Genomic DNA, 57,100 nt, shown 5'->3' on the forward strand with positions numbered 1-57,100 from the left:
GATACGCCGCATTGTGTGCACGACGAACAGCATCGAGAGCGTCAACGCGCGCATCCGCAAGGCCGTCCGCGCCCGCGGGCACTTCCCCACGGAGCAGGCCGCCCTCAAGTGCGTCTACATGGCGGTCATGAGCCTCGACCCGACCGGCGCCGGCCGCAAACGCTGGACGATGCGCTGGAAGGGCGCCATGAATGCCTTCGACCTGGCCTTCGACGGCCGCCTCACCACAGGCCAACTCTAGCCACACCGAACCCAGTTACACCGCTCGCTTTACAGACCCCTCCAGAGGCCCCACCGGAAACAGATCCGGTGGGGCCTCTACTGCTATCGGCGAGAATATTCGTCAGTCACCATCAAGCATCTTTTTGACTGCTGCCTTGATGGCTTCCAGCGCCCCATCATCCACTGTGAGTGGTGCTGCGAGCGTTTCGACCCAGTGACGTATTTCGACCTCGGTTAGGTCTTGCCAACGGGGATGCAAGACAGCTCTTTGCGCAATAATCCGCCAGCGATGCTGGTGCTGCGAGAGTCGATACCAGTCAGCCTGTTTCTGTGCTCGCCCTGGCGTTGAACTCGAACGCAATCCAGAGATCAGACCTTCGCGAAGGTGATTCAGCGCCGAGGCATAGACCGGACTCCCATTGAGCACGTCCGCGTCATCAGAGAGCTCAAACTTGAGCTCCATACCGGCACGGAGCAGCATCTCTACCTGGGCAAAGTTGTCGAACTCGACCAGTTCTGGCATCAGAAGGGGTTCCTTCCATGGAAGAGAACGTTCGCCGCCGGGATCTTCAACGAGCCTCTTGTGATCAGCTCATTCGGCTGGGATCCCGGACCAAGCTCGACACCTTCAGGCATTCGAAAGGCGAACATGTAGTCAGCCTTTCCTGCATACATTGGGTTACCAATGAAGATGTTCTGCTCGATCTCCGCCGGGCTTCCAATTTCCTGGGTCACATGGACCTTGCCGGCGGAGTTGGCACCAATCCTGAGACTGCCATCATCGGCCAAAATCCCACCGTGTCCCCCCTCGCTCGTGTAATGGAAGTAGACATTGTCGTCGAGATTATCGACAACATTCCCGACGTCATGAGTCGCCGCATTATTGCAGTTATGAACCAGTACGGGCGTGGCCCCAGCGAGTACATAGTACGTGTGCAGGTCCTCGACGGTGAGGTTGTACATGTCGCGGTCGCCGGGTCGCGGGGTGACGACGGTGACGTGGACGTGGCGGTCGTCAGCGGTGTTGAGGGCGTGGCCTGCGAGGAGTTGGCCAGCGGGGACCCAGGTGTGGAGGGTGTCGTCCCAGAAGGGGTGCTTGGACGTGGTGTGAAGGGTTTCCGTCTTGCCGTCGGCCAGTTGGATCTTGAGGTCGACGAGGTCGTAGTCGTGGTTGACGTGAGTGGCCGTGACCGTATGGAGGCCCTGGTGTTTGCCGTTGGCGGGGTCGGCGGCCTCGACCTGGTCGCCGCTCTTGATGTCGCCGATGGGCTTGGTCTTGCCGTCGGCCATCAGGACCGGAGTGGAGGGGGTGAAACTGCACAGCACCGCTTTGCTGGCACCGACTTCGCCCTCGGCCTCGGCGCCGGCGCCTCGTGTTCCCAGGAGGAGGGCTATGTCGAAGAGCAGCTTTCCGGTGCCTTCGGCGCTCTTGCCAGCCGCGTAGTCGCCGTAAATCTCCTCGCCGCGCGATGTCACCGCTGCCGCCCCGGCGAGAGCCGGATTGGAGCCCATGAGCAGCTGGGTGAGCAGGTCTGTGCAGCCATCGCCGTCGAACAAGCAGTTCTTGTCGGCGAGGAACTGCTGAACGGGGGCTTGGAAGATGGTGACGACGGTCGATTTGGCCTGGCCTACGAAGGTCTTGGCGACATCACTGACCCAGCCCGAGACGCCACCGCCGCCTCCGTTGACGTTCCCCTGACTGTTCGTGGAGACGGTGCCGCACGTGTGGTAACAGCCGCCTGCGCCTGTTCCGCCTGCCGGGACGCCTGGGGTTTCGCTCTGGCCTCCCCCGCCGCCGCCGGGGCGTGGCTCGTTGTGGCCGGTTCCGTCGTCGATCCACAGGCCGGTGGGGTCGGAGTGGCTGATGGGGTTGTTGTCGGCGTAGGTGTAGCCGTTGAGGGACTGGGCGTCACCGGTGTCGAGAACCGGGTCGACGCTGAGGAAGCGGCCGGTGGCGGAGTCGTATTCGCGGGCACCGATGTAGGTGAGGCCGCTGGTGGCGTCGGTGGTCTTGCCGAGGAAGGCTTTGTCGTCGGCCCAGACGCCGGTGCCGCCGGTGCGTGCGGCTCCGAACGGGGTCAGGTAGCGCTTGGTGACGGCCTGGGTCGTGGCGTCAAGGCTGACCGTGGACGTGCCGTGCGGGTCACCGGAGAGGTAGGAGAGGGTTTGCGTGCCGGTCTTGTTGGTGCGCAGGGCGATGGCGGTGCTTCCGGCGCTGTAGTAGCGCTGGGCCCAGTACTTGGCCGTCGAGGTCGAGGTGTCCAGGTGGACCTCGGTGGCGCCCAGGTAGAGGACGGTCTCGCCGCTGGTGTTGCGGCGGATGAGGAGATTGCCGTCGGCGTCATAAACGTGGCTGGTCGTGCTCTTGGTGGTGCCGGTGCTGGACTTTTCGGTGACCGTGTCGAGATTCCTGGTGGCATTCCAGGTCAGCGCCTGGGTGTCGGCGCCGTTGGGACGGGTGGTCGTGTCACCGGACTTGTCGTAGGCGTAGGTGGCGCTCACGCCGGTGCAGGAGGTTGCGGCGGTGGTCGCGGTGAGCTGGTGGGGAGTGGTGGCGCTGTAGCAGTAGGTGCGGGAGGAGTCTGCGGTGGCGGTCTGCGTTCTTTCCGTCGTGCGCAGGCCGCTGCTGGTGTATCCGTAGGTGGTCCAGTAGGGGGAGGCTCCGCCGAGGTTGGTGGTGGTGCGGCCGGTGGTGGCGCAGGAGGCGGTGGACGGGGTCCAGGCGTCGGTGAGGCGCTGGTAGCCGTCGTAGGTGAAGCACTGGTAGTCGGTCGCGCCGGTGCCGGAGAGGTTGGCGGTGTCGAAGGCCGAGGTGACATCGCCGGCGTCGTCGTAGGTGAAGCTCAGGTCCTGGACACTGCGGGTGGCGTCGGTGGTGAGGCTGCGGGTGAGCCGGTCGGTGCCCTGCTCGTAGGTGTTGGTGATGTACGCCTTCTTGGCGGTGGAGTCCTCGGAGGTGCCCAGCGTGTACTGGTTGGCCTGGCCGAGCGCGTTGTAGTCGGCTGCCAGGAGGTAGCCGGTGGCGCCCCCGACGTCGGTGACCTGACCGAGGCCGTTGTACTCGTAGTCCACGATCTCGCTGCTGAGGCCGCCCGCGGCGGGCTCGGTGTAGTACTGCTGGGTGCCGTTGATGTTGTAGTACGAGGTGGTGGCCAGGGTCGCCGAGGCAACCGCACCGGAGGCGACGAGTGGGTCGCTGGTGGGCAGGGTCAGTTGGCTGGCGGTGGCGTGGTAGAGGCTGTCGTAGGCGGTGACCTTGCGGGTGTAGGCACTGCCGGTGGTGCCGCCGACGTAGCTGATCGAGTCGTCCAGTTGCCCCTTGGCGAGGGTGTCGTAGTCCCAGTGGGCCAGCTTGTTCGCGTCGGTCTTCGCCGTCTGCCACTGGTCGGTCTTGCGGCCCAGCACGTCGTAGCCGTACAGCAGTTGGGTGCCGCGGTTGTCGGTGGTGGTGTCGGTCTGGTCCAGGGCCGTGTAGGTGGTGGTCGTGCTGCCCACGTCCGGGTCGGTGGCCGAGGTCTGCCTGCCGAACAGGTCGTACACGTACGACCATTGGGCGCCGTCGGGTCCGGTGACTGTGGAGGGCTTGCCGTCCAGGGTGTTCTTGTACTTGGTGGACGTGTACGTGGCTCCGGGCCCGGTGCCGTAGGCGGCGTCTGCGGGGTCGGTTCCCGCATAGGCCCGCTTCTCGACGGTGTTGCCGAAGATGTCGGTGATCGTGCGGGTCGCCGAGCCGCCGTTCAGCGCGGTCGTCGCGGTGGAGTCACCGGTGTAACTGGTGCTTGTGGTCCACTTCTTGACACCGATCACGTACAGGCTGCTGGTGGTGGCCCGTCCCGCGCCGTCGAAGACGGTCTCCGTCTGCTTGGGCGCGCCTCCGGATGCCGCCCGTGCGTAGGCACCGCTGGGAAGGTTGGCGGAGTCGTAGACGTCCGCGAAGGTCTCGTAGGCCAGGCCCCGGCTGTCGTAGCGGGTGTCGGTGAGCAGACGTCCGCCCTCGGGGGTCGGGGACTGCGTCTGCAGGGGCCGCAGGAGGGAGTCGAAGATGGAGTACGTGGTGTTGTAGCTGGTTCCGTCGGCCTTCAGGGTCGAGGTCGACTCCCATGACAGGGCGTCGTTGGTGACGCTGTAGGCGTAGGTGTAGTTCGGGGTCTGGTTCCCGGAGTGGGAGCGGTTGGACAGCCAGGTCGCGGTCTTGCGGCCCAGTGCGTCGTAACTGGTCTCGGTGATCTTGTTGTTGACGTCGTAGACCTTGGTGGGCAGGCCCGAGGCGTAGTCGGTGTACGTGTAGGTGGTCTGCGACTTGGCGTTGGTGACCTTCGTCTTGGTCAGCGGGCCCGAGTCGGTGGGTGTGTAGGCGGTCGCGGTGGTGTTGCCAGCGGTGTCGGTGACGGTCAGCCGACGGCCGAGGCCGACCGTGCCTCCGCTGTCGTCAAAGGTGGTCTTCGCAACGGTCTGCCAAGTACTCGGGGAACGCTCGCCGTTGGTGACCGCGGCCGGGTAGGCGACGGCCCGTCCGGTCCACGTCGCCTCACCGAGGGTCGGGGTCTGGGTGGCGGACCAGGCGGTTGCCGAGGTGTTGTCGTAGACCGTGGCGGCGTCGGAGAGCACATCGCCGCGGGAGGCCGAGGAGGTCGGCAGCGTCAGGTCGGTTTCGGCGACGGAGCAGTCCTGGCCCACGGCTCGGGTGCGCGAGACGAGGTTGGTCAGGCCGATGCCGGTGTTGCGGGCGTACCAGGTGCGGGTGCAGGTGTTGTCGCCGCTGACGCCGGTCTGGCCGGTGTCGTTGACCTGGGTGGCCATGCCGTAGTCGTCGTAGGTGGTGCTGGTGGTGCGGGTGCGCCAGGTGGCGGAGGCCGTGAGGTAGGTGGAGGCGGAGCTCTGGCCGGTACGGACGTAGTACGCCTTGATGCTGGCGTAGGACTTCTGTTGGCTGGAGGTCAGCTTGGACCAGGGGGAGTCGACCGTCACCGTGACCGGAGCAGCGCCGTTGTAGGTGACCTGCTCACGCAGGGTTCCGGCGTACTGGTCGCTGTCGGTGATATCGGCGACGTCCAGGCCCGAGACGTCGAGGCCGGTGCGGGTGGCGGAGGCGGTGGTGCCGTTGGACTGCTTGTCGCCGTCCATGCCCTGCATGTACAGGCTGACGCTCTTGGACTGGGTGGATCCGGCGGCGCCGGTGGTTGTGGTGACCTTGCCGTAGCCCCGCCACTGCGACCAGGTCCGCTCGTCGGCCGGGACCAGCGGGTCGAAGTTGTAGTGCCAGGCCGGGTCGGAGTAGCTGTAGGAGTTCTGAACGCCTTGGCCGAAACCGAGCGGGTCGGTGCTGAGCACGGCGGTGACCCGGTACTTGTGGAACCAGTCGATCAAGGATTCGACAGCACCGTTGATGTGCCAGTACGTGGGGTAGCAACTCAGGGTGTCGTTGTCCTCGGACGAGGGCATGTTCGAGCCGCGTACACACTCCGGGTCGGACAGGGTCACCGTGGTGATGCCGCCGGTTTCCGAAGTGATGGTGGAGATACGCGGCATGCTGAGTTTCAGGATGTCGTCGGAGGTGGAGTCCACCCGGTTGGGCCGCAGTTGGTAGGTGAAGGTGACCGGATCCAGCGTGATGGCGGTGCCGTTCTTGCCGGTGTGCTGGATCGAGGAGAGCACCAGGGTCTGGTCGGAGGTGTCATCGATGTCCTGGCCGTCCTTGAACTCCTGGGTCAGTGCCCAGGAGTCCACCGCAGCGAGCTTCGAGGCCGTGGCCGAGTAGGCGAACGTGTCGATGCTGGTGAGGCGTTTGCGGGTGAAGAACGACGGGCTGTCGGTGTTGCAGTCGTCGTCCCCGCTGGCGCAGATGGTGTCGTACGGCACGTCCGGCCAGTTGTCCGACGTCGAGTCGGTCAGCGAGGAGCAGTCCGAGGCGGTGCAGCGTTCGTCGTAGGAGAACGTCACCTCGTCCGAGTCGGTCCCGGTGAACAGGGTGCTCGCACGCTGCCCGTAGAGGATCTTGTCCAGGTGTCCGCCACGCGTGTACTTGGTGTTGGCGGTCGAGGCCCCGTTCTTGGGGTAATAGTTCGTCTCGGCCGTGTACCAGTACGACATGGCGTTGCCGTGCAGATCGACGACATAGTCGAGGTTCCAGCGCCAGGCCTGGTTGAACGAACGGTCGGCGAAGCTGGACCCCTGGTCGTAGCCGGGCTCGCCGGAGTCGTCGCCGAAGACCGGGACGGTCCACACCGAGTTGGTGCGCTGGGTGTCGGCGCCGGGGAGTTTGTTGAGCCCGAACTTGTACTGGGTGCCGTCGCCGGTGGTGACGATCCAGAACTCGCCCTTGCCGTCGATCCCGGTCTCACCGTCGTCGTCGTTGTCGGCGCCGGTGAAGTGGGTGACGGTGGAGGCGTCGTCGTCCTTGAGGTGCCAGGCCCCGTCGGCGTCGTTCTTGACCAGTTCGGTGGACTTGCCGTTGAGGACGAGGGAAGCGTTGTCGTACTTCCAGCACTCGTCGTGCTTGTCCGTCTGGCCGTCGTCGTCACAGGATGCGTACGACCGCTCGATGTACGACGACTCGCTCAGGCCGAAGCCCTCACCGACCTGGGTGGACTGGTTGTTGGTGGACGCCGTCTTGCCGTCGGTGCTGCCGGAGTCGTAGCCCAAGGAGAGGGAAGGTGCCGGACCTGCCGCCGCGGGCGGTGTGGACAGCGGATAGCTCCAGGTGAACGCGCCGGAGGAACCACCGGCCTGCCAACTCGACGACGAGGACAGGGGCGAGGCTGAATAGTTGCCCGACCCGGACGCCGACTCACCTGAGGTTGCTGCCAGCGCCAGCACGGTTGCTGATGCCGTCTCAGCCGCGAGCGGGGCCGACCGGATGCTCGACCGGGAGGCCCGCGCGTCAGATGCGCTCACGGCCGGCAGGCCGAGTGAGACCGTGGCGGAGACGGTCTGGCCGGTGACACTGTTGTGGGAATCCAGCGGTGTCTGGATTCGGCAGGCAGCCTTTTCCGGGGTGGTCAGGGCGCAGGCGGGCAGGGTGACAAGACGCAGGCGTCCTGCCCAGTCGCCTCCGTAGGCCGAGGCGAAGGCGCTGTAGTCGATGCTGACGTCGGCGTTGCCGCTGTTGGTCGCGCTCGCGCTCAACAGGACGCCTTTGACCCCGGCAGCGGTCGCGGCCTTGCGGCCGAGGACCTGGACGTTGACGGTCCCGGAAGCAGCCTTGGTCCCCGTGGAATGGTGAACGGAGACGGGCAGACCACCAGCAGTCAGCCGGACCGTGCCGGAAACGGGCATCGACCCGGCGTCGGTGGCAGCTTTGGGCCAGGTCGCTTCCTGCTCCGCGAGGGCGTCCTGCGTCTGCTTCTTGTTGGCGGCCTTTTCCGCGGCCACCCGCGCCCTGGCCTTCTTCGCACCCAGGCCGTCAACCGCCTCCACCGTGTCCGACCGCTGCTTTGGCACGGCGGGTACCAACTGCTTGGTGGAGGTGGCGGCTTGGGCGGCCACGGGAGTCAGACCGGCCACGGCCAGCGCGAGTGTCACGGCAACTCTGACCACTCGGTGTCTACGGCGTCTCGCACCACTGGCGGCACTCACGACAACAACCCCTCACACGTCAGAAGTCATCAACAAAGGAAGCGCGGGACTTGCTCGGGCGAGGCGGCAGCAGGTGCCGCCTCGCCAGGGAGAGGGGCGATCAGTCCCCGACTGTTTCGACGATCTGTTGCTGGCTGGCCATGGCGCCGGCCCACACCCGGATGTCGCTGACCGTCGCGGGCAGATAGTGGCCCCAGACGGAGTTCACGTACGCCTTGCCGAGGACGAAGTCACCCGTTCCCGCCGTCGCCGTGTAGGCGGTGGCGTCACCGTTCTGCGCATCACCCACATAGAGACTGACCTCACCCGTTGAGCCGGCCTGGGCGTCGAACACACCCGTCAGGCGCACCGCGCTCCCCAGGTTTGCGACATCGTCGGAGACCACTCCGGTGAAGCTGCCGTCGGTGTTGAGCCGGCCGAAGTGCCACAGCCCGACAGGGACGGTGGAGTCGGTCTCGGGATCGGTGTCGGTTCCTGTCAGCTCGAACCACAGCCCCCAGGCGGAGCCGTCCGCACTGCGCTGACCCAGGACCTGCCCCATGTAGCCCACCGGTTTCGCCGCAAGCGCGGCGCTGTTCAACTGCACCGCGGTGGTCGCGGTGAAGGACCCGGTCTCGTCCACCAGCGGCCCCGGCGCAGACGCCGCGTCATCGGTGCCGTCCAGAACAATCCCTGTGCCGTCCAGTGACGCGCCGCCCGACAGGGTCAGGGACGTGCCGTAACCGGAGGTGGCGTCGGGCACGGCCGTCCCGGTCGCCGCTGAAGGGTCCCAGTCGGCCACGAGTTCGGTGGCCGCATATGTGTCGGCGGTCAGCAGCCGTGCCTTCGTGGACACTTCCTGCGCGGACAGAGCCCGCTGCCAGACGGTGGCCTCGTCGATCTGCCCGTTGAAATAGTCCGTGAACGTGCCCGCGGTGGTGCCGTTTCCGCGGCCAAACTCCAGCAGGCCGGTGTCCGCCTCCGGCTCCCCGCCCGGCAGCGCCTGCGGACTGCCCTGCGCCCTGCCGTTGACGTAGAGCTGGATCGTGCCCGCATTCGCGTCGTACACGCCGGCCAGATGCGTCCACACCTTCACCGGAGGCGAGGCCGTATCCGCGAACGAGCGCACGAAGTGCGCGGTGCCGGCCGAATCGGTCCAGTGCCAGTTGAAGATCCACTTGCCGTAGGAGGTGGAGTAATAGATCGCGAAACCGGGCTGGGTGCTTCCGCTGCCGGTCTGGGAGAGCAGCACGTAGTTGTGGGTCGGGGCGGCGGCCATCCGGGCCCATGCCTCGACCGTGTACGACGACCGGGACTCCACCACCGGACCCGACGTCGCCGCGTATCCTGCCGAGCCGTCCACCGTCAGACCCGTGTCCGTGACCGGCGTCGCCAGCTCGGCCCCGGTGGCGTCATGCGTCAGCACACCCCTGCGGCCGCGCCCGTCCCGGGCAGCGCCGGACGAGGAGAGCGTCGCGTTGTCCTGCTCCGCCGCCACCGTCGTGGACGTGTCCAGCGCAGCGCCGCTCGCCTCGTCGAAATGCCACTGCCCGATCGCGCCGGGACCCTCCGCGACCAGGAAATCGACGGCACTCTGGGCCCCGTACTCGATCGAGTCCCTGGCACGTACGAACACGCTGAAGGTGCCGGAGGTGGGCGGGGTGAACGTGGCCGTAACGGTCGAGCCGGTGACCGGCGCCGACCACGCGGCCGAGGACGTCGTCTTGTACTCGTAGGCGGTGTTCGTGGTGTCACCGGTGGCAGGCGTGAAAGTGAACGTCACCGGTGTGCCCGGGCCTCCCGCGGCGGTGCAGGAGGCCGTGGTGCACGCCGAGTACGGGCTCGCCAGGGCAATCCCTGGCGCCTTGGGACGGGTCGGGTCCACCTTGAAATAGCACCAGGCCCCCGACGCCGCGTTGGACGGGCCGGCCAGGTAGTCGCCTCCGCTGTTGTAGTACGACCGCGTCCAGGACCGGTACCGGTACAAGGTTCCCTCGGTCAGCGCCGACGTCTGCACGCTGCCCGGCGAAACGTTGTCACCCACGTACCCGCTGGTGGGATAAGCGGTCTCGAAGACGGTCGACCATGTGCCGCTGCTCGCCGTGTACTTGTCCACGCTGTAGACGGCCTTCAGCGAGGCGCCCGACTCGCCGCCTGCTGCCGTCTGCGGCGTCGACTGGAGCAACGGCTTCGTCTCGGACACCACCAACGGGTCCGACTGCTTGGTCTCGCAGGCGACAGCGGTCCCGGTAGCGTACCCGACGACCAGACCGATCTTCGTGGGCTTCGCCGGGATACCGACATACGTCACGTCGAGTTCGGCGTTGTCGTCGAACCGCTTCCATCCGTTGGGATCGGTCTCGTCGTGCGCCTTGAGCATCAGCGTCAGACGGGAGAAGTCGCCGTTGGCGAACTTCGTCACCGTGGAGGTGAGGTTCTCGTTCGTCTCCGTGGGGCTGTCGTTGAACTCGATGTGGGCCGCGGGCTGGCTGGGATCGCAGGCGGACCCTCGTCCCGCGGACACGTTCCGGTCGACCATCAGGTCCCAGTTCGCCGTCGGGCCCGGCCAGTTGGTCGAGGAGGAGATGTTGCCCGTCCGGGTCAGGTCCACCCAGGAGGGGGTGCAGGACATCGACCACTTCTCCGAGATGGCGAACGTGGCGTCCAGAACGTGCTTCCCCGCCAGCTTCGCCGGCGAGAACTCGAAGTACATGCGGTTCCTGTAGCCGGAGCCGCAGTAGTACCCGACACCGCCGGTGACGTAGGTGCCGCAGTAGCCGACGCCCTTGCCGTCGTCCCCGCCGGAGAAGTTGTAGAACGTGTCGCCGTCCGAGGACAGCAGGGTCCGCTCGGAGGCCGTCATGCCGACATCCGGGTCGATGTACTGCGGAAAGACAGCCGCGTCGTCGGCGAGCATCGACGCATCCGGAGTCACCTTGATCGTGCCCTGCTCCGCAGTGACCGGAAGACGGGTGGAGGTGTCCCCGTCACTGGGCCCCTCGGCCGGGTCCGGTGACGTCTCACCGTCATCGCCCGTGCTCCCCGCAGCGACGCTGTCGCGCGCCGTTGTGGTGAACGAGCTCCGGGACGCCGACTGGGTGGAGGCTGCGGGCGAGGCAGATGCGGCGCTGGTGGTGTCGCCGGACGAATCCCACTGCTGGGCGGCCGGAGCACGGAAGACGGTGTTGCCGTCGTCATCAACCGCGGACAGGCCGCCGCCCCCGCCGCCCTGCAGGGACAGCCCGTCGGCCCGCACAGGGAACGAGAGTTCCTTCAGCTCCGGGTTCGCAGCAGCCGACGCCGAAGTGACGACCAGCACCTCGCGGTAGCCCTCGGTAGTGGCGGTCATCCGCAGATCCACACCCGGCAAGACATCTCCGTACACCGCCGAAAAACCGTCCAACGCCGGCTTCGGCAACGTGCCAGGCCAACCCACCGTCAGCGAACGCCCGTTGAGGGACAGCTTCACCAGGTCGGCACCGTCCCCACCGCCGGAGAAGGAAATCTTGGCGACCGACGCCTTCGGCCCGACCGTGCCGTCCGACCTCTCCTCCAGCGTCGCGTCCGGCTGCGCCCAGGAACCATCAGCCTGGCGCGTCCGCACCGGCACGGCGGAATCCTTCAGCGTGAACGTCACCCCGTCCGGATTCGCGAACGTCGTGGTGTAGGGCGTGCGTTCACCCACGACCTCGACCTGCTCCCCCGTCTCCGCCGCCTTCTCCGCATCCGCCCGCGCCTCCGGCGTCGCCTGATCCGAGGCCGTGGCGTCGTCCGCGTGCGCTCCGGTCGCCGGTATCGCCAGTGTCGGCAGAGCAGCCATCAACGCGGCAATTGCGGCCAGCGAGACCACACGTCTACGCGCGCCAACTGCCGAGCGCGCACGCCAAGAGAACCCCATCCCCCACCCCACCCGTTCACGCAGTTCTTACCTCGCCCTTACGGCCGCCTCATCAGAACCGCACGCAACACAGGTGGTCAATGGCATATACAGCGAAGAACCGCAGGATCCAGCCACACCTGAATGTGCAGGAAACGTAAAAATAGTGATCTTCAGGAAGAGCCCCTCCGGCTATCCACCCTGACTCGACACTGGACACCCGGAGTTAGGTCAATATTTGAGGTGTCAGCCAAGATTGGGGATTTTTGTGCGCTCAGGGCTCCCCCTCATCCCGCCTGCGCACGGTTTCGGGATCATGCGAGAAGCGGCGCCTGATCCTCGCGCGCTACCTCCGGGGCCTTGGCTGATATGCCACCTTCGGAAAGTGAAAGAAAAGGCAAAGGAGGATCGGTAGAAGCACAGGAAAGTCACAGCCTTCTTGCCCTCGAGACGATGTCCCGCGATCGCGCACTTTGTGGAGCTCGTGATGCTGGCCGTACAGGCCGCCGACAGCCGCCTGGCCACCGCACTGCCCTACGCCCGCGCCCTGCAGACCGACTCACCGGGCCGGGCCCCGGCGAATGGCTGCCCGCGTACGCGGGCTACCGGTGCCAGTACGACACCGGCTGGATCGCCGACAAGATGCGCTGGGACCTGGGCATCGACGCCACCGAGCGCGACGCGCTCACTCAGCAGCTCGCCCGGCCGATCACCGTCGCCCTCGCCCTCTGAGCCGATACCGAGGACGGATAGAGCCCACATGGTCCGCGTGAAGGTGAGCGGCCGCTGATGCCTGGGCATGCAGGGGCCCGTGTTTGTTGCCCGACAGATTCAGCTCACCGATCACGCAGCTGTCGGCTAGTAGGACTCCGTTAGGTCTTTGCGTCGGTCGTGTTCAGCGGCATGGTGGGTGTGTGGACGCACATGAAGTGAACCGTGCTCGGGCGAAGTTGGCGTTATTCGTGGCTGATGTGTTCGCGTCGGTGCCGCGGAAGGATCAGCGGGCCAAGGGCGACTGCTATCTGCGGGGGCTGATGCTGGACGGGCGGCGTAAGGCGATCCAGCCGATGGCGGAACGGCTGCCAGACGGCAACGAGCAGAACCTGCAGCAGTTCGTGAACCAGTCGACCTGGGATCCGGTGCCGGTGAGACGGCGGATCGCGCAGCGGATGGTGCCCCAGGTCAGTCCGGATGCCTGGGCGGTCGATGACGTGTCGTTCCCCAAGGACGGGAAGATGTCGGTGGCGGTCGCCCACCAGTACTGCGGAGCCTTGGGCAAGCAGGCCAACTGCCAGGTCGCGGTGAGCGTCCACGCGGTCTCCGACACCGCGTCCTGTCCCCTGCAGTGGCGCCTGTTCGTGCCCCAGGAGTGGGCCGACGATCCGCTCCGCCGGCGCAAGACAGAGATCCCCGAGGAGACCGGGCACCGGGAGAAGTGGCGCCTGGCCCTGGACACCATCGATGAGCTGGCCGGATGGGGTCTGGTGCCGCCGGCGGTGGTGGCAGACGCCGGCTACGGACAGAACGCCGACTTCCGCGACGGCCTGGAACAGCGCGGCATCAACTACGCGGTGGCGATCCGCTCCGACGTGACCGTCCACCCGCACGAGGCAGTGCCCACGGCCCCCGCCTGGTCCGGCAACGGCCGCAAGCCGCAGCCCCGCTACCGCGACAAGCCGTTCTCGGTCGCCGCGCTGGCGGCCGGCCACGGGCGGCAGGCGTTCACCGAGGTGACCTGGCGGGAAGGCTCCCGCGGAGTGATGCGCTCACGCTTTCTGGCGCTGCGGGTGCGGCCTGCCGGGGTCAAGTCCCGGCGCCTCGCCCAGGCCGCCGCCACCGGCTCAGACAGCTGGGACGGCGTCCTGCCCGAGGTCACGCTGCTGGCCGAATGGCCCGACGGCGCCGCAGCACCCACCGACTACTGGCTGTCCAACCTGCCCGCCGACACCCCGCCGGCTGAGCTGGTCCGCCTCGCGAAGATCCGCTGGCGCATCGAACACGACTACCGCGAACTCAAACACGGCCTCGGCCTGGACCACTTCGAGGGCCGCTCCTGGACCGGCTGGCACCACCACGTCACCCTCGTCACCGCCGCCCACGCCTTCCTCACCGAACAGCGCCTGTCCCCAAAAGCCGATACACCGGACTCACCCTCTACCAGACCCTCGACACCATCCAGGACCTGCTGAACTGCTGGACCGGCACCTGCACCACCTGCCACCGCCCCCTGCCCGCAACATCCGCCACCAGCCAGAACCCCAGAGCCAGAGCAACCTAACGGAGTCCTACTAGCCCCGCGTGGCGCGGGGCCGGCCGTGTGCCGTGGGTCAGGAGAGGGGGTGCAGCCAGTGGGCCTCCAGTTCCCCCTCGACCAGGCCCGCGATGGCGGCGAAGTACGTCTGCATGAACGGCTGCGAAACGTGCGCCAGCAGGTGGGCGCCGGAGGACCAGCGCTCGTAGAAGGCGAAGGCGCCCGGCTGGTCCGGCGTGGTGTGCACCACGTACTGCTCGCATCCGTCCTCCTTGCGGGTGAGGCCGATGATCGCCTGGATCTCGCCCAGCATCCGGCCCTCCCCGCCCGCCTTGGCCCGGGCGTATCCATATACCGCGACCGGTGTGTCCGAGGCGAGGATGGCGGCGGGGATGAGGCCGTCGGGTGTCGTGTCGTCAGTGCTCATGAGGTCCTACTCCGTCATGGTCGGTTCCGCCGGTTTTGATGGCCGGCTGTCGGAGTGTAAAAGTTGACGTTAACGTCAAAGGCAAGTCGGGTGACGAACCCCGGGACGGCCCGGCAGCAACCGGGACCCAGCGGCATGTGGAGCAGAGGGAGCGACGGGATGCGTATCGGCGAGGTGGCATCGGCCGCGGGAGTGAGCACGCGGGCGCTGCGCTACTACGAGCAGCAGCAGCTCATCGCGTCGAGCCGCAGCGCGGGCGGGCAGCGCCTCTACTCCCCGGACACGGTCGAGCGAGTGCGGTGGATCCAGCTCCTCTACGCTGCCGGGCTGAGCAGCCGGACGATCGTGGAGTTCCTGCCGTGCGTGCACACCGGTATCGCCGGCCCGGAGATGATTGCCCGGCTTCGTGCGGAGCGGGACCGCCTCGACGATCACATGCGGGACCTTGCCACCACGCGAGCCCGACTGGACTCTGTCCTCGCCGCCGCCGAGTCCGGCGCGACACGGCCGGCCGGCGAGGCCGCGGGGGTCTGAGGCTCGACCAGCACGCGCACGCCTTGGCCCGGTGCCCAGGCCGAGGACGCCGAGGAGTGGCTGTTCTCGGACTTCGGCTGGGCGGAGTTCGACACCGAGGCGCATTTGATGCGCACGCTGGGCCGGTTCGAGGGCCGCGCGAGACCGTCTACCAGGCCGTCTATCCGCCGCACCGCGGCGGCCTGGAACGCACCCCCGGCCTCCTGCGCACCGGCTGGCCCGCTCGCCGGCGACGCCGCCGGCCCGACGAGCGCGCCACCCGGTTCATCGACCCCGGCACCCCGATCAGCCACCGCCCAGACGAGCTCAACGACCGCCAGACAGCGGGCAGTTGGGAGGGCGACCTGATCGTCGGCAAGGGCAACCGGTCCGCGATCGGCACCCTCGTCTTCGACTTCCCACGGCTTCGGCCGAGCCCCTCCGCACCCCCGCTCAACGCTCCCGGGGTAATCCAACTACTCCGATGATCATTTCGTTAGGAGTTCTTAGCCGGCTTGGTAGCGGGACGCGAGTTGGGGGCTCTGGCCGGCGAACGTGGCGAGGTCCGCACTGAACACCGCTTCGAGGAGGCTGCGGCTTTCCACGCCGGGGGCGATGACGACTTCACCGAGCTCGATGCCGGCCAGTGTGGCGTTGACAACGTCATCGGCTGACATACGCGGGACGGCAGAGAGATCGATGCCCTGGACCTCGTGGAATTCGGTGGCCACGACACCGGGGCAGACGGCGTGCACCGTGACGCCGGTTCCCTCCAACTCGGCGTGCAGCGCCTGCGACGTGGCGACCGCGTGGGCGAGCGTGCCCGTGTAGACGGCGCGACCGGCTCGGCGTTGTGCTTCCGACATCGGTGCAGGGCCTGAGAAGGCGAGCATGCCGGCGACGTTCACCACCGTTCCCGCGCCGCGAGCGAGCATGCCGGGCAGCGCCGCGCGCGTGAGCATCGTCGGCGCGGCCACCTTGACCTGCACCAGCTCCCGTGCCTTCGCGGCGGGGAGCTTCGCCATCGGCATGTAATGGGAGACGCCGGCGTTGTTGACGAGCATGGTCAGAGGCTGGTCTGCGCACACATCGGCCACGGCGTCGATGCCCTGATCAGTGGAAAGGTCGGCGGTCACGACCTGCACCGCGCCGACAGGCAGAGACGCCGCGAGCGCTTCGAGCCGGTCCCGCCGCCGTGCGACGGTGATCACACCGTAGCCGTCCATAGCGAGACGCTCGGCGAATGCCCGGCCGATTCCCGAGGACGCACCGGTGATCAGTGCGAGTGATGACATCAGCGTTACTCCTGTGTTCTTTCGCGGTGCGGATGCAGCCGGGCGCAGGCCCTGACCGTCCGCCTGCAAGCGATGCTAAACGATTAATAGACTGAGTCCAATATCGGCCTCAGGCCAGGAATGTATGCTGGCGGCATGGGCCTGCGGGAACGAAAGAAGCTGGAAGCCTGGCGCGCCATCCGGACAGCGGCACTGGAGCTATTCAATGAGCGAGGCTTCGAGACCGTGACCGTGGACCAGGTTGCCGCCGCCGCCAACGTCTCCCGCGCCACGTTCTTCAACTACTTCGCCAGCAAAGAGGCCGTGGTCTTCGACCGCGACCCCGAGGAGCACCACGCCTGGAGCGCCCTCATCGCGGCACGCCCTGACAATGAACCGCTGTGGGCCGCCTTGAGCACGATCCTGATGACATTCGCCGAACAGCACGGTTCACTCATGCCGCTACAGCGCCGCCTCAAAGCCCGATCGCCCACCCTGGCGCAATCCACGCGAGAACTCGGAGAGCAGTTCCTCGAGGACTTGCATGCATGGGCCCTCTCGCGGGACGGCGACGAAGACGAACTCACTGCGAACCTGCAGCTCAACATAGCCGTGTCCGCCAACAGGACGGCCTACCAGATGTGGGGCCCCGACGAGCCGTACGACCGGTACCTCCAACTCCTCGAACAATGCCTGATCCGCGCAGGCGCCGGCTTCGGAACGTCGGCGAGCGGTGCAGCTCTTTGACCCTCGTCCTGGCGGAAGGACGTACGCGGTCAGCGTGTCCGGGACCCTCAGCTTGAGATAAAACCTGTGTGGTGCGCCCTCGACGGCGACCTCGCCCACGCCCTCGACATCGCCCGAGACCGCGATGTCATCATCCAAATCCGCACCAGGGAGGTCTGCCGGGATATCGGTCTGGTGCTGCGCCAGGAGTCACCCATGCTCGACACCGACTCAGTACACACCGTCCTGGACGCCGACGGCACCCTGCTCCCGGAACCCGCCAAGCACAACCGCTCCGTCATCCTCACACTCCCCTGCTGACCTGTTACCGGCATCAGCTCTCAGCTTGACTCTGCCGGAGGTCTTGGAGCGGTCGAGGTGCACACCGCACCACCTTACGGTGCACGGCGGTCTGCGGGTACCCGGGCCTACTGCTTTGAGCTGGGATGATTGAGCTCTGGGTACCTCGGCAGTACGCTGATGGCATGGCAGCACTCAACGTGGAATTCTCCGACTCGGAGCTCGTGGACCTCCGGGCGGCCGCCCAGGACCATGGCATGACGCTGAAGGCCTTCGTGAGGGCTTCGACCACCGACGCCATCGCCCACCAGCGGAGCCTGAAGGAGGCGGCGGCCGAGTTCCAGAGAGTCTTCGCGGACCCGGGGTTGGCCGATGCCATCGCAGCGGCGGGCATCGACGACGGTCCAGTGGCGAACACGGCGGGCAGGGCTGCCTGAGCAATGGCCGCCCCCCTGCACATCGACGTGCGCTGGCTCCTGCAGCAGCACGAGACGGCCCTCCCCGCCCAGCCCCACATCAGCGACTTCTCGGCGCTCGTGGCCGCCGTGGCGCGCCATCGTGTCGACCCGCCCCGCCTCGGTGTCGATCCCGACGCGTCCTGGCGGGCGGCGGCGCTGCTGCACACCTTGCTGCTGCTCAGGCCGCTCCCCGCTTTGAACGTAAGGTTCGCATGTGCTGTCACCATCGCTTACATGCACGCCAGCAGCGAGGGGCTCGACGCCCCCTACGGCGAACTCGTCGAACTGTGCAAGGACCTGATCAGCGGTAAGGACACGGTGTTCGGCGCCGCCGACCGGATCCGGTCCTGGCGTCTCTGACAGTCCTGCCGCCGAGTCGCCGCAGCCGCGCGGGCGCCGGAGACTGACGGGCATGGAGCTGCCCGAACCATACGAAGGCACCGCTCAGGTCGAACACGAAGCCGGAAGGGTGCGGATCGTCCGCACCCAACTCGGAACGCGTGTCCACATGTTCGCCGAACTGACGGCCTCTTGAGTGTTCGTCAGAAGTGGCCCCAGGAGCGGTCTGCAGTGGAAGGTCACCCGGCGGCCTCTCATGGATCAACACCCACCCGTCCGGCGAGGTCAGTCGTGCCGTTCGCGTTCTCCGGTGACGAGGAATTTCACGTCACGGCAGAATTTGTCGAAGGAGGGCGCTGCGGCGCGCGCGGCGTCCAGGTCGAACTGTGCTGCGAAGGACGGCTGGTGTGCGGTCTCCTGGTACGTCGCGCCCGGTGGCATCTGCCGTGAGAGCCACTCCTTGGCGCCCCGGATGCTCTCTGGACGCGGTGGCGGCTGGAGGTCGTGCGGCAGTCCGGCGCGGCCGGCCAGGCTGGCCGCGCCGGCGAGGAACCAGGCTTCGAATTCACGGACTGCCGCGACTGCGACCAGCGGGACGTTGTGGTGAGTGGCTTGTGCGTGCTCATGCAGGATCCGGGCCAGCTCGACGGGGCAGTCATCGTCCGAGTCCAGCAGAGCCAGGACCCCGGTCGGCCGGGGAGAACGCGCCATGACGATAGTCAGGGCGTGCTCGAGGTGGTTCTTTTTGAGCATCCGGTCCCGAGGGAGGCGGTGAGGACGCTGGATGGCTGCGTACATGCCGGGCAGCAGGTGAGGGACAAGGCGGTTCAGCAGCCCGTGCAGGGCTCTCTCTTCCCCGTGTCCCTCGACAATCGAGGCGATGACCGGGCAGGGGCTGTTCACCGCTGCTCGCCCTCTTCCCTCTGCCCTGGTCCCGAAGCAGTTGCAGGACGCATCTCTCCACTGCGCAGGAGTTCCGGCAGCGTCAGCACGCCGTCGGCGAGGAGGCGGCGCCCTGAGCCGTCGATCGGCCCGATCACGGTTCCTGTTCCGCCGTCCCGGACGATCAGCAGATGGTCGGGATCGGCGGCCGCGTTGTCCAGGAGGTCCGCGCTCTGTGTAGTGACGATCACCTGGGTATTACGGGAAGCGGCTACCAGGGCGTCGTAGAGGGCGCCGAGCATCGGGGGGTGCAAAGAGATCTCTGGTTCTTCGATCCCGACGAGCGGGATGTCGCCCTCCAGCGCCAGCGGCTGGAACAGCGCAGCCAGGACCGCAGTGAGGCGGAGGGTCCCCTCCGACAGCGACCGACGGTCGACCCTGGTTTCGTGTCCGTCCGCCTGGAGGAAGCGGCCGACGACATAGGCGAGGCTGGCTTCGGACACCTCGACACCGTCCACCGCGACGGCGTTGTCGATCATGGTGGAGAGGTAGCCGTCCACGGCCTCCTTGGCCCAGGGATACTGCTTGCTCATCTTGGTGAGCACGCGGGCCAGATGGCTTCCGCGCTCGCCGAGCAGTTGTCCGCTCGTACTGCTCGAGGTGTCGTCGACGTCCCGCAGGGCCGGCGTCAGGAACTCGTAGAAGCGCATACGGCCCAGGGAGCGGGCGAGCGCACGCGCCTCACGGTTGGAGCGGCTGACACGGGCTGGCAAGAGGAAGTCGTCCCGGAAGACGGGCTCGTCCCCGGACGGGTCGGGGGGGAACGGCTCGCTGACCAGAGTTCCGTTGATGACGAGTTCGTCCTTGCGCACCACCGGCAGGGAGGGGTCGCGCTGCGGGTCGGTGCCGATCTCCACTGTATAGGCCGCATCGAAGGGGGTGCGGTCGTCGTGTGCACGGACTTCCATGTGAATGTGGAAGGACTGTGCCTGCCGGCCGGCTCCGTCGCGGTGCAGGACTTCATCGAGGCCGCCGCGTGGTTCGAGTGCACGTGCAGGCGAGGTTCGCACAGCATCGCGGACGAACCTCAGAGCGTCGAGGAAGTTCGACTTGCCTGCGGCGTTCGGGCCGGCCAGGACGGTCAGAGGGCCAAGGCGTACGTCGCAGCCGCCGATGGAGCGGTAGTTCCCGATCTGCAGCCGAGTGAGGAACGCGGAGGGGGGCTGGTGTTCGACGGTCATGACAGTGCCCTGGTCGGGACGGGTTGCGGACTCCGGTGGGAAACCGCGGCAAGCAGTGACGTTCTCACGGTGCCCGCGGCAGAAAACCGCTTCTGACGGCTTGAGGCAGTACGGCTCGTCGAAGCAGCCTCCGGTCGCCTGATGTCACCGGCGCGGGCTTTGGGCGTTGCCGGGGGCACTGCTTGGGTGAAGTGTGTGAGGTACGTGCTACTCGCCGTACGTTGCCTGCTGTGATCCACAATCGGTCACCCTATCCGGATGACTGCGGACGTTTCGAGTAACAGCCCGGCCGACGGGACCGAAGGCCGCACACCAGGGTGAGGGCAAGACGCCGCGCATGTGACGTGCACCGAGCAGTAGGCAGCACCCGCTGACGAGGTCCGACCCGCCCTTGGCCGGCGGAAGACTGCAGAGGCAGAGGAGGACCGCATGGCCCCATCGTCGAAAATCTTCTTCGAAGAAGTACGAGCGGCTTACGCAGGGGCGGCAGGTTCTCTGTATCTGGCCGGTCCGGTCGAGACGGAGAACGTCCTGCCGGTGTCGACGTACACGGGCGGCGGCGTCGAGTACAGCGCCGGACTCGACGTCAGAGAGGGCTATGTGGACTGCGCCGTCGGCACCGAAACAGAAACTGTCGGCTTCACCGTGAGCGTGGGGCAGCTGGCACTGGCTGCCGGGGTCATCGAGGTCCGCGGAAAAATCTCCTACAGCGCCCGCACCCTCACCCAACTCAGAAAGTCACTGTCGGGGCAAGCCGGATACGTCCGGCTCGTACACCCTTTGCTGGCGGGGCAGGGCCACAGAAGCACTGATGCGACGGGCAGGTGCACGTGCGTGGAAGAAACCGGCATGCCCTTGAAGCAGGGCTTGCAACTGGCTCGGCTGCGGTTTCTCCTTCTGGAACACCACTACCGGCGGCTCGTAGACCCTGAGCAGTCGCGGGAAGTCCAGCGATCGGAATCACACGACGGTCAACGGGGGCTGTCGTCGTGCGTGGCGTTCGTGTGCGGGAGACGAAAGTCCATGGCCCGGCCGACCTCTCGCCAGGCCGTCTCTGCCGTCTTGCGCGCATCGGCGGCAACATCACCACGTTCGCGTAGGAGCCGTTCGTAGATCGGGGCGTCGCTTTGCGCCGTTGTACTCACCGCACTGATTCCTTCCTGATGACGACACCCGCTTGGTCTCCGGGCCTCAGGCGGGGACCGAGTCTATGGTGCCCGTTCCGTCAGCCTCGTCCCGTTCCGCCAGATGGGACACAGGATGCACCACCACCCCACCACCGCGGCCCCTTTGCGTTCCGTGCGTGCCGGCGCCGACGAGGCGGTGCCACGACGGCCATGCTGCATGGCTGCCACCGAGCAGCGCGGAGACCGGCCAAGGTGCTGAGGAAGAGCAGGACGCTGTTGGGACTGGTGGAGCGCCCATCTCGCTGCTGCCCGCCCGTTCACCTCCCGGGAGGGCCGCCCGCGACCGGCGCGCCCGTGGTGAGACCGTCGGCGGCGTGCTGGTCAGGCTCGGGGCGTTCCTCGGCAACACCCGCCGCCGGGCCGGGAAGCCGAGCCCGGAACGCCGCGCACAGGTGGCCGGCCCGGGTCTGGAGTGGGCGGCGCAGGGGGCGCGTGATGTGGGGTGTGGAGGATCTGGTCCGGGCCTCGGTTCGGCGGCAGGGCGCGGGGCTGGGCGTGGCGCAGGTCGCGGGCGGGGCCGCGGAGGCTGCGCGGCGGGAGACGGTGCCGGCCGGGCGGGTTGCCATGTCGGCGTCGGGCTTTGCGGTGCCGGTCATGGTCCGGAGGGGACCGGCATGGCCGTGACGGGGCTGGTGATGTCGCGGAGTGTGTAGCGGAATGCTTCCTGGAGTGCTTGCCAGGAGGCGGTGATCAGGTTTTCGTCGACGCCGACGGTGCTCCAGGAGCGTTCGCCGTCGAAGAAGGTGGCCAGGACCCGGGTGGGGGCGGCGCTGCCTCGCCGGCTGGTGGGCACGCGCACCTGGTAGTCGGTGAGTTCGAGTCCGGCCAGGCTCGGGAAGAGGGTGTCGAGGGCCTGGTGGAGGGCGCAGTCCAGTGCGTTGACGGGTCCGCTGCCTTCCGCGGTGGCGGTGATCGGGGTGGTGCCGGGGACGTGCAGTCGTATGCGGGCTCTGCTGATGGTGGTGCCCGAGTGTTGTTCGACGGTGATCTGCCAGGAGTCGGTGGTGAAGGGGTGCGGGCCGGCTGTGCCGGCGGAGAGTTCTTCGCGCAGGAGCAGTTCGAAGGAGGCGTCGGCGGACTCGAAGCTGTAGCCGAGGTTCTCGAGTTTTTTGATGCGTGCGGCGGCTCGTGCCACCGGTTCGGATCCGGCGGTGACGGTGTAGCCGAGTTCGCGGGCTTTGAGTTCGATGGAGGAGCGGCCGCCCATGTCGGAGACGAGGGTGCGCATGCGGTTGCCGGTGGTGGCCGGGTCGGTGTGCTGGTAGAGGTCGGGGTCGATGCGCAGTGCGGAGGCGTGCAGGCCGGCTTTGTGGGTGAAGGCGGACCGGCCGATGTAGGGGGTGGCCGGGTGGGCGGGCTGTGCGGTGAGTTCGCCGATGGCGCGGCCGGTTTCGGCCATGGTGGTCAGTCGGTCTGCGGGCAGGACGTTCAGGCCGCGTTTGAGGATGAGGTTGGCGGCGATGGTGAAGAGGTCGGCGTTGCCGCAGCGTTCGCCGTAGCCGTGGGCGGTGCCCTGGGCGTGGGTGGCTCCCGCGTCGATGGCGGCGAGTGTGTTGGCGACGGCGCAGCCGGTGTCGTTGTGGCAGTGGATGCCGAGTCGGGCGCCGGTTGTGGTGAGGGTGTCGGTCACGGTGTCGCGGATCCGGTCGGGCAGTGATCCGCCGTTAGTGTCGCACAGGACGATGGTTTCGGCGCCGGCTTCCGCGGCCGCGTGGACGCATTCGAGGGCGTAGGCGCGGTTGGCGCGGTATCCGTCGAAGTAGTGCTCGGCGTCGATGAAGACGCGCCGGCCGGCGTGGACGAGGTGGCGGACGGTGCTGGTGATCATGGCGAGGTTTTCGGCGAGGGTGGTGCGCAGCGCGAGTTCGACGTGGCGGACGTCGGTCTTGGCGACGAGGGTGATCACGGGGGCGCCGGATTCGAGGAGGGCTCGTACCTGTGGGTCGGTGGAGACTGCCGTGCCGGGCCGGCGTGTCGCTCCGAATGCGGTCAACTCCGCGCTGTGCAGGGTGAGTTCGGTACGGGCGCGGCGGAAGAATTCGGTGTCCTTGGGTACGGCGCCGGGCCAGCCGCCCTCGATGAATCCGACGCCGAAGGTGTCGAGGTGGCGTGCGACGGCGAGTTTGTCGTCGACCGTCAGGACCAGTCCCTCCTGCTGGGTGCCGTCCCGCAGGGTGGTGTCGTAGAGCTGGAAGCCTTGTGGGGCCATCACGGTGACCTTCCTGGGTGTCTCATCGGGGCGTCACGGTCGGGCGGCGGCCTGGTGCGGTGGCCGGCCGGGGTCCGGCGGGGGTGGTGGGGCGGCGGGGGTGCGGTCGAAGCGTGGGGCGGGGGCGGGGCCGGTTTCGGTGTAGGTGCCCCGGGCCCGCAGGTGTGGATGGGCGGGGGCTTCGGTGAGGCTGAGTACCGGTGTCACGCATGCTTCGGTGTTCTCGAAGTGTGCTGCCCAGTCGTCTCGTGTGCGGCGGCTGAAGCGTGCGGCGAACGCGGCTTTCAGCGCGGGCCAGTTGGCGGGGTCGTCGCGGTGGGGCAGGGTGGAGGGGTCGAGTCCCAGTCCCTGCAGCAGCGCGGTGTAGAACTGCTCCTCGAGTGCGCCCACCGCGATGTGCCGGCCGTCGGCGCAGGCGTACACCGTGTAGAAGGGTGCCCCGCCGTCCAGCAGGTTGTGGCCCCGCCGCTCGTGCCAGGACCCGCCGGAGGTCATGGCGAGGAGCATGGCGAGGAGTGAGGCGGTGCCGTCGACGATCGCCGTGTCGACGGTCTGGCCGAGTCCGGAGCGCTGCCGTTCCCAGAGGGCGGCGAGGATGCCGCAGACCAGGAGCATTCCTCCGCCCGCGAAGTCGCCGAGGAGGTTGAGGGGTGCCACGGGCGGGCCGCCGGGCTCACCGATGGCGTGCAGCGCGCCGCTCAGGGCGATGTAGTTGATGTCGTGGCCGGGGTGTTGTGCGAGGGGTCCGCTCTGTCCCCAGCCGGTCATGCGGGCGTAGACCAGGCCCGGGTGTCGGGCGCGGCAGATGTCGGGTCCGATGCCGAGGCGTTCGGCGACGCCGGGGCGGAATCCTTCGACCAGGACGTCCGCGTCCTGTGCCAGCCGCAGTAGTCCGGCCACTCCGTGAGGGGTTTTCAGGTCCAGTGTCACGGAGTGCCGTCCGCGGTCCAGTATCCGGTGCCAGGTGGCGTAGGCGCGGGTGCTGTCGGGCCGGTCCACCCGGATCACCTCGGCTCCCAGGTCGGCCAGCATCATGCAGGCGTGGGGCACCGGGCCGATCGCGGCCAGTTCCACGACTCGCATGCCGGACAGCGGGCCGGTGCCCGTGGCGTCGTCCATGGGTCCCAGGTTTGCCGGGGCTGCTCGAGGGTGTCTGGAGTGGGGCTCCAGCGCGGGCTCATGGGCCGGCCGTGCCGGGGGGCGGTGGCGTGGAGGCCCGGGGGCGGACGTTTGTGTGGACGGCGCCGGGATCAGCCTGCGGGTGGCGTTCCACTGCCCGGGCCTTCCGGGTCTTCCGTGTCTTCCGGGCGGGCTCGGCGGGCTCGTGCCGGCCGCTTCGCGTCGCCCGGGCCTCTCGGGCACTGCCCCGGTCCGGTGGCGGCCGTGGTGTCGCCGGTGGTCGCCGGGCGGCCGTGGCGTGCGGGAGCGGGCCGGAGAACTGCGGTGCGCACTCCCCCGGGTCATCGGGCCGGGGTGGAGTCCGGCGGGTGCCGCCGCTGCCTCGTGGTGGACGGCGATCAGGGGTGCGGTCTGCGGGGTCGCGGGTGCCGTTGCGGTGTGCTCTCCCTGGCTCGTCCGCCGCTCCCGCGGGCCGTGCACGTCCTGCCGGACGGCCGGCCGGGGCCGCTGGGGCAGGACGGCCCGGCCGTGGGCCGGCGGTGGCCGGGTCACCGCACCGCCGCCGGTCCCGGCGGGGCCGGGGGCGGCGGCGGTGCGGGAGTTCTCACCGGGGCAGCCGGGGGCTGGTGCCGGGAAGGGGGCGGTCAGGTCCGGACGGTCCTGAGGGCGCGGGTCCAGGATTCCAGCTGGTCGAACAGGGCGGTCGCGGCGGTGTCGTGCTGGGCGCCGGGCTTGAAGAGGGAGAAGTCCTCGAAGTCGGTGAACATCGAGAAGGACAGCTGCTGGCGTACATGGGCCAGTCGGAGTTCGCTGGCGATGGCCCGCAGGTGTTCCACGGCCCGGGTTCCGCCGAGGGTTCCGTAGGAGACGAATGCGGCGGCCTTGTCGGCCCACTCCCGGTGCAGGTAGTCGATCGCGTTCTTCAGGACGCCGGAGGTGGAGTGGTTGTACTCGGGGGTGACGAAGACGTATCCGTCGAACTCGGCTATCTTCGCCGCCCATGCCCTGGTGTGGTCGTTGCGGTAGGGGCGGCCGCGGGAGGGCGGGACGGGCTCGTCCAGCAGCGGCAGGGGGTAGTCGGCGAGGTCGACGAGTTCGTACTCGGCGGCGGTGCGGGCACCGGCGCGGTCCAGGACCCAGTCGGCCACGGCCTTGCCGTTGCGGCCGGGGCGGGTGCTGCCGAGGATGATGGCGATCTTCAGTTCGCTCACGGGGTGCCTTTCCGTATCCGGGCTTCAGGCTTTCTGGCCGGCCTTCTCGTAGAAGCCGTCCTCGTGGATGGGCCGGACCTCGTCCTGGCGGTCGTTGGCCGTGAGCCAGGCCTCGCGCAGGGCGGCGGCCTCGTCGTCGGCCTGGGCCGCGGGGACCAGACGGCCGTCGGGGGTCAGGCGCAGCGGCCGCTCGCCGGCCGGGCGCCAGTCGAACCGGGCCGCGATCTTGAACAGGTCTTCCTGGGTGAGCGGACCGCCGTTGTCCTTCTCCGCCTGCAGCGCGGTGGGGTGGTAGTTCTCGTAGCCGCCGGGCATGTGCAGGGTCAGGAAGCGGGCGCCCTCGCCGGGCGGTGTCGCCCAGGTGTGCCGGGTGCCGCTGGTGATGTGGGCCATGGAGCTGGGGCCCAGTTCCACCACCTCGTCGTCGAGGGCGACGATCAGCCGTCCCGAGACGACGAAGTAGGTTTCCGTGGACTGCGCGTGGGTGTGCAGGGGCGGCCCCGACCAGGCCGGGCCCTGTTCCGTCTCCACCAGCGACGCCGCCCCGTCGGTCATGGTGGTGGACAGCACGATCTCGAATCCGCGGCGGCCCTCGGGCCGGTCCTCAGGGTGGACGATGTGCGTCATGGTGTCCTCTCCGTGGTGGCCTGTGAACGCTGCGCCGATCTAACCGGCGCTGCCCGCGTCCGAGTGCGGACGCGGCGGCCGCAGTTGAACGCCCGCGCCGAGCTGCGTGCCGGATTGCGGCGGGGGCGGGGCCGGCGGGCGGGAGCGGTCCCGGATGTGCTCCCACCTGGGGCGGGGCGGGAGGACCGGTGTGTTCGCGGTGTCCCTGCGGCGGGGTGGCGGCGGGGTGGTTCGAGCGGGGGTGGTGGGGGGCGCGGGCGTGGTGCGGGGCGGGCTGCGGCGGGGCTTGAGCGGCTCTGTGTTCTTCCTCCGCCGGGGCGCCGGAAGGTGGCCTGGACGACCCGTCACTGTCACCTTCTGAAGCGAGGCCGGACATGATCCGTTCTTTCCCCCGCCGTTTCCTGCGTGAGGTGTACCGCGCCCTGGTGGCGCACGGCACTCAGTACACCGGCGTGCATCCCGAGGCGGCGGCCCCGCCCGCACCGGCAGCGGTGCTCACGGGGCCTTGTGCCGCGCATCCTGAGCGGGTGTGCCGGGAGGTCGCGCTCACGCCGGCGGAGCGGGCGCTGGCGCGTGAGCTCGGGGCACGCTGAGCCCGGGCACGGCCGCCCGGGCCCCGGCATGCCGGCGCCTGCCGAGGCCCGTGAAAAAAAATGAGGGGGGTGGGGTCCGGCAGGCGGGAGGCGGCCCCTGCCGTACGGGGCAGGGGCCGCAGGGCGAGGGGCTGTTTCAGGCGGCCGCGTGTTCGGCGACGAACTCCTCCCAGGTGCGCTTGCCGACGTCGTTGCCCTTGAGGGCGAGGTTCTCGCCCGCGCGGTAGGCCTTGCCGGCCTTGCCGGGCATCCGCATCGGCAGCATCGGGCGGCGCTTGCCGTGGGCCTGCAGGTAGCTGCGCAGCAGATCGCCCAGCGGGTAGACCTTCGGCCCGGCCAGGGCGGGTACCAGGCCGGCCGGGGGGGCCAGTGTCAGCTCCACCAGCCGGGCCGCCACCTCGCGTGAGTCGACCGGCTGGAACTGCAGGCCGGGTACCGGGATGACCGGCATCTTCGACATCTTCTGCGCCATCGTCCACACGATGTCGTGGAACTGGGCGGCCCGCAGGATCGTCCAGGGGATGCCGGAGCCGGTGACGGCCTTCTCGGCGTCCAGCTGGATGCGGAACCAGTTCATCGGCATGGTGTCCGTGCCGATGACGGAGATGTGCACGATGTGCCGGACACCCCCGACCCGTTTGGCGGCCTGTACGAGATGTCCGGTGGCCTTGTCGTCGCCCTTGGGGCCGCCTGCCAGGTGCAGGATCGTGTCGGCCCCTTCGATGGCCGGCTCGATCCGGTCGCCGCTGAGCAGGTCGACGGCGTAGTGCTCGATGCCGTCGCTGTTGGCGTGGGTGTGGCGGCTGACGATACGCACGTCGCGTCCGGCCGCGCGCAGCAGGGGAACGACGTGCCGTCCCAGATTACCGGTGCCGCCGGTGACCAGGATGGGTGAGGTCATCGCTGCCTTGTCTCCTTCTTCAGGGGTCTTCAGGGGTCTTCAGGGGATGGGGGTTCTGCTTCGCCCCGGGGGCCGGCCGTGTCCTGCCGTTGCCGGGGCGGAGGGCTGCTAGACGCTCGCGGGGGTGCGGGCCGGGCCGAACCAGCGGCCCAGGGCGTCGGCCAGGCCGGTGCCGGGCGCGGCCCAGGCGATGTGTCCGTCGGGCCGCACCAGCACCGGGCCCAGGCCGGTGCCGGCGGTGCCGGTCCAGTGGCCGGTGACGGTGTCGACGCGGTCCGCCCACGCGGCGGCGGCCGCGGCGGCCGGGGTGCCGGTGTCGATGAGGACGCCCCGGCCGGGGCGCAGCAGGTCGGCGACGCGGGTGCGGCTGCCGTCGGGGCGTTCCAGCTCGTGGCCGGGTGCCAGCCGCAGTCCCAGCAGGGGGTGGGCGGCGGGCCGCGTGCCGTCGGGTTCCCTGCCGTGTTCCATGTCGTAGCGCACGCCCAGTCCGCTGACCATGCCGGCGAAGTGGCCTGCGGCCTCACTGCCGGCCACCAGTTCGCGCATGAGGGTGCGCAGCGGGTCCATGTCCGCGCCGCTGAGATAGAGCGTCGTCGCGGCGTGGGTGTTGCGCATCAGCCGGCGGCCCACGGGGTGCCGCTCGCTGTGGTAGGTGTCCAGCAGGCTGTCGGGGGCTGCGCCGGTGGTCACGGCGGCGAGTTTCCAGCCGAGGTTGGCGGCGTCCTGCAGTCCGGTGCTCAGTCCCCACCCCGCCAGTGGGGGGGTGTCGTGGGCGGCGTCCCCGGCGAGCAGGACACGGCCGCTGCGGTACGTGGCGGCCAGGGCGGCGCCGTTGCTGAAGGCGGCCATCCAGCGGGCGCTGCCGTGATGGATGTCCTCCCCCGTCAGGCGGCGCCAGGTGGCGGCGATCTCGGCGAAGGTCAGGGTGCGGGAGTCGGGGCGGGGCGGCAGGCTGCGGTCGTGCATGAGGATGCGGGAGTAGCCGTCGCCCAGGCCGACCGAGAGGACCATGTTGCCCTCGGGCACGTACTGGCCCGTCGGCCGGTGGCCGACCTCCGCCCCGGTCACGTCGGCCATGTACATGCCCCGGGTGGATTCCCAGCCGGAGGTCTCGATGCCGGCCAGGGTCCGGATCGTGCTGTGGCCGCCGTCGCAGCCGACGAGGTAGGCGGCGCTCTCGCGGCGGCGGCCCGTGGGGGTGTCGAAGAGGGCCTCGACGCCGTCGGCGCTCTGCTGGAGGCCGACTGCCTCGCAGCCGCGGCGGACGGGCACACCGAGTTCGCCGAGCCAGCCGGTGAGCATCTGCTCGGTGGCGGACTGCGGCAGTCCCAGGACGCCGTGGTGGTCGTCGTCGAGGAGGTCCAGGTCGATGCCCACTCCCCCGAAGTGGCCCTGGCGGCCCCACCGGACGGTGCCGAGCCGCTCGAGCAGGCCGCGCTGGTCGAATATCTCGGCGACGCGTTTCGTGAAACCGAGGGCGCGTGATTCCCCGGTGGGTGCGGGCAGTTGGTCGTAGACGACGACGTCGGCGCCGCCGAGCCTGAGTTCTCCGGCGAGAAACAGTCCGACGGGCCCCGCCCCGACCACTAATACGCGATTTTCCATTGTCCGCTCTCCCCTTGTAAGGACAACGCCGTCTGCGAGATCGAACGCCGGCTTTCTTTTTCTCATGATGTCACAGTCCGGCTGCCGGATAACTTCCCGCGGTCGCCGTGTGCCGACGATCCACCCGTTACCGCCGGAAATGCAAGCGGGACCCGACCGTTTCTCAAGCCGTTTTCGAGCAGGGGTCGAGTCCCGTTGGCGGGCGGTGGTGGAGCGGAATTGCGGCGGGACCGGTCAGCTCGGTGTCGCCTTGCGGTAGCGGCGTACCGCGAGCGGTGCGAACACCAGGAGGATGCCCGCGGTCCAGGCGAGCGAGCCCAGGACGGGGGTGGCTGTGTCGCCGCCGAACAGCAGGGCCCGTACGGCGTCGGCGGTGTAGCTGACCGGCTGGTGGGCGGCGACCGCGCGCAGCGGGCCGGGCATGGTGGCGGTGGGCACCAGTGCGGAGGAGACGAATCCGAGCGGGAAGAGCACCGGGAAGGCGACGATGTTGGCGGTCTCCGGGCTGGAGGCGGCCAGTCCGATCAGGCAGAACACCCAGGACATGGCGAACGCGAAGGCCAGCACGAGCAGGCCCGCGGCCAGATAGCGCCAGATGCCCTGGTGGATACGGAAGCCGACCAGGTAGCCGAGTCCGGTCATCCAGACGAAGACGAACACGTTGCGCAGCAGGTCGGCCCCGGTGCGTCCGGCCAGGACCGCCGAGCGGGCCATGGGCAGCGCCCTGAAGCGCTCCAGCAGGCCGCTCTTGAGGTCCGCGGCCAGGCCGACGGCGGTCGCGGTGGCGCCGAAGGCCAGGCCGATGGTGTAGGCGCCGGGCATCATGTAGTCCGCGTAGCGGGCCCCGTCGGGCAGGGCGTGGGTGATCGCGCCGCCGAAGACGTAGCGGAACAGCAGGACGAACATGACGGGCTGCAGGCTGGCGAAGAAGATGGCCTGCGGGACGCGGACGTAGCCCAGCAGGTTGCGCCAGGTGATGGTGGCGGCGCTGCTCAGGGCTCCCGCCCCGCGGCGGGGGGCGGTCAGGGGGATGCTGCCCGTGCTCATGCCGCCTCCCGGGAGTCGGCCTGCGGCTGGTGGGCGGCGCGGCCGGTGAGTGCCAGGAACACGTCGTCCAGGCTGGGTTCGCGCACCGCGAAGGTGAGCGGGGACAGGCCCGCGTGCTGCAGGGCGCCCAGGATGTCCAGGGCGGCGGCGCCGGCCGGGGCCTCGATCCGGTCGCCGCGCCGCACGGCCCGGTAGCGGCCGGACAGTACCTGCGCGGCCGCCTCGGCCTCGTCCTCGCCGGCGAAGCGGGCGGCGATCACGGAGACGCCCAGGCCCGCCTTGAGCTGTGCGGGGGTGCCCTGGGCGATGACGCTGCCCTGGTCCAGGACGACGAGGTGGTCGGCGAGGTGGTCGGCCTCCTCCAGGTACTGGGTGGTCAGCAGGATGGTCGTGCCGTCGGCGACCAGCTGCTCCAGCACGCTCCACAGGTCCCGGCGGCTGCGCGGGTCCAGGCCGGTGGTGGGCTCGTCGAAGAAGAGGATGCGGGGGCTGTGCACGAGGGCGGCGGCGAGGTCGAAGCGCCGGCGCTGGCCGCCCGAGTAGGAGCGGCTGGGCCGGTCGGCGATGTCCGCCAGGCGGAACTGCTCCAGCAGTTCCGCGGCCCGCCCGCGGGCCTGCGCCCGGGTGAGGCCGGTCAGCCGGCCCACCATCAGGAGGTTCTCCCGGCCGGTCAGGTTGGGGTCGACCGCGGCGTACTGGCCCGCCATGCCGATCAGCGGCCGCACCCGCTCGGGCGAGGCGACGGCGTCGATGCCGTCGATCAGGACGCGGCCGGCGTCGGGGGTCAGCAGGGTGGTCAGGATGCGGGACGTGGTCGTCTTGCCCGAGCCGTTGGGGCCCAGCAGACCGACGACCTGTCCGTAGGGGACGGTGAGGTCGACGCCCTTGAGGGCCTCGACGTCACCGAAGCGTTTGACGAGGCCCTCGGCGGCGATGGCCGCGCCCTGGCCGGCGGCGGGCCGCAGGGGGCGCGGGGCCGGCCCGTCACCGGGCAGTGCCGTCATCCCCTCGGCCGGAATGATCTGGCGCATGTCGTGCACCTTTCTGTTCGGGTGGACACGGGCGGGGCCGCGGTGCGGGCAGGGGGACGGGCACCGCCGGGTGCGCCCCGGGGGTGTGGTGCCCGTCCTGCCCGCGGCGCGGCTACTGCGCCCAGGGCGGGGTGAAGGACTGCTCGCCCGGGACGTGGGCCCGGCCGCCGACGGGCAGCACCACGACGAACTCCACCGGCTCGCCGTGCGGGTTGCCGATGCCGAAGGTGGTGTCCGGCGGAACGATCAGGGTGTCGCCCTCGGCGAGGTGGTGCAGGTCCTCGCCGAGCTGCACGTCCGCCGCGCCGGACAGCACGTGGAAGATCTCCTCGTGGTCCACCGTGCCGAACCTCGGCGGGGTGGACGCGGCGATGGTCAGACGCCACACGCAGGTCTGCGTGGAGCCCCGGCTCGGCGCCGCGAGCCCGCGGACGGTCAGGTGCGGTGTGCCGGCCGGGGCGGCGACCCCGGGCATCGAGTAGGTGAACACGGGCGCACTGGCGCTTTGGATAACGGGCACGGTGTCCTCTCCGGTCCTCTCGGACCCACAACACGGAATTGACCGGAAAATGGCTTTCGGCTGTGGTGAAGAATAGGTTCGGTGGCCGGGTGCCGACAACGGCTCAGACTTGTGTCTGAACGCCTGCCCGACTGCGGACCGGCAGCAGTTGGACACCGTGTGCGCCGCTCTTTTCTTTGACGCCCCGGGAAAAGCATGGATAATTTTCCGGACCGGGACCGGAAATGGCTGACGTCACCGTAATAACGTCACATCGACAGGAGCAGTGTGATGCGGAAGGTTGTTTCACGGGACGGCACGACAATTGCTTACGAGAAAGCGGGGGAAGGGCCGCCGCTGGTCCTGCTGGGCGGCGGATTCCGCGACCACACGGTCTTCGACTCACTGGTCCCGCTGCTGACGCCGTACTGCACGACCTACGTCTACGACCGGCGCGGCCGCGGCGAGAGCGGCGACTCCCCGCACTACGCGATCGCCCGGGAGGTCGAGGACCTGACCGCGGTGATCGAGGAGGCCGGCGGCCGGGCCGCGGTCTTCGGCGGCTCCACCGGCGGGATCCTGGCGCTGGAGACCGCGCTGGCCGGTGCCGGCATCAGCCGGCTGGCCCTGCTGGAACCGCCCTACCGGATGCCCGGCCACCAGCGGCCCGCCGAGGACTTCTCCGACCGGCTGGACGCCCTGCTGGCACAGGACAGGCGCGGCGAGGCCGCCGAGTTCTTCCTCGCCGAACTCGTGGGCTTCTCCCCCGAGGAGATCGGCCACTGGAAGAACAGCCCCATGTGGGCGGCGAACGAGGCGATGGCCCACACCCTGCCCTACGACACCGCCCTGTGCGGCGACGGCCGCCTGCCCGCCGAACGGCTGGCCTCACTCGACGTGGAGTCCGTCGTCATCAGCAGCGAGAGCACCGGCGGCTGGCTGCTGGCCGCCGCGCAGGCCACCGCCGCCGCCCTCCCCCGCGGCCGGCACCTGGCGCTGCCCGGCGTGTGGCACAAGGTCCCGCCGGAGGTGCTCGCCCCGGCCGTGGCGCGGTTCGTCACCGGGGCGGGACCGGGCACCCCCTGACGGGCCGCGGCCCGCTCCCGCCCCGGGTGTCCGGGCGGGAGCGGGCCGCGAAAGGCCCCGCACCGTCCGTACACGGACGGTGCGGGGCCTTTCGGCCGTCCGCCCCCCGGGCGGCCGGCCCGGGACGTGCGCGTGAGCGGCGCGTGCGGGGTGTGCGGTCACGGCGCGTGCGCGGCGCTCACCAGGGGACGGGGCCGGTGTCGTCCTGGGAGGTGCCGGTCGGGCCCTCGGGGCCGAGGGTGGCCAGGCGTACGGCGACGGCGGCTCCCTGGGCGGCCGTCTGGTGGCCGCGGTGCCCGTTCATGTCGGTGGCCGTGAAGCCCGGGTTGGCCGCGTTCACCTTGATGCCCGTGCCCAGGAGTTCCTTGGCGTAGGCGACGGTGAGCGCGTTCAGGGCGGTCTTCGAGGACTGGTAGGCGACCTGGTTGTAGCCGCTGAACGCGGACGCGAAGTCCGCGTTCAGGGCGAGCGAGCCCACCGTGCTGGACAGGTTGACGATGCGTCCGGCCGGCGAACGGCGCAGCAGCGGCAGCATCGCGTTGGTCACCGCGAGGACACCGAAGACGTTGGTGTCGTAGACCTCGCGCAGCTGCCCGGGAGTGGCCGCGCTGGGCGGGCCGCCGAAGGCGCCGGTGATGCCGGCGTTGTTGACCAGGACGTCCAGGCGGCCGTGGCGCTCGCCGAGACGGCGGGCCGCCCGCGTGAGGGTGGCGTCGTCCGTCACGTCCAGGTGCAGCGCCGCCGCCGTGAGTCCCTCGGCGGCCAGCCGGGCCGCGGCCTGCCGGCCGCGCCGCTCGTCCCGGGCGCCGAGGTGGACCACCGCGCCCAGCCGGCCCAGCTGCCGGGCGATCTCGTAGCCGATGCCCTTGTTGGCGCCGGTGACCAGGACGATCCTCTCCCCGGGCAGGTCAGGCATGCCGGGCCTGCCCGGGCAGAGCGGGGGCGCCGAACCAGCGGGCCAGCGCGCCCTCCAGTCCCCGGGTCCCGGCGCTGCCGCCGCCGGCCCAGGCGACGTAGCCGTCGGGCCGTACCAGCAGGCAGGCGCCGCCGAAACCGTCACCCCCGCCGTCGCCGCCGCCGTCGGGGTCGGGGTCGGGGTGGGGGCGGGCGGAGACGGTGTCGACGCGGTCCGCCCACCCGGCGGCCGCGGCACGCACCCGGGCGTCGTCCGCCAGGTCCAGGAGGACACCGCGGCCCGGGTGCAGCAGCGCGGTCGTGGTGGTCTTGCCGGCGGGACCGCCGACGACGAGCTCACGCCCCGGCAGCCGGCGCCCCAGCAGCGGGTGCCGCCCGGGCCCGACGTCGTAGCGGATGTCCAGGCCGGTCACCATGCCGATGAGGTGCCGGCGCACCTCAGCGTGCTCCGCGAGTTCGCCGAACAGGTCGCGCAGCGGCTGCATCTCCTCGCCGCTGATGTACAGGGCGCGCTGGGTGAGCGTGTTGAGCAGGACGCGGGCGCCGACCGGGTGGCGCTCGGCGTGGTAGGTGTCCAGCAGGCCCGCGGGGGCGCGGCCCTTGATGTCCAGGGCCAGTTTCCAGCCGAGGTTGACGGCGTCCTGCACTCCCGCGCTCATGCCCTGCCCGCCGATGGGCAGATGGATGTGGGCGGCGTCCCCGGCGAGCAGGACGCGGCCCTTGCGGTAGGCGGCGGCCTGGCGGCTGGCGTCGGTGAAGCGGCCCGCCCACAGCGGCCTCCCGCCGCGGATGTCCTCCCCGGTCAGGCGCTGCCAGGCGGCGGCGACCCGGGCGAAGGAGGGCGGCGTGCGGTCCGGGCCGGGCGCGGCGCCCCGCTCGTAGTAGGTGACCCGGAAGGTGTCGGGGCCCTGCTGGAAGGCCAGGACCAGGCCGCCCTCCACCCGCTCGCCGTTGGGGCGCGGGCGCACCCGCACGCCGCTCACCTCGGCGAAGCACATCTCGATGCGCGCGTCGTGGCCGGGAAAGGCGATGCCCGCCTGCTTGCGGACGGTGCTGCGGGCGCCGTCGCAGCCCACCAGGTACCGCGCGCGCAGCCGCGCCGGCCCGCCCGGGCCGGCGGACGTGACCTCGACGTGGTCCTCGCCCGCCGTGAAGGCGGTGACCTCCCGGCCGCGGCGCAGATCCGCGCCCAGTCCCAGGGCCCACGCCTCGAGGACGGCCGTGGTCAGCGACTGGGGCACCCCCTTGGCGCCGTAGGAGCCGCCCTCCACCTCGCGGTAGTCCAGCATCACCCCGCCGAAGTGGCCGACGGGGATGGTGTCGAAGCCGCCGAAGCGGGGCAGCAGCCCGCGCTGGTCGAACGTCTCGATCGTGCGCGCCGTGAAGCCCAGCGCGCGCGACTGGTCGGCCGCCTGCGGCGACTTCTCCAGCACGACGCAGTCCACGCCGGCCAGCCGCAGTTCGCCGGCGAGCATCAGCCCCACCGGGCCCGCCCCGACGATGACGACATCCGTGTCAGTGCTGACCGTGCCGTCAGTGCCGTCAGTGCCGTTTGTGCCGTTTGTGCTGACCGTGCTGTTCATGGTCGACCCCTGTGTGTGGACGGTTGGCTGCCAGTGCCCGGTCGACCAGCGGACCGGCCGCGCCGGTGTAGCCGGCCGGGTCCAGCAGGGCGAGGAGTTCCTCCGGCGTGAACACGCCGTGCAGCTGCGGAAGGCCGGCCAGCACCTCGGCCAGCGGGCGGGACTGCCGGGCCGCCCGCAGCGACGCCCCGGCCAGCAGGTCCCTGGCGGCCGTGCGGCCCAGCCGGGGCGCCAGCACGGCCGCCAGCCGCTCGGAGACGATCTGCCCGCCGCCCGCCGCCAGATTGGCCCGCATCCGCTCCGGGTGGACAGCCAGTCCGCCGGCCAGTTCGACGGCGGTGTGCGCGGCACCGCCGGCCAGCCGCAGGCACTCGCGCAGCGGCTGCCACTCGGCGTGCCACAGGCCCGCCGGGCGTTCGTCCTCGGCGGCCAGGCACTGCGCGAGGATCCCGGCCAGCGCGGGCACCTGCAGGGCCGCGGAGCGGATCAGCGTCGCCAGGACGGGGTTGCGCTTGTGCGGCATCGCCGACGACACGCCCCGCCCCGCACCCGCCGGCTCGCTCACCTCGCCGACCTCGCTGCGGGCCAGCACCAGCACATCCGCGGCGATCTTGCCGAGCGCGCCCGCGGTGTGCGCGAGCGCCGCGCCCAGATCGGCCACCGGGGTGCGCAGCGTGTGCCAGGGCAGCCGGGGGGCGGCCAGGCCCGTCTCGGCGGCGAACGCCGCGGTGAGCTCGTCCAGCACCGTCCCCGCGTCCGCTCCCGGGCCGGCGTACTGGAGATAGCCGGCCAGGGTTCCGGCCGCACCGCCCAGCGACACCGGCAGCCCGCCGTCCGCGACCCGTTCCAGACGCTCGGCCGATTCCAGGACCAGCTGCCGCCAGCCCGCCGCCTTCAGCCCGAACGTGGTCGGCACCGCATGCAGTGCCAGCGTGCGGCCCGCCATCACCGTGTCGCGGTGCGCGCCCGCCAGGCCGGCCAGGGCCACGGCCGTGGCCCGCAGGTCGGCCACGATCAGACGCAGCGCCCGCGCGGCCACCAGCATCGCGCCCGTGTCGAACACGTCCTGGCTGGTCGAGCCGCGGTGCACGTACTCGGCGGCGGCGGGGGCGTGCGCGGCCACCAGCCCGGTCAGCGCCCGCACCAGGCCCACCACCGGGTTGGCCGTCTCGCGTGCGGCCAGCGCGAGCCGGCGTACGTCCAGATGCTCCGCGCGCGCCAGCGCCGTGATCGCCTCGGCCGCGGACGCCGGCACACTGCCGCACCGCGCCTGGGCACGGACCAGGGCCGCCTCCGCGTCGAGCATCGCCTGCAGCCAGGCACCGTCGCCGACGGCCGCCTCCACCGGGGTGCCCGCACGGACCGGGGACAGCAGCCCGGCATCCAGGTACCAGGCCGCCGCACCGGCGGACGGGGCACTCATGCCGTCGCCCCGGCGCTCGTGCCGGCCACCGGGCCCGGGCCCGCATGCCCGGCTCCGGCCGCCAGCCGCACCCCGGCGGGCGGCCGGGCCGGCCCGGGCAGCGCCAGGACCGCCGCCGCGATGGCGTCGGAGTCCTCCAGGGTGACCGAGCCGACCCCCGGCCGGATCCCGGCCGCGGTCACCCAGTGCACCGACTCGGTGGGCACCCCGTAGGCGAAGCGCCGCGGATGCGGCACACCCCGCGCGTCCAGCAGCCGGTAGGGCCGCTCGGTGACATCCAGCCCGCCCGTCTCGTAACCGCCCTCCCCGCTGCCGGGGACGGCGGGGACGCGGTAGGGACGGCACTGGCCGGTGCGCAGCAGATACCCCATCAGCGGGTCGGCGGTGCGGCGCAGGTCGATGTCGGGCAGCCTGCTCTCGATCAGCGTCGTGACCCGCACCCGCACCCCCGGTATCCGCCGCGAGGCGGCCACGAAACACGCCCCCTGCGGGTGGCCGGCGTCCGCGGCCACCGTCAGCCCCGGCCCCACCACGTCCAGCACGCCCGCGTCGATCAGCGCGGCCATCTCCTCGATCCGGGAGGCCGGCGGGCCGATCGAGAGATGGGCGTTGAGCCGGGTGTACCAGCCGTCCAGCTCGTCACGGTGCGAGGAGGCCTCCAGACCGCCGTGGTCCACCGCCAGGCGCACCTCGTTGCGCAGATCCCGCAGCACGTCCAGGGCCGCCTTGGACGGCTCGCTCACATTGCCCGCGCGGGCACGGCGCACATCCTCGTCGAGATGGCCGCGCAGCCAGCCGCGGAAGGCGTCGCGATCGCCGAAGACCCGGGTGCCGTACGGGCTGGCGATCCGCTCCCAGTCCCAGCGCTCCTGACGCCCCACGCCGGCCTCCTCCAGCAGCGCCTCCTCCGCCGCGCCCGGGGCCGCCCGCAGATAGCGGGCGGTGAACCCGGCCACCGCGTCCGGGCTGCAGCGCGCGGCCAGCAGCCGCTCGTAGTAGACGCTCTGCACCTCCTTGGCGATCAGCGGCCACAGGTCGCGGCCGAAACGCAGCGGGCGCCGCTGCCCGGACGGCGAGCGCAGCGCCGCGACGTGCTCGGCGGTCAGCAGCCGCGGCAGATGCCGGCCGTGGGCGCCCTTCTCGTTCTCACCGCGCGCCTGGTAGGGCACCCCCCGCCGCGACCCCGCGTACAGGCGCGGCTCGCGGCCCGAGGGGTGATAGACGAGCCGGCCGCCCCCGGTGCGGGTGAAGACACCGCCACGGGCATGCGTGAACAGCGCCATGTAGTCGAAGAAGTTCAGGCCCAGCCCGCGCAGCAGGACACTCTCACCGGGCCGCACCGAGGACAGGTCCGCATCGGCGGGGTTGGCCGGGGGCAGATAGGCCAGAGCGTGCCGGGCCGCGAAACCCGCCAGCTGCCGTTCGGCGCCGGTGAGGCGGGCCGGCACATGTCCCTGCGCCAGCACCACCGCCGACAGCCCGGCCAGCAGCGTGCCGTCCTCCAGCGTCACCGTCTGCGCCCCCGCCGCGTCCGCCCCCGGACCGGCAGGCCCGGCAGGCCCGCCGGGACCGTCGGGTCCGTCGGGTCCGTCGGGTCCGTCGGGTCCGTCGGGTCCGTCCAGGGCCACGGCCCGCACCGGGTGCACGCGCACCGTGATGTGCGCGGCCGCGTTCGCGGTGACCCGCTGGAACACCCAGTTCAGGTACTGGCCGTACAGGGCGCGGGTGGGATAGGTGTCGGGCCCCAGGTCGCGGGCCTCGGCCAGGGTCTCGTCGTCGTAGGGCTGCCCCGACTCCGCCGTCAGCGCGCTCGGCCCCAGCGCCTTGGCCCACTGGTACAGGCTCGGCCCCTCCTCCAGCGGACCCGCTATGGGCACACTGGCATCGGTGTAGACCGTGACCTGGGAGGCGACGGTGTTCATCAGCAGGTGACGGGACTGGTCGGGGCGCCACACCCGGCCCGCGCCCGGCGGCCCCGGATCGACGACATGGACGACGATGCGCTCACCGCGCGGCGACTTCCGCTCCTGCGCGCAGATCCGCTCCAGTACGGACAGCCCGCGCGGTCCGGCGCCGACCAGGCACACTTCCAGACGTCCGCTGCTCACAAGGACACTCCGCTCGGCAGTCGGGGACGGCGGCGCCCGCGCGCCGCGGCGGCACGGGGCCCGGCATCGTCCCCGGAGATCAGGGTGGGTTCCCGGAAGTCCGGGCAGAACGAAACGGCCGCAGTCATCGGCGGCCCGTCACAGGCACCGGCGAACCGGCCCGGACACGTCCGCGTACACCGTCCACAGCGCCTCCTTCCCCCGCCACCGTCGGCCGGGGCGCTCAACCAGGGCTCGGATCCGGCTAGGGCCTGTGTCCGGCGGACCGGGCCTCAGGAGGGAGTCGATGCGATGGGGTCCCCCGTGCGAGGCCGTTCGGGCGTGGGGCAGCCGGCGCGTGACGGCGACGCCGCTGGGGGTCCCCCACGCCTTCAGGCAGTGGGGAGGGCGTGCCACGCCCCCGCGTCCGCGACAGGATCGCCGGACAGGCCCCGGGGCCGCCGTGCCGGAGGGGGACCACCGGGGCGGGCGGCCGGGCCCGGTCCGCGAGGCGGGGCAGCAGGGCGGCAGGGCGGAACGAAACCACCGTTCCTAGTCAGTGATCAGGAGTGAGTCTTGGACCCATGTCCTGGCACTGCGCGCATCCCGAACGGTTTTGGGTGCGCTGGTCGCCCGCGTTCTGTGTTCTGTCTCCGTTCGGGCACGTGCATCGTGTGCACGCTCCGTGACGGGATGGCGGGTTTCCTCGCGTCCTCGGGTACCACGGTCGGCCTGGACGGTCCGATGCCCCGCACGATCACTCCGGTCGTGCGGGGGCGGTGCCGTCCGTCGCCGGATCGGATGCCCAAGGGCGCGTCGTCCGATCGCGATACCGGCGGCATCGTGACGGGACATCTTTCGGCGCGGGGTGACCAGCGGCTTCTGCCAGTGCTGGCCTCCCCACCGGGAGGTATAGGCCGGGTCGACGGCGACGATCGACAGGCCGGCTTCGGCGGCCATGGAAACGAGGCGGGCCTTGAGCTTTCCGGTCGGGATGCTGGAGATGAGCTGACGGAACCGCTTCTTGCGGCCGTGCTTCTCCCGGGTCTTCTCCGCGGTGAAGTCGAGGTCTTCAACGGCGATGGCGGCCACGCCGCACCGCTTGGCCCAGTGCAGGATCCGGGTGATGGCGTGCCGGATCTGCGCGTCCCGGTGATCGGCTGTGCCAGACAGGTCGTAGAAGAAGCGGTGCGGCTCACCCACCGGGTTGCCGTGGATGTCGAGGCGGTAGGCGGCGAAGTGGTCGGCGTTGGTGTCCACGCCGATCATGCCCGCCGCTCGGGCCGTCTCCAGCGGCACCGTCTGGACGACGGGCCGTTGCCACGAGGCGGTGAGGTACCAGCGCCCGCGCCCCGCGTCCAGGTGGATGCGGTAAGCCACGGCCCGGTTCGCTTCCACACGGTCGGCCCACTCCTCGCCCCGGTGTTTGAATGCCACGGTGGAGGTCAGGACGTACCGGCCATACCTGGCGTTCGCGTGGTGGGCGAGCGTGGCAGGCAGCTTGATGGACAGTTCGCCATCGGGGGTGACGCGGATCGTCTCGTTCCCGAACCGTTTCCCCGACTCGCCGTCAGCGGCCAGGAACCAGCGCTCGGCCTCCCACCGCTGCCGCCACCCGGTCTCGGTGAGCCGGGCCTTCCCGAGATTGTGCCGGGTGTTCGCGAGGCGCTTGCCGCCCCGCACGACCCGCACCCGCCCCGTCTGCCAGTCCCGGGCGGCAGCATTATGCCGGGCCTCCAAAACGGCCAGACGGCGGGACTTGGCGTGCCACTCGCTCTTCGACCGGTAGCCGCCCGGCGCCCGCTTCGAGCCTTTCTCCCCCAGGGGGAGAGACAGCCGGTGCCGCAGCATGCGGATACCGGCTTCGAGATTGTGGACGTACGCGGCCTGGCACCTGCGGGCGAGTGCCCACTGATCGTGTGTGGCCTTCGTGATCGTCCCGGCGATCCGCGAGGACGACTCTTTCGTCAGATCCCGCTTACGCGCTGCCCATGTCTCGTTGGAGTGTTCGTGTCCGTCCGCGCAACGCCGCTTGAGGTCACGGGAGGCGAGCGCGCCCTGATAGCCCCCCACCAGGCGCAGGATCGTGTCGTCCTCGGGTGTGAGGTGCTTGAGACGGTCGCGGACAGCCACGCCGGACGGGCCGAGGGCCACGAACGGCACGTCGATGGCCCTGAGCTGCTTCTTCCGGGGCTCAGCCATCCTCGGCCGCCGCCTGGAGAGCCTTCTGCGCCCGATTCTTCGCCGAGCGGCGGCCGTACAGGCGGGCACAGAACGAGGTCAGCACCTCCACCATGTCCCGGACAAGGTCGTCTTCGACTTCACCGTCATCAAGGACGACCAGACGGCGGCCGGTCGCCGACAGTGCGGCCTCGACCAGCTCAACGTTCATGCGGCCGAGCCGGTCCTTGTGCTCCACCACCACGGTCGTCACGTCCGGATCGGCCAGCAGACGGCGGGCCTTGGCATGCGAGCCGTTCATCCCCGAGGCGATCTCGGACTCGACCCGCACCACCCGGTGACCGGCCTTCACTGCCCACGCCGACAACCGGGCCGTCTGACGCTCAAGATCCGGCTTCTGCTCATGCGAGGAGACACAGGCATACAGCCCGACACCACCCGTTACAGATGGTGAGGAGTTTGCCTCGATGTTCACCAGGATGGTGCACGGCCCGACTCGTTCCGCAGGGACCGGCAGAGTGCCCTCACGGAACCAGCGGTACGCAGTCCGGGGAGCAATCCCCTGCGCCCGTGCCCATCCCGTCAGGTTCATAAGCCAAGATCGCACACTACTCATTACCTGTAAAAGACACTCCTGCAGCACTCATCCACCAGGCAGTTCTCGACCCGTGGGAAACCCCTCCTGCGGCGGGGTGGTGCCGCGGGAGGGGTGCCGGTCCTGCGCGGGGTCGCCGCGGCCGGCCGGCCCGCCCCTGCGCACGGCCGCTGCCGCGCGGGGTCGCCGCGCGGCGGGCCGCCGCAGGGAGGGGTTCCTTGTTCGAGGGGCTGCGCGGGGTCGCCGCGCGGCGGGGGCGGGGCTCAGCCGAAGGAGATGTCGGCTCCGACCTGGCCGGTCGTGTCGTTCCAGGCCACGACCTGGCACTGCACCACGGTGCAGTCCGCCCAGCTGACCGCCCCGGTGCCGTAGTCCGTCGCCTGGAAGGCCTTCTGGACGGTGGGGGTGACCTGGAAGGCCCCGTTCGCGTCGACCGTGGCGACCACGTAGGCGGCGGCGCACCGGGTGCCGGCGACGCATTCGGCCACCGCGACCTGGCTGCCGGCCGTGTAGCCACTGCCGTCGACGGTGACCGACTGGCCGTCGGACAGACCCGCGGCGGGCGTGACGGACACGGCCGGGGCGGCCGACGCGGGAGCGGTGGCCAGGGCGAGGACCGCGGCGACACCGGCGCCGAGGACAACCGGCCTGGACAGACGCGAACGGGTGAGCTGCATGAAGACTCCACATCGTGTGCGGGTGCGAAAGACGCGTGAGGGATGATCACGCACCATCAGGTTCGCGGCGGCCGGCCGAGGCCCGCTCGAGAAGCACTCGAAGCACCGTCCACGACAGCGCCCCGCCCGCTGGTGCGGGACACGGGCATCAGGCGCCTGTCAGCGCCGCGTCAGAGCGCGCGGGAAGGATCGGACCCGGGGCCCGAGCCGGCCGCTGCCCCGCTCTGGCCGGGATGCCGCAGGGGCGGGCCCGCCCCCCGCCCACCGGCGCGCACCGGCGCGCGGGCTTCCCCTGCCGGCCGCCGGGCCACGCCGTGGCGGCGCGGCCCGGTGCTGCGCGGTGCATGCGGGGCCGTGCCCGACGAACGAGAACCGGATGCGGCTGCCCACCGGTCGAAGCCGGTGGCCGCCCTGAAAGGAAACCGATGCTCCAGCAGGTCACGCCCGCACACCGCACCGGCAGCTCGGACGGTCTGCTCGCCCTGCGCGACACGGTGCTGCGCCACGCGCCCGTGCACACGGTGCGGCTGGCCGACGTGAGGGTCTCCTTCACCCCGCGTCTGGCCGGGGTGGACGGCGACTGGGCGCTCACCCTCGCCGAGGTGGAGACACCGCTCCCGCCGATCCTCGTGCACCGCCCCACCATGGCCGTCATCGACGGGCTGCACCGGCTGCGGGCCGCCCGGCTGCGGGGACAGGAGCACATCGACGCCCGGTTCTTCGACGGCTGCCAGGAGGACGCGGCGCTGCTGGCGGTGGCCGTGAACGTCGTCCAGGGACGTCCGCTGTCGCAGGCCGACCGGATCGCCGCCGCCGAACGCGTCGTCACCGCCCGCCCGCAGTGGTCGGACCGGGCGATCGCGGCCGTGGCGGGCCTGTCCGCGAAGAAGGTCTGCACCGTACGGGCGGGCCTGAACGGTCTCCCGCCGTGCGAGCGCCGGGTCGGGCTGGACGGCCGGGCCCGGCCGCTGAACACCGCGCAGGGCCGCGAACTGGCCGGGCAGCTGCTGCGGGCCGACCCGCGGGCCTCGCTGCGGACCGTCGCCCGCGAGGCGGGCATCTCGCCGGCGACCGTCGCCGACGTACGCGACCGGCTGCGGCGCGGCGACGACCCGGTGCTGCCCGCCCGGCGGGGTGCCGCGGACGGCCACGGCCCCCACCGGGAAGCGCGGCCGGCGCGCGAAGAGGGGGCGGGGGCGGGGGCGCCCTCGCGCGGCGCTGCGGGGAGCAGGTCGCCGGGCGAGCTGTCCGTCCTGTTCGAGGCGCTGCGCCGGGACCCCTCCCTGCGGCTGAACGAGGTGGGCCGCTCCATCCTGCGGATGCTGGACGCCTGCTCGCTGATCGCCCGCGACCGGGCGCGCATCATCGCCAACCTGCCGCCGCACTGCACCGGTCAGCTGGCCGACCTCGCCGACGGCCACTCCGAGCTGTGGCGGGTCTTCGCCGACGAACTGCGCGCCGGCGAGGCCGGGGCCGGGCGGGAGAGGTGACGCACGGCGGGCGGACGGCGCCCCTCAGCCGTCGCCCAGCCTGAAGCCCACGCCCCTCACCGTCACGATCCACCCGCTGCCGCCCAGCTTGCCGCGCAGGCTGGAGACGTGGGTGTCGACCGTGCGGCGCGACCAGGTGTCGCCCCACACCTGCTTCAGCAGCTGCTTGCGGGGCACCACCGTCCCGGGGTACGCGGCCAGCAGGCACAGCAGGTCGAACTCCTTGCGGGTCAGGGCGACCCGGGTGCCGTCCACGGTGACCTCGCGGGAGGCCGCGTCGATGTGCAGCCTGCCGTGGCTGATGGCCGGCTGCGCGGCGGGCTGCCACCGGGCGCGGCGCGTCACCGCCTCGATCCGGGCCATCAGCTCGCGCAGCCCGTAGGGCTTGGTGACGTAGTCGTCGGCGCCCGCCTGCAGGCCCAGCACGCAGTCGAGTTCGGAGTGGCGGGCGGTGACGATGATGACGGGCACCCGGCTGACCCGGCGGATGGCGCGGCAGACCTCCAGGCCGTCCAGGTCGGGCAGTTCGAGGTCGAGCAGCACCAGATCCGTGTCCTGGTGCGCCTGCAGCGCACCGGCGGCGTGCCGGACGCAGGTCGGCGCGTGGCCGTGGCGGCGCAGCTGGTCGGCCAGGGTGTCGGCGAGGGCCGCGTCGTGGTCCACCACCAGCACGCGCCCCGCCGGCGGCACGCCGGCCGGGGGGTGGGGGGCGGGCGGCGGGGCGGTGTCGGGCAGCAGCCGGATCCCGTGCGGGGCGATGGTGCGGGGCAACGGCCGTGGCGGTGACGCGTTCTGGGTCATGTCTCCCCCGGAGGAAGGGTCCGCGCCGCCCGCGGACAGGGCTTCACCGGCCGCGGCGGCGGGCGGCCACGCCCCGGGCCCGGGCCCGGGCGGGTGCCGCTACGGGTTGAGCACCCACGCCGAGGGGTGGGACGTGAACCCGAGGTGCGGGTAGTAGGCGGCGGCCGCGGGCGCCGACAGCAGCACGATCTTCGCGGTCGGGGCCTCCTTGCGGGTGGCGTCGATCAGCGCCCGGCCGATCCCCGAGCGCTGCCGGCCGCGGGTGACGGCGATGTCGGACAGGTAGGTGACGTAGGAGAAGTCGGAGATGCTGCGGGCGATGCCGATGAGCGTGCCGGCCGTGTCGCGGGCCACCAGCACGAGGTTGGCGCCGCGGACCATGGCGGCCATGCGGTCCCGGTCCTGCACCGGGCGCCGCTCGCCCAGCCCCGAGGCGTGATACACCGCCAGCACCTCGTCCAGGTCGAGGTCGCTGCCCTGGGCCCGCTCAACTGTCCAGCTCACGGAGGTTCTCCAATCGGTCGCGGATGACGTCGTGGTTGACGAGGAAACGTTCGGGCGCGAGGCCGGGCAGGCGCAGCCCCTGCCCGGCCAGCGAGGCGGCGAAGGACTCGCCGGTGGCGATCGTGCGGTTGGCGGCGGCCTGCACGGAGCGGTAGGCCCGCTCGCGCTCCACGCCCTGGCCGAGCAGGTCGGCCAAGACGGCGGAGCTGTGCACGAGGCCGCCCGTCTGCTCGATGTGGGCGCGCATCCGGTCCGGGTGCACGGTCAGCTCCTGCACCAGGTCCGCCGCCGCCGTCACCTGGAAGTGCCCCACGCACAGGCTGTCGGGCAGGATCACCCGCTCCACGCACTGGTGGGCCAGATCGCGTTCGTGCCACAGCGCCACGTTCTCCAGTGCCGTGTCCGCGTAGCCGCGCAGCAGCCGCGCCAGTCCGCACAGCCGCTCGCTGGTGGTCGGGTTGCGTTTGTGCGGCATCGCGCTGGAGCCCTGGTAGGCCGCGCCGCGCCCCTCCTCGACCTCACGGACCTCGGTGCGCTGCAGCAGCCTCAGCTCCAGCGCGATCTGCTCCACGCAGGCGCCCAGCAGCGCCACCGCCTGCAGCAGCTGGGCGTGCCGGTCACGGGCGACGACCTGGCTGGGGGCCGGTTCGACGCCCAGGCCCAGCGCCGCGCAGACGGACTGCTCGACCAGCGGGTCGATCAGCGCGTACGTCCCCACCGAACCGGACACGGTGCCCACCGCTATGGCCTCGCGGGCCGCGGCGAGCCGCTCCACCGAGCGCTGCACGGCGAACGCGTAGCCGCCCAGCTTGTGCCCGAAGGTGGTGGGCTCGGCGTGCACGCCGTGGGTGCGGCCCACCATCACCGTGTCCCAGTGTTCCAGCGCCCTGGCGGCCAGGACGTGGCGCAGCCGTGCCGCGGCGGCCAGCAGCAGGTCGGCGGCGCGGGCCAGGGTGTGGCCGAGGGCGGTGTCGACGAGGTCGTAGCTGGTCATGCCGAGGTGGACCCAGCGGGCCGAGTCCTCGGGCAGGTTCTCGCAGTAGGCGGCGAGAAAGGCCAGCACCTCGTGCTCGCGTTCCTTCTCCAACTCGGCGACCCGGGCCGCGAGCGGTACCGGTGCGGCCTCCATGTCCTGGACCGCCTGCTGCGGGACGTGTCCGAGGCGGGCCTGGGCCTGGGAGGCGAGGATCTCGATCCGGACCCAGGTGGCGTAGCGGGACTGGTCGGTGAAGAGGTCCGCCATCTCGGGCAGTGTGTAGCGGGCAATCATGGCCTGGCCTTCGTCCGTGGGCTGATGGGAGGGCCCTCCCGGGCCCCTGGAGGACCGGGGGGCCGGGGGCGCGGGGGTGCGGGGGCCGGGGGGGTCAGTAGGTGCCGAAGTACTCGCGCTGTTCCCAGGCGGTGACCTGGCCGGGGGCGGGTGCGGCCTGCAGGCACCAGGCCTCGTAGCGGTGCAGTTCGCTCTCCTTGAGCCGGGCCAGGGTCGCCGCGAGCGGCGAGCCCAGCAGGTGGGCGGCGCGGCCGGCCCGGAACGCTTCCAGGGACTCGCGCAGCGACTGCGGCACCAGGCCGGCCGGGCCGGCCGGCGGCGCGGGTTCGGCGGCGGGTTCGGCGGCGGGGTCCCCGGTGAGTCCGGTGAGTCCGGCGAACAGCTGGGCCGCGACGGCGAGGTAGGGGTTGGCGCAGGGCTCGCCGATCCGGTTCTCGATGCGGGCACCCGCGCCGGTGCCCACGACACGGAGCATCGCGGTGCGGTCCTCGACGCTCAGCCCGGGCCGGGTGGGGGCGAGCGGGTGCCCGGCGGCCAGCCGGCGGTAGCCGTTGACACTCGGCACGGACAGCAGGCACAGCTCGCGGGTGAAGGACAGCAGGCCCTCGGCGTAGGCCTTGCCGCTGGGCGAGAGGCCGCCGGCCGCCGGCCCGGCGGCGAACAGCGGCCGGCCGTCCGCGTCCAGCACCGACTGGTTCAGGTGCCAGCCGCTGGGGTCGGCGCCGTCCAGGCGCGGCTGGGACATGAAGGAGGCGTGGTGGCCGCGCCGGGCGCACCACCGTTTGGTGACGGTGCGGAACAGCAGCATCGCGTCGGCCACGTCCAGCGCGGACATGGGGCTGAACGTCGTCTCGACCTGGCCGGGGCCCGACTCGTGCTCCATCGTGCGCACCGGCAGGCCGAGCTGGAGCAGGTGCAGGGCCAGCGGGTCGGTCAGGGGTGCCACGGTGTCGTAGGCGGCGTCCAGGTTGAACTGGTAGCCGGCGTTGACCGCCGCCACCCGGGGGGCCTCGCCCTGCAGGCCGAAGCCGTTGCCGGTGTTTCCCGGCGCGTCGTCGAGGCGGCGGGTGAGGTACCACTCGACCTCCAGGCCCACCACCGGGCTGAGGTTGTGCTCGGCGTAGCGGGCCGCGGTGCGGCGCAGCACGGCCCGCGAGGACAGCGGGTGCGGGCGGCCGTCGCGCAGGTACTCGTCGCCGATCACCCATGCGGTGCGCGGCCCGTCGCCGGGCAGCAGCTGGAAGGTCAGCGGGTCGGGGACCAGGACGAAGTTGCCGGCGCCGGCGATCTCGTCGACGCCGGTGCCGTGCTCGCCGGTGAAGTCGACGGCGACGGCGTGGCCGGTGTCGAAGACGAAGGGGCCGGGGCTGAAGTTCATGCCCTCGCGCAGCGCCGTGCGGAAGGCGCGGGCGGTCAGTGTCTTGGAGCGGGCCAGCCCGTGCGGGTCGCCGAAGACGAGGCGGACGAAGTCGACCTCGTCGAGGCCGGCTTCGATCTCGGCGGCGGCGGCCGTCCGGGCCGGGTCCCACAGGGCGTGGTCGGCGACGAACGAGGCGCCCGCCCCGCCGCCTTGGACGGAGGGGGAGGGCCATGACCTGGCATACATGATTCACAGGCTCCTTTCGGCGAGGGAGAGCAGGGACCGGCCGCCCGGCGGTGCGGGCAGGTGCACGGCGGGCGGCGGCGGGGCGGCGAGGTCGGCCTCCAGGCGGCGGGCCACCGTCAGGACCAGGTCGTCGGCGCCGACCGGGCCCACCAGCTGCAGGCCGGCGGGCAGTCCGGCGCGGGTCAGCCCGGCCGGCAGGGACAGGGCCGGCTGGCCCGTCATGTTGAAGGGGTAGGAGGCGGGCGCCCAGTCCAGCCACAGCAGGTCCCGCGGGTCGGCCGCCCACGGGGGGCCGATCTCGGACGCGGCGAACGGCTCGACGGGCACGGTGGCCATGGCCAGCAGGTCGTAGTGGTCCATGACCGAGCGCAGTGTGCCGCGCAGCTGCTGGCGCACGTCCTCGGCGCGCATCACGGCGGTGCCGCTGAGGGTGCGCCCGTGCCGGACGATCTCCAGGCGGCCCCGGTCGATGTGCTCCTCGTCCTGGGGCCGGGTGCCGGCCGCCTCGGACGCGGCGAGGATGTCGACCAGCGCCGGGTAGATGCTGTGGCAGCGCACCTCGACGTCCTCGACCCGGTGGCCCTGGCCGGCCAGGACGTCCCGGGCCCGCTCGGTGACGCGGCGGATCTCCTCGTCCGTGCCGTCGTACTCGATCCAGCCCACCCGCAGCGCCCGCCCGTCGCGGGGCACGTCCAGCGAGCCGAGCCCGGAGTCGGGATCGCTGCGGTGCGGGCCCGAGACCGCCTGCGCCAGCAGTGCGGCGTCCTCGACGCTGCGGGCGATGGGGCCCTGGTGGGCGAGCCGGTCGGCGCCGTTGGGGAAGTAGGGCACCCGGCCGTAGGAGGGCTTGTAGCCGACCACGCCGCAGAAGGCGGCCGGGATGCGGATCGAGCCGGACCCGTCGGTGCCCAGCGACCCGTCGCACAGGCCGGCCGCCACCGCGGCGGCTCCCCCGCCGCTGGAGCCGCCCGCGGTCAGCGCCGGGTCGTAGGGGTTGCGGGTGGGCGGGGCGGCACGGCTGACGGTGGAGGCGCTCCAGCCGTGCTCGGACGTGGTGGTCTTGCCGACGACGACCGCGCCCGCCGCGCGCAGCCGGGCGACGGCCGGAGCGTCCTGCGGGGGGCGCGGGTTGGGCAGCAGCGAGCCGCGGGCGGTGGGCAGGTCCCGGGTCTGCAGCAGGTCCTTGACGGAGACCGTGACGCCGAGCAGCGGCATGTTGCGCCAGGCGTCCGGGCCCAGTTCACGGATGCGGGCATCGGCCTGCGCGGCGGACTCGAGTGCCTCCTCGCCGGCCACGGCGACGAACGCGCCCAGCACGTCGTTGCGGTGGATGTCCGCCAGGACGGACCGGACGTGTTCCACGACGGAGATGTCTCCCCGCCGCAGCAGCTCCAGGGTGTGGCTGACGCCGCGGGCGGTGGCCATCGGGCTTCCTGCCTTCCTCTTCGTCCATCGCGTCCATTGCGTCCATCGCGTTTTCCTACGGTGCCCGGCGGCGCCGCGGGCCGTGTTCCACCGGGCGTCTCAGGCCGCACGCGGGGCGTGCTCGGGCCCGGCCGCGCCGGTGGCGGCGGTGGCGGGCGGGGCGCCGCCCGTGATCGTCGACCAGTGCCAGAGCGAGTCGAAGGCATTCACCTCGACCTGCTCGCCGGCCGTCACCAGCGCGGCGGCCAGGCCGGTGGCCCGGGCCAGGAACGCGGACACCCGGTGCGCGGCGAGCAGGTCCTGCTCGCCGAAGGGGACCCCGTCGCAGCGCAGCAGCCTGAGGTCCATGAAGCCGTTGAAGCGGCGCCCGTCCACCTCGACGGCCTGCGGGGAGCGGATGGAGAAGCGCACCTTGTTGTTGACGTGCCCGTGGTGGTGCTGGTCGGAGTAGAACGCGACGTCCGGGACGGTCGGCGGCACGAAGTGGTCGCGGGCGATGACCTCCGCCACCCGGGGCACGTTGCCGGCCACGAAGTGCCAGGAGTTGTACTGCATCCGCGAGGACATCGCCCACGCCGCGTCCGCGAGCGCGGCGGCGGAGTCGGCGAAGTGCCGGCGCGCCGAGGGGCGGGGCACCACGCAGCAGAAGAAGCGGGTGATGTCCCAGTCGCACAGCTCCGCCCAGCGCTGCTCGCGCAGCGCGGTGACCAGGTCGGGCAGCGAGCGCATGCCCCGGCTCATCGCGAAGTCGGCCTCGAAGACCTCCGCGCAGGCCGCGACGCTCTCGTAGACGAGGGATTCCAGACCGGTGCCGAAACCGCCGTGCGGCCGGGCCAGCCAGTGCGGTGAGGCGGCCGTGCGGGCGCCGAGTTCCTCCAGCGTGGTGCCGCTCAGCGGGAGCCGCTCCCGCAGCCGCCCCGCCATCGCCTCCTCGCGGGCGCGGGCCACGGCGCCGGGCGCCCCCGCCACGCGTTCGGTCTTGTGCATCAGGGCGCCGTGGATCTCGCGGTAGAGCTGGGCGGTGGCGGCGACCCGCGGGCGGCGCTCGCCCAGGGCGGCGGCCAGCACGTCCAGTGCCGCCACGGAGCCGTCGGCGGCCGGGGCCAGGGGGGTGTGGCCGGGCACGCTGTTGTAGAGGCGGCGCACCCGCTCCAGCATGTGGGCGACGTGGTCCAGGGTGAGCTGGGTGCCGTTGGCCTCCTCGACGCGGCCGAAACCGGCCGAGCGGATCAGCAGGGTCAGGCAGACCAGCAGCTGCACGTCGTGGTCCGACCACAGCTCCAGGGGCAGCGCCTGCAGGCCGGTGAGGGCGCAGTCGGGGTGGCCCGGCCACAGCGTCTTGCCGGTGAGGGTGTTGGGGCCGCGGAAGTTCGTGTACTGCCTGTCGTCCTGGTAGAGGACGAAGGGCGCGGTGCGCAGCGCGGCCTCCTTCGCCTGCTCCAGCAGTGCCTCGCGGCCCGCCGCCCCCTGCTCGTGGAGCCAGCCGCGGCAGTCGGCCGCGGCGGCGGCGGCGCGGGCGGCGGCCGCCCGCCGCTCCTGCCGGTAGGCGTCCAGGACGGCACGTGTCCACGGCACCCGCAGCACACCGCCGACCAGGCCGTCCTTGGCCAGCGGCGGCTGGGAGGGCACCCGCAGCACGATGCGGCCGCTGGTGGACAGGGCGATCTCGCCCCGGAACACCACGGGCCCGGGCGCGGCACCCCGGGCCGCCGCGGCCGCGGGCGGGGCGCTGTCCTCGCGCCAGGTCAGCGCGCACAGCGCCCTGAGGGCGGCCTCGTCGCAGGCGGCCAGGGCGCGCAGCTGCACGTCGGCGGGGACGTGGCCGTCGAGGGTGAGCAGGGTGCGCACCGTCGCGTGCAGGTCGCCGGCCTCGACGGCGCGCTGCCAGGCCCGCCGCAGCAGTCCCGGGAAGCCGGCGTCGGCCTCGCCCACCCGGTCCGGTTTGGCGGTGGTGCCGGCGGGTGTGCCCAGCCGGCTGGGGCGGCGGCTGACGCGTTTGCGGGTGTTGGCGGCGCGGCGGGAGGCGCGCCCGTCGGAACCCGTCACGAGGTGCCTCCGGCGGTCAGTTCGATGTGGTTCCACAGGGCGTCGTCGGTGGGCGTCCAGTCCTCGTCGACGTAGATGCAGTCGACGGGGCACTCCAGGACGCAGACGGGGCAGCCCGAGCACAGCTCGGGAACGATCACGACGTCCAGGCCGCGGTCGAAGATGGCACCGAACTCGGCCGGGCAGCCGCGCAGGCAGGAGTCGCAGGTGATGCACTCGGACGTCTCGATGCGGCGCGGGGGCTTCTTCCAGGTTTCGGTGCGGGTGCGCTCGGCAATCCGCCGGGTCCGTGCGGACAGCGCGGTCGGCGAGGCTTTCATTTCCACGGGCGTGACCCCTTTTTCTGAGTCTTTGACGACCACAGCCGGACTTGACCTGTCCGATGCTCGCCCGCCCCTCTCAACCGGTCCCGGAGCGCCGGTCGGAGGTGGCTGGAGCCCGCACCCGGAAGGGTGTCCGCAGGGCCGCGCGGACACGGGGAGGAGCGTCTCGCGGGCGGTCGAGGAATTCCCCAGGAAGCCTCCAGAGGGCGTCGAGTCCGCTGCCTATCGTGGAAAGGGAAATGCTGGGTCCCTTCCGGCGGTCGGGACGACATTCACGCGCTCACCATTCCTGGAGGAATCGCATGCCCGAATTGCCGCCCCCGCATGTCGTGAGGGCCGTGGAGAAGAACCGGGCGGAGCTGCAGCGGCAGGCCCGGGAGCTGGCGCCGCCGCCGTTCGCCCTGCTGGAACTGGTGATGGGCTCCATGCTCACGCAGGCAGTCCACGTCGCCGCGAAACTGCGGTTCGCCGAGACCCTCACCGGCGGGCCGCTGCCGCCCGCCGAGATCGCCCGGCAGGCCGGCGCCCACGAGGAGGCCGTCGCACGGGTGCTGCGGCTGCTCGCCGCCCACGGCGTCTTCGAGGCCCTGGACGACGGCACCTACCAACTGACGCCGATGGCCGACGCACTGCGCGCCGACCATCCGATGTCCATGCGCGACATCGCCGTGCTGATGGGCCACCCCATCCACTGGGAGGACTGGGGCCACTTCCTGGACACGGTCCTCACCGGCGAGCCGAGCCTGCCCAAGCTGCGGGGCATGAGCGCCTTCGAATACCTGGAGCACAACCCCGAGTACGGCGCGGTGTTCATCAACGGCATGGGCAGCATGTCCAGCACGGAGACCGCACCCGTCACCGCGGCCTACGACTTCTCCCCGTTCGCGACCGTCGTGGACTTCTGCGGCGGGCAGGGCGGCCTGCTCGCCGGCATCCTGCACAGCACGCCCGGCATCCGGGGCATCCTCGCCGACCCCCGGGTGGCGGCCAACGGCGCCGCCGAATTCCTCGCCGGCCAGGGCGTGGCCGAGCGGGTCACCACGCACGACGGCGGTCTGTTCGACCCGGTCGTCACCGGCGGCGACGCCTACGTCCTCAAGCACATCGTGCACGACTGGCCCCAGGAACAGGCGCTGCAGATCCTGCGCAACGTGCGGGCGGCCATGAAGCCGGACGGCAGGCTGCTGCTGGTCGAGATGGTGGTGCCCGAGGACGACGCGCCACACTCCGCCAAACTCGTCGACCTGTGGCTGATGCTGCTGGTGGGCGGCAAGGAGCGGACCGTCGCCCAGTACACCGACCTGCTCTCCCGGGCCGGCTTCCGCCTGGAGCGCGTCGTGGAGACGGCCGCCGCGGTCTCCGTCATCGAGGCGATCCCGGTCTGACCGTTCCTCATCAGTGAGCAGGAGTGAGTCCTGGACTCACTGCCCGGCACCGCGCGCATCCCGAACGGTTTTGGATGCGCTGGTCTCCCGCGTTCCCTTTTGGTGACCCGGTCGGCGGCGTGCATCGTGTGCACGCTCCGTGACGGGTGGGCGGGTTTCCTCACGCCCTCGGGCACATGGTCCGGCCTGGACGGCCCGATGCCCGCGACGATCACTCCGGTCGTCGCGGGGCGGTGCCGTCCGTCGCCGGATCGGGTGACCCAGGGCGCGTCGCCCGATCGCGATACCCGCGGCATCGTGACGGGACATCTTGCGGCGTGCGATGGTCAGCGGCTTGCGCCAGTGCCGGCCGCCCCACATGGAGGTGCAGGCCGGGTCCACGGCCACGATGGACAGGCCCAACTCCGCCTCCAGCACGACGCCATCGACCTCCTCAGCCACGCCCCCCGCAACCCCGCCGAGGTCACCGGCAAGTCCGACGGCGACGAGGAGCCCCACCCCTCTGCGCCGCAGCCGTCCGCTGACGTTGCCGTCAGCCACGGCAGCTGTAGTTCGTGACATGTGGAGTTCCTGTCATGCGATGGCCGCTGCCGTGAGGTCGTTCCAGCGGTGGCGGCAGGCCGTTGCGTGATGCTGGGTGGCGGCGACGCCAGTTCGACCAGTGCAGGGCGTGTGCCGGATCGGTGTCCTGGCGGGGCCTAGGCAAGGCGAAGGCCCGGAACAGCATGAGGAGTTCGCGCGCGTAGGCGATCATTGACATGAGGCTCCAGCGGTGCCAGGAGGTCCAGCAGGTGACCTGGCCGGTGTCGAGGAGGACTTCCAGGCGGCCAAGGGCCTGGCCCCGCACTCCTGACCGGAACCCTCCCTGGACGGGGATCAACGCGACAGCAGGGACGCAAGATCAACCGTCCGTCTGCCGTGAAACAACGAGGCCTGCGTCCTCGGACAACTCGGACTGATTTCCTTTGAGGAGACCGTCGGAGCTGTCCGAGGAACCACGATGGAACGGTCTTCAGTTAACGGGGCTGGATCCGGTAACGGGGTTGGTTCCGGCGAGGATGTTGGTCAGGGGGCCGTAGCCCTCGCCCTGGATGTCGACGTAGTCGACGGCGTCTCCGAGGTCGGCTGTGGGCACGGTCCAGCTGTAGGTGTATCCGTTGACGGTGGGCGGGATGTAGGCGACCGAGTTCCACGACCAGTCCCCGGCGGAGGCTCCGGCGTACACCAGCAGGGTCGAGTTCTCGATGAGCCAGTGCGCGCAGAAGTTCCCGTCCCAGTACAGCTGGGTGTCGGTGAGGCCGGGGAACCAGCAGGATTCCGTGTCGCCGTTGGGCCACCAGTACTTGCAGGCGGCGCAGGGGCCGGGTGGGGAGATCTCGACGCGGCGGAAGGAGTAGGGGACCAGGAAGTCCGCGGAGTAGGTGATGGTCCCGGCCCCGTGGGTGATCTTGACGTTCGTGACGGTGTGGCCGCCGGGCAGCGACAAGGTGGTGACGCCGACGGAGTTGCTGGAGCCGGAGAGATCACCGCCGGCGCCCTCGGCGACGACGTTCAGGGTGTAGGACGTTCCGCCGGGGGCCAGGCCGCCGATCGTGACCTTGGTCATGGACGCCGGGAGGCTGGCCACCACTTGGCCGTTGAGGTAGACCAGGTAGTCGGCGACGTTCGCCCCCGGTGCCCAGGTGAGGCTGACGGAGGAGTAGTCGGAACGGGTGACGGCCAGCGCTGAGGGCGCGGAGGGCAGGGCGGCCCCGGAGATGTAGGGGTCTCGGGCGGCCACCGCGGGGGTGCCGCCGGGTACCGCGGCCTGCTCGGCCGGCCAGTAGGCGGGGAGAGTGTCGTAGGGGTTGGAAAGGACGTCGTCGGTGATGTAGACGTAGCCGGCGCCGCGGGTCTGGGAGGTCTCGTCGACCAGGGAGACCTTGTCGGCGGGGACACCGAAGATGATGTGCCAGATCTTCGAGGGGCTCGCCGGGGTCCAGTCGAGAGCCTGGTAGCCGCTCCCCTCGTAGGTGTCGTAGCTGCCTTCGAAGGTGAGCAGGACGTCGGCGGTGTCCTCGTAGCACTGGGGCACGACGGTGCCGGGGTTGAGGACGGTCATGGCGCCGGGGTGGTGGAGCTTCTCGTACTGGTTGACCACGTCATAGACGGCCGGGAACTCGTTGCCGGCGCCGCACTGGTTGAAGCCGTCATCGAAGAAGATGCCGTCCATCGCGCTGCCGTACATGGCGTACCAGGCGTTGATGTCCTGCTCGATCTGCGCGACCCAGTCGGCGACGGCCGTCGAGCCGAGCCGGGTGGTCATGCCCGTCCGGCCCAGATAGCCGGTGTCGACATAGCCCAGGACACGTTTGCCCGAGGCATGGGTGCGGTCGATCACGTCGGTCCACGCGTCGACGACCTCCGAACCGGGCCCGTTCAGGACATTCGCGACCGCGATACCGACCTTGTCCGACGAGGATCCGACCAGGGTGTTCCAGGAGGCCGGATCACCGGCTGGATTGATGTACGACGGGACCGCGACCACCTGACTCCCGGAGGCCCATCCCGCTGCGGGGTTACGGCCGATCCGGCGCCCGGCACCGGGGGCGTAGCGCGCCATCTCCTTGATCCAGCCACCGGCGGCCGTGAAGAAGGCCGTCGTGTTTCCCCACCATCCGGACAACTTCGAGGGGATGCTGATGATGGCATTGCCTATCGCCACCAGAAGGTCCGCCAGACCACCCGTGTCGGCCACGACCCAGTCGTACACGCCGAGTTCCCACGCGGCGGCCGTGATTGCCGCCGAGGTGGCCTGAACCATTGCGTTGGCCCATGCGTCGGGGTCGACCTTCCCCGCCTGCTTGTCGTAGGAGATGAGGACTGCGGAGCGGGCCAGGGCGCCGGCGTAGACCGCGGCTGCCACGCAGGCCGGCTTGTTCACGGCCGCGGGCACGCCAAGCCTGTGGAGTACGAACGTGCAGGCGACCCGGGTGCCGAGGAGGGCCACCCCGCCGGCGAAGCCCGCGAGTATCTGCTGTTTCCAGTTGATCTTGTCGGCCTGCACCTCGCTGGCCGGGATGGTCAGCGTTACCCCGGTGGCGGTGGCAGCCAGCGTGCCGTCGAAGTCGACCCAGTCGGTGGTCGTGGGGACAGGAACATCAGCGTCGGCCTTGGCGAACTCCTCCTTGAGGGTGTCGCTGAGCCGGGGGCTCTCCGACTGAACCTCTTGGACCACAGCGGCCATGTCCGTCTCGGTCCAGTCGCCGGCCAGGTCGAAGCTGAGGACCATGTCCGACGTATCGGCGGCGTGCGCCGGTGTTGCGGTGGCACCGATGGACACCATCATGGCGGTGGCCATCACGATGGAGATCATCGAGAACAGGATATAGCGGGCTATCGGTAACACTCTGCGCGTCTGGCGCATTATCCCACCCGAAAAATTGATTTAGGAGAAACGAAGACCTGGGCCCCAGAGAAACAATGGCCATTCGTTTTAGGTGCCGCTATTCAATCGATACCGATCATGGGCGTCAAAGATCACGAGCTGAACTCTCGGTGACATACGGGCCCGCTCGCGCGCCGCCGCCCGGCGCTCACCGCAGCGCCCGATGGCCGTGACCGCCCGCCC

At 70.9% G+C, this 57,100-nt stretch carries 45 protein-coding genes and 1 pseudogene; 13 read left to right on the forward strand and 33 right to left on the reverse strand.

Going from position 1 to position 57,100, the window contains the following annotated elements:
* A partial coding sequence (locus ACIRRY_RS45845) for a transposase (RefSeq protein ID WP_403985314.1) occupies positions 1–241 on the forward strand: 241 nt, incomplete at its 5' end.
* Positions 242–343: 102 nt separating this feature from the next.
* Here the strand turns inward: ACIRRY_RS45845 and ACIRRY_RS45850 are convergent.
* From ACIRRY_RS45850 to ACIRRY_RS45860, 3 genes are all read right to left on the reverse strand, one after another.
* Entirely contained in the window at positions 344–745 is a 402-nt protein-coding gene (locus ACIRRY_RS45850) for a hypothetical protein (RefSeq protein WP_403985316.1), read from the reverse strand.
* A complete protein-coding gene (locus ACIRRY_RS45855) occupies positions 745–7,743 on the reverse strand; it encodes a polymorphic toxin-type HINT domain-containing protein (RefSeq protein WP_403985318.1) in 6,999 nt (2,332 codons plus the stop codon). The genes ACIRRY_RS45850 and ACIRRY_RS45855 overlap by 1 nt, the downstream gene beginning before the upstream one ends.
* Before the next feature lie 154 nt (positions 7,744–7,897).
* Positions 7,898–11,596: a LamG-like jellyroll fold domain-containing protein gene (locus ACIRRY_RS45860; protein WP_403985320.1), complete on the reverse strand. Its 3,699-nt coding sequence runs from the start codon at positions 11,594–11,596 to the stop codon at positions 7,898–7,900.
* Between the two features lie 971 nt (positions 11,597–12,567).
* Here ACIRRY_RS45860 and ACIRRY_RS45865 point away from each other — a divergent pair.
* A complete protein-coding gene (locus tag ACIRRY_RS45865; RefSeq protein ID WP_403985322.1) occupies positions 12,568–13,842 on the forward strand; it encodes an IS701 family transposase in 1,275 nt (424 codons plus the stop codon).
* A gap of 138 nt (positions 13,843–13,980) precedes the next feature.
* On the opposite strand, the gene ACIRRY_RS45870 is transcribed toward ACIRRY_RS45865, so the two are convergent.
* On the reverse strand, positions 13,981–14,331 hold the full coding sequence (locus ACIRRY_RS45870; RefSeq protein ID WP_055612311.1) for a putative quinol monooxygenase: 351 nt from the start codon (positions 14,329–14,331) through the stop codon (positions 13,981–13,983).
* 159 nt (positions 14,332–14,490) lie between these two features.
* Here ACIRRY_RS45870 and ACIRRY_RS45875 point away from each other — a divergent pair, with 159 nt between their 5' ends.
* Complete coding sequence (locus tag ACIRRY_RS45875; protein ID WP_403985324.1) at positions 14,491–14,865, forward strand: MerR family transcriptional regulator; 375 nt, start codon at positions 14,491–14,493, stop codon at positions 14,863–14,865.
* A gap of 56 nt (positions 14,866–14,921) precedes the next feature.
* Positions 14,922–15,332, forward strand: a complete 411-nt coding sequence (locus tag ACIRRY_RS45880) for a hypothetical protein (RefSeq protein ID WP_403985326.1) — start codon at positions 14,922–14,924, stop codon at positions 15,330–15,332.
* A gap of 18 nt (positions 15,333–15,350) precedes the next feature.
* Here ACIRRY_RS45880 and ACIRRY_RS45885 read toward each other — a convergent pair whose 3' ends face one another.
* Positions 15,351–16,139 (reverse strand): SDR family NAD(P)-dependent oxidoreductase, encoded by a 789-nt coding sequence (locus ACIRRY_RS45885; RefSeq protein WP_403985499.1) that lies wholly within the window; start codon positions 16,137–16,139, stop codon positions 15,351–15,353.
* 135 nt (positions 16,140–16,274) lie between these two features.
* Between ACIRRY_RS45885 and ACIRRY_RS45890 the strand changes: the two genes are divergently transcribed.
* The 4 genes from ACIRRY_RS45890 to ACIRRY_RS45905 all read left to right on the forward strand — a co-directional run bounded on the left by ACIRRY_RS45890 (position 16,275) and on the right by ACIRRY_RS45905 (position 17,962).
* A complete protein-coding gene (locus tag ACIRRY_RS45890) occupies positions 16,275–16,865 on the forward strand; it encodes a TetR family transcriptional regulator (protein ID WP_403985328.1) in 591 nt (196 codons plus the stop codon).
* A 66-nt stretch (positions 16,866–16,931) separates the two neighbouring features.
* Positions 16,932–17,165 carry a hypothetical protein gene (locus ACIRRY_RS45895; RefSeq protein ID WP_403985330.1) on the forward strand — a complete coding sequence of 78 codons (234 nt, stop codon included), beginning with the start codon at positions 16,932–16,934 and terminating at the stop codon, positions 17,163–17,165.
* A gap of 164 nt (positions 17,166–17,329) precedes the next feature.
* Entirely contained in the window at positions 17,330–17,581 is a 252-nt protein-coding gene (locus ACIRRY_RS45900; RefSeq protein ID WP_403985332.1) for a hypothetical protein, read from the forward strand.
* A 3-nt stretch (positions 17,582–17,584) separates the two neighbouring features.
* Complete coding sequence (locus tag ACIRRY_RS45905; protein ID WP_403985334.1) at positions 17,585–17,962, forward strand: toxin Doc; 378 nt, start codon at positions 17,585–17,587, stop codon at positions 17,960–17,962.
* A 264-nt stretch (positions 17,963–18,226) separates the two neighbouring features.
* Here the strand turns inward: ACIRRY_RS45905 and ACIRRY_RS45910 are convergent, their stop codons facing one another.
* Positions 18,227–18,844, reverse strand: a complete 618-nt coding sequence (locus ACIRRY_RS45910) for a DUF4276 family protein (protein ID WP_403985336.1) — start codon at positions 18,842–18,844, stop codon at positions 18,227–18,229.
* Positions 18,841–20,064, reverse strand: a complete 1,224-nt coding sequence (locus tag ACIRRY_RS45915; RefSeq protein ID WP_403985338.1) for an AAA family ATPase — start codon at positions 20,062–20,064, stop codon at positions 18,841–18,843. The genes ACIRRY_RS45910 and ACIRRY_RS45915 overlap by 4 nt, the downstream gene beginning before the upstream one ends.
* Positions 20,065–20,493: 429 nt before the next feature.
* Here ACIRRY_RS45915 and ACIRRY_RS45920 point away from each other — a divergent pair, with 429 nt between their 5' ends.
* Complete coding sequence (locus ACIRRY_RS45920) at positions 20,494–21,177, forward strand: hypothetical protein (RefSeq protein WP_403985340.1); 684 nt, start codon at positions 20,494–20,496, stop codon at positions 21,175–21,177.
* A 331-nt stretch (positions 21,178–21,508) separates the two neighbouring features.
* Here ACIRRY_RS45920 and ACIRRY_RS45925 read toward each other — a convergent pair whose 3' ends face one another.
* The 5 genes from ACIRRY_RS45925 to ACIRRY_RS45945 form a co-directional block, all read right to left on the reverse strand.
* Entirely contained in the window at positions 21,509–21,847 is a 339-nt protein-coding gene (locus ACIRRY_RS45925) for a hypothetical protein (RefSeq protein WP_403985342.1), read from the reverse strand.
* On the reverse strand, positions 21,844–23,460 hold the full coding sequence (cimA, locus tag ACIRRY_RS45930) for a citramalate synthase (protein WP_403985501.1): 1,617 nt from the start codon (positions 23,458–23,460) through the stop codon (positions 21,844–21,846). Before cimA ends, ACIRRY_RS45925 begins: the two co-directional genes overlap by 4 nt.
* A gap of 33 nt (positions 23,461–23,493) precedes the next feature.
* Positions 23,494–24,579: a CaiB/BaiF CoA transferase family protein gene (locus ACIRRY_RS45935; protein WP_403985344.1), complete on the reverse strand. Its 1,086-nt coding sequence runs from the start codon at positions 24,577–24,579 to the stop codon at positions 23,494–23,496.
* Between the two features lie 644 nt (positions 24,580–25,223).
* A complete protein-coding gene (locus tag ACIRRY_RS45940; RefSeq protein WP_403985346.1) occupies positions 25,224–25,790 on the reverse strand; it encodes an NADPH-dependent FMN reductase in 567 nt (188 codons plus the stop codon).
* Between the two features lie 24 nt (positions 25,791–25,814).
* Positions 25,815–26,417 carry a cupin domain-containing protein gene (locus ACIRRY_RS45945; RefSeq protein ID WP_403985348.1) on the reverse strand — a complete coding sequence of 201 codons (603 nt, stop codon included), beginning with the start codon at positions 26,415–26,417 and terminating at the stop codon, positions 25,815–25,817.
* Between the two features lie 374 nt (positions 26,418–26,791).
* Here ACIRRY_RS45945 and ACIRRY_RS45950 point away from each other — a divergent pair, with 374 nt between their 5' ends.
* Complete coding sequence (locus ACIRRY_RS45950) at positions 26,792–27,010, forward strand: DUF6059 family protein (protein ID WP_403985350.1); 219 nt, start codon at positions 26,792–26,794, stop codon at positions 27,008–27,010.
* Between the two features lie 136 nt (positions 27,011–27,146).
* On the opposite strand, the gene ACIRRY_RS45955 is transcribed toward ACIRRY_RS45950, so the two are convergent.
* The 5 genes from ACIRRY_RS45955 to ACIRRY_RS45975 all read right to left on the reverse strand — a co-directional run bounded on the left by ACIRRY_RS45955 (position 27,147) and on the right by ACIRRY_RS45975 (position 32,114).
* The gene (locus ACIRRY_RS45955) at positions 27,147–27,911 is read right to left on the reverse strand and encodes an SDR family oxidoreductase (protein WP_403985352.1); all 765 of its coding nucleotides are present in this window, start codon (positions 27,909–27,911) and stop codon (positions 27,147–27,149) included.
* A 108-nt stretch (positions 27,912–28,019) separates the two neighbouring features.
* The gene (locus ACIRRY_RS45960; RefSeq protein ID WP_403985354.1) at positions 28,020–29,516 is read right to left on the reverse strand and encodes an FAD-dependent monooxygenase; all 1,497 of its coding nucleotides are present in this window, start codon (positions 29,514–29,516) and stop codon (positions 28,020–28,022) included.
* 234 nt (positions 29,517–29,750) lie between these two features.
* The gene (locus ACIRRY_RS45965; protein ID WP_403985356.1) at positions 29,751–30,563 is read right to left on the reverse strand and encodes an ABC transporter permease; all 813 of its coding nucleotides are present in this window, start codon (positions 30,561–30,563) and stop codon (positions 29,751–29,753) included.
* On the reverse strand, positions 30,560–31,594 hold the full coding sequence (locus tag ACIRRY_RS45970) for an ATP-binding cassette domain-containing protein (RefSeq protein ID WP_403985358.1): 1,035 nt from the start codon (positions 31,592–31,594) through the stop codon (positions 30,560–30,562). The genes ACIRRY_RS45965 and ACIRRY_RS45970 overlap by 4 nt, the downstream gene beginning before the upstream one ends.
* A gap of 112 nt (positions 31,595–31,706) precedes the next feature.
* Positions 31,707–32,114: a cupin domain-containing protein gene (locus ACIRRY_RS45975; protein ID WP_403985360.1), complete on the reverse strand. Its 408-nt coding sequence runs from the start codon at positions 32,112–32,114 to the stop codon at positions 31,707–31,709.
* 270 nt (positions 32,115–32,384) lie between these two features.
* Here ACIRRY_RS45975 and ACIRRY_RS45980 point away from each other — a divergent pair, with 270 nt between their 5' ends.
* Entirely contained in the window at positions 32,385–33,179 is a 795-nt protein-coding gene (locus ACIRRY_RS45980) for an alpha/beta fold hydrolase (protein WP_403985362.1), read from the forward strand.
* A 178-nt stretch (positions 33,180–33,357) separates the two neighbouring features.
* Here ACIRRY_RS45980 and ACIRRY_RS45985 read toward each other — a convergent pair whose 3' ends face one another.
* From ACIRRY_RS45985 to ACIRRY_RS46015, 7 genes are all read right to left on the reverse strand, one after another.
* Positions 33,358–34,095 (reverse strand): SDR family oxidoreductase, encoded by a 738-nt coding sequence (locus ACIRRY_RS45985; protein WP_403985364.1) that lies wholly within the window; start codon positions 34,093–34,095, stop codon positions 33,358–33,360.
* Positions 34,088–35,677 (reverse strand): FAD-dependent monooxygenase, encoded by a 1,590-nt coding sequence (locus ACIRRY_RS45990; protein ID WP_403985366.1) that lies wholly within the window; start codon positions 35,675–35,677, stop codon positions 34,088–34,090. The genes ACIRRY_RS45985 and ACIRRY_RS45990 overlap by 8 nt, the downstream gene beginning before the upstream one ends.
* Positions 35,637–37,100, reverse strand: a complete 1,464-nt coding sequence (pcaB, locus tag ACIRRY_RS45995; RefSeq protein WP_403985368.1) for a 3-carboxy-cis,cis-muconate cycloisomerase — start codon at positions 37,098–37,100, stop codon at positions 35,637–35,639. The genes ACIRRY_RS45990 and pcaB overlap by 41 nt, the downstream gene beginning before the upstream one ends.
* Positions 37,097–39,208, reverse strand: a complete 2,112-nt coding sequence (locus tag ACIRRY_RS46000) for an FAD/NAD(P)-binding protein (protein ID WP_403985369.1) — start codon at positions 39,206–39,208, stop codon at positions 37,097–37,099. The genes pcaB and ACIRRY_RS46000 overlap by 4 nt, the downstream gene beginning before the upstream one ends.
* Positions 39,209–39,739: 531 nt before the next feature.
* Entirely contained in the window at positions 39,740–41,389 is a 1,650-nt protein-coding gene (locus ACIRRY_RS46005) for an IS200/IS605 family accessory protein TnpB-related protein (RefSeq protein ID WP_403985371.1), read from the reverse strand.
* Positions 41,382–41,960 (reverse strand): IS607 family transposase, encoded by a 579-nt coding sequence (locus ACIRRY_RS46010; protein ID WP_403985373.1) that lies wholly within the window; start codon positions 41,958–41,960, stop codon positions 41,382–41,384. Before ACIRRY_RS46010 ends, ACIRRY_RS46005 begins: the two co-directional genes overlap by 8 nt.
* Before the next feature lie 266 nt (positions 41,961–42,226).
* A complete protein-coding gene (locus tag ACIRRY_RS46015) occupies positions 42,227–42,640 on the reverse strand; it encodes an enediyne antibiotic chromoprotein (protein WP_403985375.1) in 414 nt (137 codons plus the stop codon).
* Positions 42,641–43,065: 425 nt separating this feature from the next.
* Between ACIRRY_RS46015 and ACIRRY_RS46020 the strand changes: the two genes are divergently transcribed.
* On the forward strand, positions 43,066–44,130 hold the full coding sequence (locus ACIRRY_RS46020; RefSeq protein ID WP_403985377.1) for a transcriptional regulator: 1,065 nt from the start codon (positions 43,066–43,068) through the stop codon (positions 44,128–44,130).
* A gap of 24 nt (positions 44,131–44,154) precedes the next feature.
* On the opposite strand, the gene ACIRRY_RS46025 is transcribed toward ACIRRY_RS46020, so the two are convergent.
* The 7 genes from ACIRRY_RS46025 to ACIRRY_RS46055 form a co-directional block, all read right to left on the reverse strand.
* Entirely contained in the window at positions 44,155–44,931 is a 777-nt protein-coding gene (locus ACIRRY_RS46025) for a response regulator transcription factor (protein ID WP_403985379.1), read from the reverse strand.
* Positions 44,932–45,030: 99 nt separating this feature from the next.
* On the reverse strand, positions 45,031–45,435 hold the full coding sequence (locus ACIRRY_RS46030) for a GNAT family N-acetyltransferase (RefSeq protein ID WP_403985381.1): 405 nt from the start codon (positions 45,433–45,435) through the stop codon (positions 45,031–45,033).
* Positions 45,419–46,705: an adenylosuccinate lyase gene (gene purB, locus ACIRRY_RS46035; protein WP_403985383.1), complete on the reverse strand. Its 1,287-nt coding sequence runs from the start codon at positions 46,703–46,705 to the stop codon at positions 45,419–45,421. Before purB ends, ACIRRY_RS46030 begins: the two co-directional genes overlap by 17 nt.
* Before the next feature lie 94 nt (positions 46,706–46,799).
* Positions 46,800–48,311 (reverse strand): glutamine synthetase, encoded by a 1,512-nt coding sequence (locus tag ACIRRY_RS46040; RefSeq protein WP_403985385.1) that lies wholly within the window; start codon positions 48,309–48,311, stop codon positions 46,800–46,802.
* Between the two features lie 3 nt (positions 48,312–48,314).
* Positions 48,315–49,736, reverse strand: a complete 1,422-nt coding sequence (locus ACIRRY_RS46045; protein WP_403985387.1) for an amidase — start codon at positions 49,734–49,736, stop codon at positions 48,315–48,317.
* A gap of 99 nt (positions 49,737–49,835) precedes the next feature.
* Positions 49,836–51,782 (reverse strand): hypothetical protein, encoded by a 1,947-nt coding sequence (locus ACIRRY_RS46050; protein WP_403985389.1) that lies wholly within the window; start codon positions 51,780–51,782, stop codon positions 49,836–49,838.
* Positions 51,779–52,102, reverse strand: a complete 324-nt coding sequence (locus ACIRRY_RS46055; RefSeq protein WP_403985503.1) for a 4Fe-4S dicluster-binding protein — start codon at positions 52,100–52,102, stop codon at positions 51,779–51,781. The genes ACIRRY_RS46050 and ACIRRY_RS46055 overlap by 4 nt, the downstream gene beginning before the upstream one ends.
* Before the next feature lie 305 nt (positions 52,103–52,407).
* Between ACIRRY_RS46055 and ACIRRY_RS46060 the strand changes: the two genes are divergently transcribed.
* The gene (locus ACIRRY_RS46060; RefSeq protein WP_403985391.1) at positions 52,408–53,490 is read left to right on the forward strand and encodes a methyltransferase; all 1,083 of its coding nucleotides are present in this window, start codon (positions 52,408–52,410) and stop codon (positions 53,488–53,490) included.
* Between the two features lie 36 nt (positions 53,491–53,526).
* Here the strand turns inward: ACIRRY_RS46060 and ACIRRY_RS46065 are convergent.
* Both ACIRRY_RS46065 and ACIRRY_RS46070 read right to left on the reverse strand, forming a co-directional pair.
* Positions 53,527–53,889 (reverse strand): annotated as a pseudogene (locus ACIRRY_RS46065) (IS200/IS605 family accessory protein TnpB-related protein); the annotation flags it as partial.
* Positions 53,890–54,502: 613 nt separating this feature from the next.
* A complete protein-coding gene (locus tag ACIRRY_RS46070; protein ID WP_403985393.1) occupies positions 54,503–56,845 on the reverse strand; it encodes a spherulation-specific family 4 protein in 2,343 nt (780 codons plus the stop codon).
* Positions 56,846–57,100: the final 255 nt, after the last annotated feature.

It is taken from the genome of Streptomyces sp. NPDC101776, assembly GCF_044766845.1.
Taxonomy (GTDB): Bacteria; Actinomycetota; Actinomycetes; order Streptomycetales; family Streptomycetaceae; genus Streptomyces.

Coding starts and splice junctions, on each gene's coding strand:
- ACIRRY_RS45850 (WP_403985316.1), bottom strand. CDS start 745: ATGCCAGAACTGGTCGAGTTCGACAACTTTGCCCAGGTAGAGATGCTG.
- ACIRRY_RS45860 (WP_403985320.1), bottom strand. CDS start 11,596: ATGGCTGCTCTGCCGACACTGGCGATACCGGCGACCGGAGCGCACGCG.
- ACIRRY_RS45870 (WP_055612311.1), bottom strand. CDS start 14,331: ATGAGCACTGACGACACGACACCCGACGGCCTCATCCCCGCCGCCATC.
- ACIRRY_RS45875 (WP_403985324.1), top strand. CDS start 14,491: ATGCGTATCGGCGAGGTGGCATCGGCCGCGGGAGTGAGCACGCGGGCG.
- ACIRRY_RS45885 (WP_403985499.1), bottom strand. CDS start 16,139: ATGTCATCACTCGCACTGATCACCGGTGCGTCCTCGGGAATCGGCCGG.
- ACIRRY_RS45890 (WP_403985328.1), top strand. CDS start 16,275: ATGGGCCTGCGGGAACGAAAGAAGCTGGAAGCCTGGCGCGCCATCCGG.
- ACIRRY_RS45900 (WP_403985332.1), top strand. CDS start 17,330: ATGGCAGCACTCAACGTGGAATTCTCCGACTCGGAGCTCGTGGACCTC.
- ACIRRY_RS45905 (WP_403985334.1), top strand. CDS start 17,585: ATGGCCGCCCCCCTGCACATCGACGTGCGCTGGCTCCTGCAGCAGCAC.
- ACIRRY_RS45915 (WP_403985338.1), bottom strand. CDS start 20,064: ATGACCGTCGAACACCAGCCCCCCTCCGCGTTCCTCACTCGGCTGCAG.
- ACIRRY_RS45920 (WP_403985340.1), top strand. CDS start 20,494: ATGGCCCCATCGTCGAAAATCTTCTTCGAAGAAGTACGAGCGGCTTAC.
- ACIRRY_RS45925 (WP_403985342.1), bottom strand. CDS start 21,847: ATGACCGGCACCGCAAAGCCCGACGCCGACATGGCAACCCGCCCGGCC.
- cimA (WP_403985501.1), bottom strand. CDS start 23,460: ATGGCCCCACAAGGCTTCCAGCTCTACGACACCACCCTGCGGGACGGC.
- ACIRRY_RS45935 (WP_403985344.1), bottom strand. CDS start 24,579: ATGGACGACGCCACGGGCACCGGCCCGCTGTCCGGCATGCGAGTCGTG.
- ACIRRY_RS45945 (WP_403985348.1), bottom strand. CDS start 26,417: ATGACGCACATCGTCCACCCTGAGGACCGGCCCGAGGGCCGCCGCGGA.
- ACIRRY_RS45950 (WP_403985350.1), top strand. CDS start 26,792: ATGATCCGTTCTTTCCCCCGCCGTTTCCTGCGTGAGGTGTACCGCGCC.
- ACIRRY_RS45955 (WP_403985352.1), bottom strand. CDS start 27,911: ATGACCTCACCCATCCTGGTCACCGGCGGCACCGGTAATCTGGGACGG.
- ACIRRY_RS45960 (WP_403985354.1), bottom strand. CDS start 29,516: ATGGAAAATCGCGTATTAGTGGTCGGGGCGGGGCCCGTCGGACTGTTT.
- ACIRRY_RS45965 (WP_403985356.1), bottom strand. CDS start 30,563: ATGAGCACGGGCAGCATCCCCCTGACCGCCCCCCGCCGCGGGGCGGGA.
- ACIRRY_RS45970 (WP_403985358.1), bottom strand. CDS start 31,594: ATGCGCCAGATCATTCCGGCCGAGGGGATGACGGCACTGCCCGGTGAC.
- ACIRRY_RS45980 (WP_403985362.1), top strand. CDS start 32,385: ATGCGGAAGGTTGTTTCACGGGACGGCACGACAATTGCTTACGAGAAA.
- ACIRRY_RS45985 (WP_403985364.1), bottom strand. CDS start 34,095: ATGCCTGACCTGCCCGGGGAGAGGATCGTCCTGGTCACCGGCGCCAAC.
- ACIRRY_RS45990 (WP_403985366.1), bottom strand. CDS start 35,677: ATGAACAGCACGGTCAGCACAAACGGCACAAACGGCACTGACGGCACT.
- pcaB (WP_403985368.1), bottom strand. CDS start 37,100: ATGAGTGCCCCGTCCGCCGGTGCGGCGGCCTGGTACCTGGATGCCGGG.
- ACIRRY_RS46005 (WP_403985371.1), bottom strand. CDS start 41,389: ATGGCTGAGCCCCGGAAGAAGCAGCTCAGGGCCATCGACGTGCCGTTC.
- ACIRRY_RS46010 (WP_403985373.1), bottom strand. CDS start 41,960: ATGAACCTGACGGGATGGGCACGGGCGCAGGGGATTGCTCCCCGGACT.
- ACIRRY_RS46015 (WP_403985375.1), bottom strand. CDS start 42,640: ATGCAGCTCACCCGTTCGCGTCTGTCCAGGCCGGTTGTCCTCGGCGCC.
- ACIRRY_RS46020 (WP_403985377.1), top strand. CDS start 43,066: ATGCTCCAGCAGGTCACGCCCGCACACCGCACCGGCAGCTCGGACGGT.
- ACIRRY_RS46025 (WP_403985379.1), bottom strand. CDS start 44,931: ATGACCCAGAACGCGTCACCGCCACGGCCGTTGCCCCGCACCATCGCC.
- purB (WP_403985383.1), bottom strand. CDS start 46,705: ATGATTGCCCGCTACACACTGCCCGAGATGGCGGACCTCTTCACCGAC.
- ACIRRY_RS46040 (WP_403985385.1), bottom strand. CDS start 48,311: ATGTATGCCAGGTCATGGCCCTCCCCCTCCGTCCAAGGCGGCGGGGCG.
- ACIRRY_RS46045 (WP_403985387.1), bottom strand. CDS start 49,736: ATGGCCACCGCCCGCGGCGTCAGCCACACCCTGGAGCTGCTGCGGCGG.
- ACIRRY_RS46055 (WP_403985503.1), bottom strand. CDS start 52,102: ATGAAAGCCTCGCCGACCGCGCTGTCCGCACGGACCCGGCGGATTGCC.
- ACIRRY_RS46060 (WP_403985391.1), top strand. CDS start 52,408: ATGCCCGAATTGCCGCCCCCGCATGTCGTGAGGGCCGTGGAGAAGAAC.
- ACIRRY_RS46070 (WP_403985393.1), bottom strand. CDS start 56,845: ATGATCTCCATCGTGATGGCCACCGCCATGATGGTGTCCATCGGTGCC.